Annotated in this window: 56 protein-coding genes (2 of these 56 only partly in view); 34 read left to right on the top strand and 22 right to left on the bottom strand. The window is 30.9% G+C overall.

Going from position 1 to position 57,671, the window contains the following annotated elements; genetic code table 11:
• Positions 1–104, top strand: partial view of a hypothetical protein gene (locus OLM55_RS03235; protein ID WP_264559986.1) — the end only. Its footprint begins 718 nt before the window's first position; only the last 104 of its 822 coding nucleotides appear in the window; its start codon lies off the left edge, out of view; the stop codon is at positions 102–104.
• 47 nt (positions 105–151) lie between these two features.
• On the opposite strand, the gene OLM55_RS03230 is transcribed toward OLM55_RS03235, so the two are convergent.
• The 3 genes from OLM55_RS03230 to OLM55_RS03220 form a co-directional block, all read right to left on the bottom strand.
• Entirely contained in the window at positions 152–1,789 is a 1,638-nt protein-coding gene (locus OLM55_RS03230) for a serine hydrolase domain-containing protein (RefSeq protein WP_264559985.1), read from the bottom strand.
• Positions 1,790–1,967: 178 nt separating this feature from the next.
• Entirely contained in the window at positions 1,968–2,408 is a 441-nt protein-coding gene (locus OLM55_RS03225) for a hypothetical protein (RefSeq protein WP_264559984.1), read from the bottom strand.
• Positions 2,405–2,743 carry a PadR family transcriptional regulator gene (locus OLM55_RS03220; protein WP_264559983.1) on the bottom strand — a complete coding sequence of 113 codons (339 nt, stop codon included), beginning with the start codon at positions 2,741–2,743 and terminating at the stop codon, positions 2,405–2,407. Before OLM55_RS03220 ends, OLM55_RS03225 begins: the two co-directional genes overlap by 4 nt.
• 141 nt (positions 2,744–2,884) lie before the next feature.
• Between OLM55_RS03220 and OLM55_RS03215 the strand changes: the two genes are divergently transcribed.
• The 6 genes from OLM55_RS03215 (at position 2,885) to OLM55_RS03190 (ending at position 6,977) form a co-directional block, all read left to right on the top strand.
• Positions 2,885–4,099: an aminotransferase class V-fold PLP-dependent enzyme gene (locus OLM55_RS03215; RefSeq protein ID WP_264559982.1), complete on the top strand. Its 1,215-nt coding sequence runs from the start codon at positions 2,885–2,887 to the stop codon at positions 4,097–4,099.
• Between the two features lie 101 nt (positions 4,100–4,200).
• Positions 4,201–4,686 carry a hypothetical protein gene (locus tag OLM55_RS03210; RefSeq protein WP_264559981.1) on the top strand — a complete coding sequence of 162 codons (486 nt, stop codon included), beginning with the start codon at positions 4,201–4,203 and terminating at the stop codon, positions 4,684–4,686.
• Between the two features lie 3 nt (positions 4,687–4,689).
• Positions 4,690–5,109 carry a SufE family protein gene (locus OLM55_RS03205; RefSeq protein ID WP_264559980.1) on the top strand — a complete coding sequence of 140 codons (420 nt, stop codon included), beginning with the start codon at positions 4,690–4,692 and terminating at the stop codon, positions 5,107–5,109.
• Between the two features lie 12 nt (positions 5,110–5,121).
• Entirely contained in the window at positions 5,122–5,445 is a 324-nt protein-coding gene (locus OLM55_RS03200; protein WP_264559979.1) for an SUF system Fe-S cluster assembly protein, read from the top strand.
• 66 nt (positions 5,446–5,511) lie between these two features.
• Positions 5,512–6,015 (top strand): DUF2480 family protein, encoded by a 504-nt coding sequence (locus tag OLM55_RS03195; protein ID WP_264559978.1) that lies wholly within the window; start codon positions 5,512–5,514, stop codon positions 6,013–6,015.
• 74 nt (positions 6,016–6,089) lie between these two features.
• Complete coding sequence (locus OLM55_RS03190) at positions 6,090–6,977, top strand: DUF3078 domain-containing protein (protein ID WP_264559977.1); 888 nt, start codon at positions 6,090–6,092, stop codon at positions 6,975–6,977.
• A 52-nt stretch (positions 6,978–7,029) separates the two neighbouring features.
• Here OLM55_RS03190 and hflX read toward each other — a convergent pair whose 3' ends face one another.
• The 4 genes from hflX to OLM55_RS03170 all read right to left on the bottom strand — a co-directional run bounded on the left by hflX (position 7,030) and on the right by OLM55_RS03170 (position 13,072).
• Positions 7,030–8,259 (bottom strand): GTPase HflX, encoded by a 1,230-nt coding sequence (gene hflX, locus OLM55_RS03185; protein WP_264559976.1) that lies wholly within the window; start codon positions 8,257–8,259, stop codon positions 7,030–7,032.
• Positions 8,260–8,352: 93 nt separating this feature from the next.
• Positions 8,353–9,654 carry a DUF5689 domain-containing protein gene (locus OLM55_RS03180; protein WP_264559975.1) on the bottom strand — a complete coding sequence of 434 codons (1,302 nt, stop codon included), beginning with the start codon at positions 9,652–9,654 and terminating at the stop codon, positions 8,353–8,355.
• Positions 9,644–10,276 (bottom strand): hypothetical protein, encoded by a 633-nt coding sequence (locus tag OLM55_RS03175; RefSeq protein WP_264559974.1) that lies wholly within the window; start codon positions 10,274–10,276, stop codon positions 9,644–9,646. The genes OLM55_RS03180 and OLM55_RS03175 overlap by 11 nt, the downstream gene beginning before the upstream one ends.
• Before the next feature lie 12 nt (positions 10,277–10,288).
• Positions 10,289–13,072 (bottom strand): TonB-dependent receptor, encoded by a 2,784-nt coding sequence (locus OLM55_RS03170; RefSeq protein WP_264559973.1) that lies wholly within the window; start codon positions 13,070–13,072, stop codon positions 10,289–10,291.
• Positions 13,073–13,220: 148 nt separating this feature from the next.
• On the opposite strand from OLM55_RS03170, the gene OLM55_RS03165 reads away from it, so the two are divergent.
• The 3 genes from OLM55_RS03165 to OLM55_RS03155 all read left to right on the top strand — a co-directional run bounded on the left by OLM55_RS03165 (position 13,221) and on the right by OLM55_RS03155 (position 16,593).
• Complete coding sequence (locus OLM55_RS03165) at positions 13,221–14,327, top strand: endonuclease/exonuclease/phosphatase family protein (protein ID WP_264559972.1); 1,107 nt, start codon at positions 13,221–13,223, stop codon at positions 14,325–14,327.
• Positions 14,328–14,417: 90 nt separating this feature from the next.
• Positions 14,418–14,960, top strand: a complete 543-nt coding sequence (locus OLM55_RS03160; protein ID WP_264559971.1) for a 3-hydroxyanthranilate 3,4-dioxygenase — start codon at positions 14,418–14,420, stop codon at positions 14,958–14,960.
• Positions 14,961–15,039: 79 nt separating this feature from the next.
• Positions 15,040–16,593 (top strand): aldehyde dehydrogenase family protein, encoded by a 1,554-nt coding sequence (locus OLM55_RS03155; protein WP_264559970.1) that lies wholly within the window; start codon positions 15,040–15,042, stop codon positions 16,591–16,593.
• A 78-nt stretch (positions 16,594–16,671) separates the two neighbouring features.
• Here OLM55_RS03155 and OLM55_RS03150 read toward each other — a convergent pair whose 3' ends face one another.
• Genes OLM55_RS03150 through OLM55_RS03140 form a run of 3 tightly spaced genes read right to left on the bottom strand, consistent with a single transcriptional unit; the run spans position 16,672 to position 18,512 of the window.
• Positions 16,672–17,250 (bottom strand): PhnA domain-containing protein, encoded by a 579-nt coding sequence (locus OLM55_RS03150; protein ID WP_264559969.1) that lies wholly within the window; start codon positions 17,248–17,250, stop codon positions 16,672–16,674.
• Between the two features lie 3 nt (positions 17,251–17,253).
• The gene (locus OLM55_RS03145) at positions 17,254–17,745 is read right to left on the bottom strand and encodes a DUF6646 family protein (protein ID WP_264559968.1); all 492 of its coding nucleotides are present in this window, start codon (positions 17,743–17,745) and stop codon (positions 17,254–17,256) included.
• Between the two features lie 41 nt (positions 17,746–17,786).
• Entirely contained in the window at positions 17,787–18,512 is a 726-nt protein-coding gene (locus tag OLM55_RS03140; protein WP_264559967.1) for a metallophosphoesterase family protein, read from the bottom strand.
• Between the two features lie 212 nt (positions 18,513–18,724).
• Between OLM55_RS03140 and OLM55_RS03135 the strand changes: the two genes are divergently transcribed.
• From OLM55_RS03135 to OLM55_RS03125, 3 genes are read left to right on the top strand one after another with little or no spacing between them, the layout of a single operon-like run.
• Positions 18,725–18,952 carry a hypothetical protein gene (locus tag OLM55_RS03135; protein WP_264559966.1) on the top strand — a complete coding sequence of 76 codons (228 nt, stop codon included), beginning with the start codon at positions 18,725–18,727 and terminating at the stop codon, positions 18,950–18,952.
• A gap of 52 nt (positions 18,953–19,004) precedes the next feature.
• On the top strand, positions 19,005–21,011 hold the full coding sequence (locus OLM55_RS03130; RefSeq protein ID WP_264559965.1) for a sensor histidine kinase: 2,007 nt from the start codon (positions 19,005–19,007) through the stop codon (positions 21,009–21,011).
• Between the two features lie 10 nt (positions 21,012–21,021).
• Positions 21,022–21,690 (top strand): response regulator, encoded by a 669-nt coding sequence (locus OLM55_RS03125; RefSeq protein WP_264559964.1) that lies wholly within the window; start codon positions 21,022–21,024, stop codon positions 21,688–21,690.
• 316 nt (positions 21,691–22,006) lie between these two features.
• Here OLM55_RS03125 and OLM55_RS03120 read toward each other — a convergent pair whose 3' ends face one another.
• A complete protein-coding gene (locus OLM55_RS03120; protein WP_264559963.1) occupies positions 22,007–23,146 on the bottom strand; it encodes an ATP-binding protein in 1,140 nt (379 codons plus the stop codon).
• A 167-nt stretch (positions 23,147–23,313) separates the two neighbouring features.
• On the opposite strand from OLM55_RS03120, the gene OLM55_RS03115 reads away from it, so the two are divergent.
• From OLM55_RS03115 to OLM55_RS03075, 9 genes are all read left to right on the top strand, one after another.
• Positions 23,314–24,318 (top strand): AAA family ATPase, encoded by a 1,005-nt coding sequence (locus tag OLM55_RS03115; protein ID WP_264559962.1) that lies wholly within the window; start codon positions 23,314–23,316, stop codon positions 24,316–24,318.
• Between the two features lie 77 nt (positions 24,319–24,395).
• Entirely contained in the window at positions 24,396–25,262 is an 867-nt protein-coding gene (locus tag OLM55_RS03110) for a DUF58 domain-containing protein (RefSeq protein WP_264559961.1), read from the top strand.
• Between the two features lie 25 nt (positions 25,263–25,287).
• A complete protein-coding gene (locus OLM55_RS03105) occupies positions 25,288–26,967 on the top strand; it encodes a BatD family protein (protein WP_264559960.1) in 1,680 nt (559 codons plus the stop codon).
• Entirely contained in the window at positions 26,967–27,971 is a 1,005-nt protein-coding gene (locus OLM55_RS03100) for a VWA domain-containing protein (RefSeq protein ID WP_264559959.1), read from the top strand. Before OLM55_RS03105 ends, OLM55_RS03100 begins: the two co-directional genes overlap by 1 nt.
• 16 nt (positions 27,972–27,987) lie before the next feature.
• Complete coding sequence (locus OLM55_RS03095; RefSeq protein ID WP_264559958.1) at positions 27,988–29,025, top strand: VWA domain-containing protein; 1,038 nt, start codon at positions 27,988–27,990, stop codon at positions 29,023–29,025.
• Position 29,026: 1 nt separating this feature from the next.
• Entirely contained in the window at positions 29,027–29,791 is a 765-nt protein-coding gene (locus OLM55_RS03090) for a tetratricopeptide repeat protein (RefSeq protein ID WP_264559957.1), read from the top strand.
• A 30-nt stretch (positions 29,792–29,821) separates the two neighbouring features.
• Positions 29,822–31,570, top strand: coding sequence for a BatD family protein (locus OLM55_RS03085; RefSeq protein WP_264559956.1), 1,749 nt, complete (start codon positions 29,822–29,824; stop codon positions 31,568–31,570).
• 1 nt (position 31,571) lies between these two features.
• Positions 31,572–32,342, top strand: a complete 771-nt coding sequence (locus tag OLM55_RS03080; protein ID WP_264559955.1) for a tetratricopeptide repeat protein — start codon at positions 31,572–31,574, stop codon at positions 32,340–32,342.
• A gap of 18 nt (positions 32,343–32,360) precedes the next feature.
• Entirely contained in the window at positions 32,361–32,681 is a 321-nt protein-coding gene (locus tag OLM55_RS03075; protein ID WP_264559954.1) for a hypothetical protein, read from the top strand.
• Between the two features lie 21 nt (positions 32,682–32,702).
• On the opposite strand, the gene OLM55_RS03070 is transcribed toward OLM55_RS03075, so the two are convergent.
• Positions 32,703–33,227 (bottom strand): CvpA family protein, encoded by a 525-nt coding sequence (locus OLM55_RS03070; protein WP_264559953.1) that lies wholly within the window; start codon positions 33,225–33,227, stop codon positions 32,703–32,705.
• Between the two features lie 133 nt (positions 33,228–33,360).
• Here OLM55_RS03070 and OLM55_RS03065 point away from each other — a divergent pair, with 133 nt between their 5' ends.
• From OLM55_RS03065 to OLM55_RS03045, 5 genes are all read left to right on the top strand, one after another.
• A complete protein-coding gene (locus tag OLM55_RS03065; RefSeq protein WP_264559952.1) occupies positions 33,361–33,717 on the top strand; it encodes a hypothetical protein in 357 nt (118 codons plus the stop codon).
• Positions 33,718–33,808: 91 nt separating this feature from the next.
• A complete protein-coding gene (pheS, locus tag OLM55_RS03060; RefSeq protein ID WP_264559951.1) occupies positions 33,809–34,828 on the top strand; it encodes a phenylalanine--tRNA ligase subunit alpha in 1,020 nt (339 codons plus the stop codon).
• A gap of 1 nt (position 34,829) precedes the next feature.
• Positions 34,830–35,237 carry a hypothetical protein gene (locus OLM55_RS03055; RefSeq protein WP_264559950.1) on the top strand — a complete coding sequence of 136 codons (408 nt, stop codon included), beginning with the start codon at positions 34,830–34,832 and terminating at the stop codon, positions 35,235–35,237.
• A 66-nt stretch (positions 35,238–35,303) separates the two neighbouring features.
• Positions 35,304–38,111, top strand: coding sequence for a GH92 family glycosyl hydrolase (locus tag OLM55_RS03050; RefSeq protein ID WP_264559949.1), 2,808 nt, complete (start codon positions 35,304–35,306; stop codon positions 38,109–38,111).
• A 45-nt stretch (positions 38,112–38,156) separates the two neighbouring features.
• Positions 38,157–38,993 (top strand): thioredoxin family protein, encoded by an 837-nt coding sequence (locus tag OLM55_RS03045; RefSeq protein ID WP_264559948.1) that lies wholly within the window; start codon positions 38,157–38,159, stop codon positions 38,991–38,993.
• A 14-nt stretch (positions 38,994–39,007) separates the two neighbouring features.
• Here OLM55_RS03045 and OLM55_RS03040 read toward each other — a convergent pair whose 3' ends face one another.
• The 4 genes from OLM55_RS03040 to OLM55_RS03025 all read right to left on the bottom strand — a co-directional run bounded on the left by OLM55_RS03040 (position 39,008) and on the right by OLM55_RS03025 (position 43,366).
• Entirely contained in the window at positions 39,008–39,985 is a 978-nt protein-coding gene (locus OLM55_RS03040; RefSeq protein WP_264559947.1) for a TerC/Alx family metal homeostasis membrane protein, read from the bottom strand.
• A 172-nt stretch (positions 39,986–40,157) separates the two neighbouring features.
• Positions 40,158–41,153 (bottom strand): NAD(P)H-dependent glycerol-3-phosphate dehydrogenase, encoded by a 996-nt coding sequence (locus OLM55_RS03035; RefSeq protein WP_264559946.1) that lies wholly within the window; start codon positions 41,151–41,153, stop codon positions 40,158–40,160.
• Between the two features lie 241 nt (positions 41,154–41,394).
• Positions 41,395–42,573 carry an iron-containing alcohol dehydrogenase gene (locus OLM55_RS03030; RefSeq protein WP_264559945.1) on the bottom strand — a complete coding sequence of 393 codons (1,179 nt, stop codon included), beginning with the start codon at positions 42,571–42,573 and terminating at the stop codon, positions 41,395–41,397.
• 4 nt (positions 42,574–42,577) lie between these two features.
• Positions 42,578–43,366, bottom strand: coding sequence for a type 1 glutamine amidotransferase domain-containing protein (locus tag OLM55_RS03025; protein ID WP_264559944.1), 789 nt, complete (start codon positions 43,364–43,366; stop codon positions 42,578–42,580).
• An 87-nt stretch (positions 43,367–43,453) separates the two neighbouring features.
• On the opposite strand from OLM55_RS03025, the gene OLM55_RS03020 reads away from it, so the two are divergent.
• Entirely contained in the window at positions 43,454–44,353 is a 900-nt protein-coding gene (locus OLM55_RS03020) for a LysR family transcriptional regulator (protein ID WP_264559943.1), read from the top strand.
• Positions 44,354–44,355: 2 nt separating this feature from the next.
• Here the strand turns inward: OLM55_RS03020 and nadD are convergent, their stop codons facing one another.
• From nadD to OLM55_RS02990, 6 genes are all read right to left on the bottom strand, one after another.
• Positions 44,356–44,937 carry a nicotinate (nicotinamide) nucleotide adenylyltransferase gene (gene nadD, locus OLM55_RS03015; protein WP_264559942.1) on the bottom strand — a complete coding sequence of 194 codons (582 nt, stop codon included), beginning with the start codon at positions 44,935–44,937 and terminating at the stop codon, positions 44,356–44,358.
• Positions 44,938–44,951: 14 nt separating this feature from the next.
• Positions 44,952–45,524 (bottom strand): guanylate kinase, encoded by a 573-nt coding sequence (gene gmk, locus OLM55_RS03010; RefSeq protein ID WP_264559941.1) that lies wholly within the window; start codon positions 45,522–45,524, stop codon positions 44,952–44,954.
• Positions 45,525–45,548: 24 nt separating this feature from the next.
• Complete coding sequence (locus OLM55_RS03005; protein WP_264559940.1) at positions 45,549–46,409, bottom strand: YicC/YloC family endoribonuclease; 861 nt, start codon at positions 46,407–46,409, stop codon at positions 45,549–45,551.
• Between the two features lie 47 nt (positions 46,410–46,456).
• Complete coding sequence (locus OLM55_RS03000; RefSeq protein ID WP_264559939.1) at positions 46,457–47,356, bottom strand: DMT family transporter; 900 nt, start codon at positions 47,354–47,356, stop codon at positions 46,457–46,459.
• Complete coding sequence (locus OLM55_RS02995) at positions 47,349–47,705, bottom strand: arsenate reductase family protein (RefSeq protein ID WP_264560581.1); 357 nt, start codon at positions 47,703–47,705, stop codon at positions 47,349–47,351. The genes OLM55_RS03000 and OLM55_RS02995 overlap by 8 nt, the downstream gene beginning before the upstream one ends.
• Positions 47,706–47,846: 141 nt before the next feature.
• Positions 47,847–48,626 (bottom strand): THC0290_0291 family protein, encoded by a 780-nt coding sequence (locus tag OLM55_RS02990; RefSeq protein ID WP_264559938.1) that lies wholly within the window; start codon positions 48,624–48,626, stop codon positions 47,847–47,849.
• 203 nt (positions 48,627–48,829) lie between these two features.
• On the opposite strand from OLM55_RS02990, the gene gdhA reads away from it, so the two are divergent.
• The 6 genes from gdhA to OLM55_RS02960 form a co-directional block, all read left to right on the top strand.
• On the top strand, positions 48,830–50,173 hold the full coding sequence (gdhA, locus tag OLM55_RS02985; protein ID WP_264559937.1) for an NADP-specific glutamate dehydrogenase: 1,344 nt from the start codon (positions 48,830–48,832) through the stop codon (positions 50,171–50,173).
• 114 nt (positions 50,174–50,287) lie between these two features.
• Entirely contained in the window at positions 50,288–52,576 is a 2,289-nt protein-coding gene (locus OLM55_RS02980; protein ID WP_264559936.1) for a two-component regulator propeller domain-containing protein, read from the top strand.
• Positions 52,576–53,289, top strand: a complete 714-nt coding sequence (gene recO, locus OLM55_RS02975; protein ID WP_264559935.1) for a DNA repair protein RecO — start codon at positions 52,576–52,578, stop codon at positions 53,287–53,289. Before OLM55_RS02980 ends, recO begins: the two co-directional genes overlap by 1 nt.
• 99 nt (positions 53,290–53,388) lie before the next feature.
• Positions 53,389–56,790, top strand: coding sequence for an isoleucine--tRNA ligase (gene ileS, locus OLM55_RS02970; RefSeq protein WP_264559934.1), 3,402 nt, complete (start codon positions 53,389–53,391; stop codon positions 56,788–56,790).
• A gap of 52 nt (positions 56,791–56,842) precedes the next feature.
• Positions 56,843–57,223 carry a TraR/DksA family transcriptional regulator gene (locus OLM55_RS02965; RefSeq protein WP_264559933.1) on the top strand — a complete coding sequence of 127 codons (381 nt, stop codon included), beginning with the start codon at positions 56,843–56,845 and terminating at the stop codon, positions 57,221–57,223.
• A gap of 83 nt (positions 57,224–57,306) precedes the next feature.
• Positions 57,307–57,671, top strand: partial view of a lipoprotein signal peptidase gene (locus OLM55_RS02960; RefSeq protein WP_264559932.1) — the 5' portion only. It continues 253 nt past the right edge of the window; only the first 365 of its 618 coding nucleotides appear in the window; it begins with the start codon at positions 57,307–57,309; its stop codon lies off the right edge, out of view.

Below are 57,671 nucleotides of genomic sequence, written 5' to 3'. Positions count from 1 at the left end.
ACTATTCTTCCGATTTTTTTGAAGGTTATAATTCCCCTATATATGACACATATGGAAATTTTATCTCTGGTTCATCAACAACAATTGTATACACATACTATTAAAATAGTATTCTAAATATTAGGTTTAAAAATTTGGAGTATAGTTTGGTTTAAATTTTAACAAATACGATTTCTTTTACAGTGCCATCAGATGATAAAAGCATTACAGAAATCTCATTTTTATCATTTCGAGTAAAATGATATAATGTTCTGTCATTATTACCAAATTCATCTTTTTGAACGGTTGATAATGGAATGTTTTCATGGTTTCTGTAAGACAAATGTAAAACTCCATCTTTTTCGTAAAAGTTGTAGGTTACATCCAACTCATTGGAATAAAATTTTCCAACAAACTCTTTTGTGTTAACTGATTCAGAGTTAATAAAAACGGCTCTTTTAAAATAAAAAGGCGTCCCTCCAAAAGTGATAACTAAATCATGCTTTTCGTTTTTAGTAAAATCATATTTAACACTTTCACTATTTATCCTGTGGAATTTATTTTTTTCAAAACCTTTTAATGCGATTGAATTTTTTGCTCTTGCGCCTTTAGATTTTAATGTGTCATTTTCAAATAGAATTTCCATTTTCATGTCGCTGTTAATTTCTTTGTATTGCCCAACGAAAAGTTTAAAATCTTTTGATTTTACTTTAAAATTCTTGTTTGTTGTTTCTTTTTTTACTTCTGTTTTAGGAATAAAAATATCTAGTATGTCGTAAGAAATAGGCGTTGGATTAATAGATTCTAAATTGGTTATTAGTATTACGCCTAATTTTTTTTCTGGAATTGTTATTAATTGCGATTGACCTCCCCAGCCATAACCGCTATGACTAACAGTTTTTAAACCTTTATAATCATCAACCATTACGCCACGAGCATATTTTGCTTTTTCGCCAGACGGAAGTGTTTCTAACGTAGTTAAAAAGAGGGTCAATTCTATAAATTCTATATTATCGCCATTTAGCATGTTTATCCACAATGCCATGTCTTTTATGGTTGAGCCCATGCTTCCAGCGCCATAACTTATTTGTATTCTCGGCATTTGTATGTAGCCGTCTTTTGTTTTTTGGTACCCTACAGCCTTGTTTTTAATGATGGTGTTGTTCTCTATTCGAACTAAAGTATTGTGCATTCCTAAAGGAATAAATAGTTTTTCTTTAGAAAATTCATGTAAGTTTTTATTAGAAATTCGCTCAATAATTAACGTAAGTAAATTGTAAGAAGTGTTACCATAGAGCACTTTTTCGCCAGGAAGATTGGTCATGTTTTTCTGCTTACATGCAATATCGTAAACCGTTTGATTATCATAATATTCTTTATCATAATCAAAGCCGGCTAAGTACATCGATGAATGATAATCTCTGAAACCACTAGTGTGATTTAGTAAGTGTCTAATCTTAATTATGTCTTTCTTCTCTGGTAATTCCGGAAGAAAAGTTCTAATATCATCATCTAAACTTAGTTTGTTTTCTTTTATCAGCGCCCAAGCACAAGCTGCTGTAAATTGTTTTGCAATTGAGGCAATGCTAAAAACGGTAGAATCTGAATTTTTTATATTGTATTCCAAAGTTGCTAGTCCAATGCCTTTAGAATAAATTATTTTTCCATCTTTTATTATCCCAATTCCCAATCCAGGTGCATTTGGTTGCTCGTATTTTTGTAAAATAGAATCTATTTTCGAATTGATATTTTGCCCAAAAGTTGCTAATGAATTTATAAAAAAAATGCTAATTATAGTTAATCTAATCATGCCTTTGTAGTTTTATATTTCTAATAAAAGTAAGTTGGTATCAATCCGAAGTTTAAAAGGAGAAAGCCTGCAAACACAATCATTCCTCTATAAGGCCAATGAAGAAATTCAAACATTGCACCAATTCCCAAAATAAATGTGGTTAAAAAACCCAGTATATAAAATGATTTTGTCATGATCATCTATTGGTTAAGATTGTTTTTTGATAAGAGCGCTTGTATTTGTTATAGAATGCGAATGGAATCGTTAGGAAAATTAAAAGTGTAAATCCAGTGGCTAATAATATACTTGAATAAGGCCATTGGTTCAGTTTGAATAAAAACCCTAAAGCTAATAGCATTATATTTAAAGAAGAAACCATGTAAAAAGCTCGTTTTCTTGCTAGAAATGATTGTATTAATTTTTTCTCATCCTTTTCTTTTTGAATAATTTGCATAGTTGCATAACCGCCAAGTTTTTCAATTGCTTCTTTATAAGCCAATTCAAAAGTTTCGTGAGTAGAATTTTCTATATGCGTACAAATATGGTCTAACAAATCTTCTTTTAAAACTACATTTGTAATTCCATAAAAAGACAAAGTAGTTTCTATGTATTCTATATTTTTATCTGTAATTATCATGATGCAGTGGTTTTAGCATTAAAAATTAGATTCAATGTGTTAATAAAATCGTTTAATTCTGCTGTCATTTCTACAATTGCCAATTTCCCTGAAGCAGTAATTTGATAATATTTACGAACGCGTTTGCCAAAAAACACTTTTTCTGTTTCTAAAATACCATCAGCTTCAAGTTTATGAAGAATAGGATATAGTGCACCTTCAGAAATATCTATTTTTCCTTGAGTGAGTTCTTTTACTCTTTGCGTAATTTCATAGCCATACATTTTATCGTTTTCACTGATCAACTTTAAAATAATTGGCAATAATGTTCCTTTGGTTAGTTCTTTGCTATACATTTTACAAATATACATTTTATTCCAATGTATTGTAAAAAAATGCAAATTATTTTTTTTGAGCTCATTTCCTGTTGATTTTAACCTTTATTTATTCTAATTTTAAATAATCAAATTGTAAATTTGTACACAAATTGATTTATAATGTTTGATGTTCAAAAAATAAGAGCCGATTTTCCAATTCTTTCACAAAAAGTGAATGGAAAACCGTTGGTTTATTTCGATAATGGAGCAACGGCACAAAAGCCGCAAGTGGTAATTGATGCTATTTCTAAATATTATAGCGAAATAAACGCTAATATTCATCGTGGTGTTCATACATTGAGCCAATTGGCTACAGATGCTTATGAAGCGTCGAGAAACACCATTCAAGCTCATTTAAACGCAAAACACAACCACGAAATAATTTTTACTTCAGGAACGACTTTGGGGATTAATTTGGTAGCAAATGGTTTCGCAAGTTTATTAAATGCTGATGATGAGGTTATGGTTTCGGCATTAGAACACCATAGTAATATTGTTCCTTGGCAGTTTTTATGTGAAAAAACAGGAGCAAAGTTGGTAGTTATTCCAATGAATGATGAAGGAGAATTGGTTATGTCTGAATTTGATAAATTACTATCTACTAAAACCAAAGTTGTTGCTGTAAATCACATTTCAAATGCATTAGGAACGGTTAACCCAATTGAATATATTATTGAAAAAGCACATGGAGTAGGAGCGGCTGTTTTAATTGATGGAGCTCAGTCAACACCTCATTTACGACCAGATGTCCAAGCTTTAGATTGTGATTTCTATGTTTTTTCTGGACACAAAGTGTGCGGGCCAACTGGTGTAGGAATTCTTTATGGTAAAGAAGCTTGGCTTAATAAATTACCACCTTATCTTGGCGGTGGTGAAATGATTAAGGAAGTAACTTTCGAAAAAACTACTTATGCCGAATTGCCTCATAAATTTGAAGCCGGAACGCCAAATATAGCTGCAGGAATTGTATTAGGAACTGCAATTGACTATATGAATAACATAGGTTTTGATGCTATTGCTAATTATGAACAAGAATTATTGGACTACGGAACCAAACGATTATTAGAAATTGAAGGATTAAGAATCTACGGAACCAGTACAAATAAAGCTTCGGTAATTTCATTTAATATTGAAGGAATTCATCCTTATGATATTGGCACGATTATAGATAAATTAGGTATAGCGGTTAGAACCGGTCATCATTGTGCACAACCTATTATGAGTTATTATAATATTCCAGGTACAATACGAGCAAGTTTTGCTTTTTATAATACCAAAGAAGAAATTGATATCTTTGTAGAAGCAGTTAAAAAAGCACAAATGATGTTATCTTAAAATTTTAATTATGAAATGAGCATGACCGAAAATTGGTCGTAAACACCATTGAAGATATGCGAATTACATATGACCAATAAAAAAACAATAAATAGCTACATATGAAACTACTAACATTTTTAATAGCACTTTTCATTACTATTACAAGTTGTAATTGTCAAAAAGCCACAACCAATGAATCTAATTTGCTTGCGGCAAAAGAAAATAATACCAATATGAACCAAGAATCAAATGTTCCTGTAATGATTTATGAAGCTAATTCAAGAGGTTACTTTATAAAATTAAAAGTAGAGAATAGAAAAATCTATATTTCAAAAGATAGAAACGCAAGTGATTTTAAAACTTCAAATGCAATTTCAGATAAAGATTGGGATGAAATTTCTAAATTGGCTTTAGCAGTCGATTTAAATTCCGTTAAAGATTTGAAATGGCCCACTGAAAAAAGATTTTATGATGGTGCAACACACGCAAATATTACGTTCATTAAGAATGAAGTAGAATATCCAGCAAATGGATTTGATGGTGGTTTTCCACCTAAAGAAATAGCTACACTAGTAAATAAAATTGTTGAATTAGGAGAAAAATAATAAATGACGATACAACAAATACAAGAAGAGATAGTAGATGAGTTTTCAATGTTTGATGATTGGATGCAACGATATGAATACATCATTGAACTTGGAAAATCTTTACCTTTAATCAACGAAGAGTATAAAACAGAAGAAAACATTATCAAAGGCTGTCAATCTAAAGTTTGGGTTCAAGGAGAAGAAAAAGAAGGAAATATTGTTTTCACTGCAGATAGTGATGCAATTTTAACAAAAGGTATAATCGCTATTTTAATACGTGTTTTTTCTAATCAAACACCACAAGATATTTTAGATGCAAATACCGACTTTATTGATGAAATTGGTTTAAAAGAACATTTATCGCCAACTCGTGCAAACGGTTTAGTGTCTATGATAAAAAAGATAAAAATGTATGCTTTAGCTTTTCAGGCAAAGCAATAATTAAATAAAAAAATGGAAGAATTTAACGATACAGTCAATTTAGGAGAAAGCGTAGTAAAGGTTTTAAAGGGAATATACGATCCAGAAATTCCTGTAGATATTTACGAATTAGGTTTAATTTACGATGTAATGATTAATGAAGACAATGATGTTAAGGTTTTAATGACTCTAACTTCTCCAAATTGTCCTGTTGCTGAAACATTGCCAATGGAAGTGGAAGAAAAAATTAAATCATTAGACCCTGTAAATTCATGTGAAGTTGAAATTACATTCGATCCACCATGGACAAAAGATTTAATGAGTGAAGAAGCGAAGCTTGAATTAGGAATGCTGTAAATCATTAAGCAGTATTCCGTTGGCAGTTTACTGAACACGATTTATTGATAACTGAACACTAAAAATATGGATGAAATTATAAATAAAGTTGCCAATAGTAAGTTAATGGTTTTCGATTTAGAAGACTATTTTCCAAAGGAACAAGTGTTGAGTTTAGATATTTCTCAGTTTTTATTTGAGGGATTTATTCTAAAGGAAAAAGAATTTAGAGATCAATTAAAAAATTTTAATTGGAGTCAATTTAAAAATAAATACGTTGCTATTTATTGTAGTACAGATGCTATTTTACCTGCTTGGGCTTTTGCTTTAGTTTCTACTTATTTAGTTTCTTATTCTATTTTTTCAATTCAAGGTACAGTAAAAGAAATGATTGTCTCTATTTATGCTAAAAATTTAGAAAAAATAGATTTTTCTATTTATAAAGAAGTTCCAGTTATATTAAAAGGTTGTGCTAAAAAAGAAGTACCTCAAGAAATTTATGTTTTGGCTACACAAAAATTAATTCCGTTTGCCAAGAGTATTATGTTTGGCGAAGCGTGTTCTGCTGTTCCCCTTTTTAAAAGTAAATAATTTCGTTCTTACACTAATTTTGATTTTTTATTGATTTTCAGTACTTTTGCATTTTTAAAATTTAAAACAACAAAATGAAAAAATTAGTACTTGCATTTTTATTTGTATCAACAAGTATTTTTGCACAAACTACAGAAGGAGAATTAATTAATGTAACTTCTGGTGCAGAAACTAAAGTAAAGGACACAACTAACATGGGTTGGAAAAGAGGAGGAAATTTTGTTTTTCTTTTCAATCAATCGGCATTTAATAATGAATGGTTAGGTGGAGGAACATCTAATATGGCTGGAAATATTGGTGTTAATTATGATTTCAATTATAAAACACCAACCTTAATTTGGGACAATAAAATTATTGTTGCTTATGGTCTTACTAAATTAAAAGGTCAGGAAACTACAAAATCTGATGATAGAATTGAGTTTACTTCTTTATTGGGTAAAAAAGCGAAAGGATACTGGTTTTATTCGGCTTTCTTAAACTTTAAAACACAAATGGATTCTGGTTTTGATGCTGCTACAGGAACAAAAATCTCTCATTTCTTTTCTCCTGCTTATTTACAAGCTGGTCCAGGTATGTTGTGGAAAAAAAGTGACAATTTAAAAATAAATATTGCACCTGCAACTTCTCGTTTAATTTTTGTACATGACCACTTTACACAATTTGGTTCTGCATTTGGTGTAGAACAAGGCGAAACTACAAGATATGAATTTGGAGCTGCTTTAAATGCGTATTATAAGTTTTCGATTATGGACAATGTAACTATGGAAAACATAGCGAACTTATATTCTAATTATTTAGATAACCCAGGAAATGTTGATATTGATTATCAAATGAACTTAGTTATGAAAATTAATAAATATCTTTCTACTAATGTTTCTTTTCAAGCAATTTATGATGACAATGCAATTGGAGCATTCCAAATTAGAGAAGTATTTGGTTTAGGTGTAAACGTTACATTTTAATCAACAAATACTTATATATTACAAAAAAGACCTCATTTGAGGTCTTTTTTTGTTAATCTTCTGTTTCTTCTACAGTATCTTTATATTCTGGGTATAAGAAATTGTTATAAGGAAAACGTGTAATATGAACATCTCTTACAGCATCATATACTTTTTCTCTAAAGACCTCAAAGTTTTCTTTATTGGTTGCAGATATAAACAACGCATTGCTTTCGCCAACATTATGCATCCAAGTATTTTTCCATTCCTCTAGTGAATAATGTTTGGGTTCTCTTTCTGTCATTAGATCGTCTTCAGCTAAGTATACTGGTTTATAGGCATCAATTTTATTAAAAACCATTATTATCGGTTTATCATCCGCTTTTATATCTTTTAAAATTGAATTTACCGATGCAATATGATCTTCAAATTCTGGATGAGAAATATCTACTACATGCAACAATAAATCAGCCTCTCTAACTTCATCTAAGGTGCTTTTAAACGAGTCAACTAGTTGAGTTGGTAGTTTTCTTATAAAACCAACTGTGTCGCTTAAAAGAAATGGTAAATTTCGTATTACGGTTTTGCGAACTGTAGTATCTAATGTTGCAAATAATTTATTTTCAACAAAAACATTACTTTTCCCAATAGCATTCATTAAAGTTGATTTTCCAACATTTGTATAACCCACAAGAGCAACACGAACCATTGCGCCTCGATTTCCACGTTGTGTAGCCATTTGTTTATCAATTGCTTTAATTTTGTCTTTTAATAGCGAAATTCTATCTCTTACAATACGTCTGTCCGTTTCAATTTCGGTTTCACCAGGACCGCGCATTCCAATTCCTCCTTTTTGACGTTCAAGATGCGTCCACATTCCTGATAATCTTGGCAGTAAGTATTGGCATTGCGCTAGCTCAACTTGTGTGCGAGCATAAGAAGTTTCTGCACGTTGGGCAAATATATCTAAGATAAGGTTTGTTCTATCTAATATTTTACAATCGATAATCTTAGAAATATTTTTTTGTTGAGATGGTGTTAACTCATCATCAAATATAACTGTTGAAATAGCATTATCAATTACATAATGATTTATTTCATCAATTTTCCCTGTACCAACAAAAGTTTTTGGGTTTGGTTTTTCCATTTTTTGTGAAAAACGCTTAATTACTTCACCACCAGCAGTATAGGTTAAAAACTCAAGTTCATCTAAATATTCTTTTAATTTTTCTTCATCTTGGTTTTGAGTAACTATACCTACAATTACAGTCTTTTCAAAATTGTGTTCTATTTTTTCTAACATGGTCTTTCTTTATCTGTTACAAAGGTAGAACTATTTTTGCATAAAAAAACGTCCTGCATTGCAGGACGTTTTTAAAATATATAAAATCAATTATTATTGAATTTTTACATTGTCTACTTCCCAAGTACTTGCGGCACTTGCTGTACAAGTATATTTGAATCCAATATAAACACTTCCACCTGTATACGCAGAAAGGTCTATATTACCTGAATTAGTCCAAATATAACTTCCTGTATTAGTGTCATAAGTAGCTGTTAAATTAGTCCAAGTAGCAGATGTAGGATTACCTGATCCACTATAGTTTGTAGAAATTTTAGCCTCTAATACATTTCCAGCAAATTTTGATGCAGTTTGGAATGTTAATGTAGCAGAAGAAACAGAACTTAAGTCAATGCTAGGAGAAATTAACCAATCTTCATTAGCTGTTTGTCCTGAAGAAGCATATCCTGACATTTTAGCGCAATTTCCTGGGTTACCATATTGAGTATCTAAAACCCACGCAGGAGTTCCAGAAACACTAAACTTAGTCCAACTTGCATAGTTGTTAGAGAAAGTCTCTTCAAATAAAGGTACAACTCTATTATTTGTTAATTTAACATCGTTTAAAGTTCTAACCATGAATTGGTAATCACTACCGTATTTTGTTAAAACACCTCTAATTTTACCATTTTTATTAGGAATTATATTTGTTGCAAAAGAGGCATATTCACTTACTCTAACAATAATGGTATTTCCATCTACATCAGTAATAAGGTGATTTGTTGCTCCACCTAAATTATTAACTGTTTCATCAAAATACATTTTACCTGTAGAAGCATCTGAAAACTGTACAGCATCAAATTCAATTAGCATATTTAAATACTGATTATTTTTTGCTTGTGTAATTGTTAAATGTTTAACGATATCATCTTCATTAACTTTTGTACAAGAACGTGTAATAATACTTTGATACTCTACACCAGAAATTCTTCCTACACCACCAGCATAATCAGAACCTATAACAGTGCTATTATTTTGAGTGTTAAAAAATCTATCTTGCATTTTAATAAATACTTTTCTTCCTGGTTCGTATTTAGTATATAAATTGTAGTTATCTACAGGTACACTGAAACCAACCGTACCATCTATAGATGAAAAAGAAATAGATTTATAAAAGTTTCCACCTTGATCACTTGAAGTTACATAAGCCTCAATAATGTCGTCATTAGACCCATAAGATACAGCAGTACTAGTTGCAGCAGAAGCTATACTTTGTACAGTTACATTAGCAACCAAGTCAGTACAATTATCAGCTGGAGTTCCATAATCGTCACCGTTTACACAACTAAAAAAAGTTGCAAAAACAGCAGTTGTTAAAATTAATTTTAAATTTTTCATAGCTTTCTTAATTTTCATTAAACAATTTTACATCATCAATTTGAAAAGCACCGTCTAAAGTAGTATTTGTTCCTGAGCCTTTAAATTTAAATGCAATATATATTTCTCCATCATAAGGAGTTAAATTAACAGTAGACTTTACAAATTCATACCAAGAAACACTTGAAGTAGGAATGTTAGTGCCACTTAGGGCAGTCCAGGTAGCTGCTAAAACGTTTGTTCCATCATAATCTGTAGAAACGTAAGCAGTTAATGAATTGTCTGGAGAATCTACGTCTAAATGGTGTTGTGCAACACTAAATTTAAGTACTGGACTAGATTTACCTGATATATCGATAGCCGGTGTAACTAACCAAACTTCATTTACAGCCGAACCAGATCCATAAGCACTAAATTCTGCATAGCCATTTGTCACTCCACTACTTGTATATGTTTTTTCTCTCCACAACCACGTGCCTTGTTCAGCAAAGTTAGTCCATCCTGTCAAATCAAGATCTGTATTTGGAGTGGCAGTTTGAAAATCTTCACTAAAAAATGGATTTCTAATGGTAGGAATTTCAAAATCATCATCACTAACACAACTAGTTGTTGTAACTAATGTAATGGTTAATAAAAATAAATTTTTAAATATATTTTTCATAGTTATATTTTTTTAGAAATTAATATAGAAGTTTACAAAATATGTTCTTCCGTATCCGTAGAAATATTTTGGTCCAAATGCAGGAGTTCCATTAGCTTGGTCAGCTACTAAATCTGTATAAGTAGCTTTTCTTGATTGCTCAAAACCACCCGTTTTATATTCAATATCTAATAAGTTGTTTATAGAAGCAAAGAAACCAAAAGTGTTTCTGTTTTTAGAGCTAATTCTCCATGATTTTCCTCCCACTAAATTAAACAACATAAAGTCATCAAACTTCTCTTGTTTTAATAACTCTCTTACAGTTGTTTCATCAGCACCTGGATAAGAAATTCCTGTTGCAGGGTCTATTGTAAAGTTATCTGTTCTTAAAATACTAGAAACATCTAAATAACTACCAGCTAAGTAATTTGCGTTTGCACTTACCCACCAGTAATGAGGATCTCTATATTCTAAACCAAATGAATATGCTTGTTGAGGCATTCCAGGTTGGTGGTAATCTTTTAAGTAAGCTGTTCCAAAATCTTTGATAGGATCTAAACCTATCGCAGCTCTACCATCGTCATTTGTTATTAGGTTTGCATTACTAGAATAAATATATTGTCCAAATGAAGCAGCACCCGTTGCTTTTATTGTAGAAGTAATTTGGTATTCTAATCCTAATTCAGCACCCATAGATTGCTTGTCTAAACCGGTAACAATTTCACTAATAAAAGAATCATCTGCAGCTCCAGTTGAAGTGTTTACATCACCAATACCTTCTCCATAATAGAATGAAATCTCAGTTGTGTTTTGAATTTTAGTATAGAATCCAGAAAGACGAGCTTTTAATTTTGGTGTTCTAATGATATAACTGGCATCAGCACTAGTAATTGCTTCACTCTCTAAGCCCGGTGTGTAATTGTTATTTAAACGTGCATTAGAAAAAGAGTTTCTTAATGTTGGCGCTTGTGTCATATACATTGCATTGAAATCTAATAAATGACGACCAGAAATCTTATATGTTAAACCTCCTTTGAAACCAAAGTTTTCAAAAATTTTCGAATCACTGTCTCCATAAGAGTTGTTAGCGTAAATTCCGTTTCTGTATAAACCTTCTCTTTTGTATTCTGTTCTAGAGAATGTTTGCGCTAAATAGAAATCTACTTTACTGTATGAAAATTTAAATTGAGTAAAACCATCAAAAGTAGTAGCAAATAGGTTGTAATTATAACCATAAGTGTCACCTTCACCAACAATTCTGTCGGGATTGTTTAAGTCAGATTGAGTTGCATCTCCTGTAAAGAAAGGGTCAATATCTGAAAAATAAGTTCCTCCCATTAAATCCAAAAGATTTTGATGATTGTGTGATTTTAATCTTTTAAAATTAGCAGAAGCATTTAAAGTAATGTTGTCAGATAAACTTGAATTTATGATAGAGTTTGCACTCCATAATTTATCATCAGTTCTATCTTCATATAAAACATAAACACTTTGACCTGGGTTTACGCTGTTTTGGTTTGCAATATACATTGCATTCCAGTCTATTTGTGAATTAGATCTAAAAATGTTCGCCACATCATCTAGTTGTGCTTGAGTATATCCACCTAAATTACTGTAGTAACTAGGAAGGTTTCTATAGTATGTAGGATCAGGGTTATTTGCTGTTTGAAAGTCAATTCTTGAATTACCTATCGTTCCAAATTGATATGCAACATTAGTATTTAAAGTAGTTTTTTCACTTATTTTCCAATAATGAGATAACATGTTTACTGGCTCAGCAATATCTTTATCTCTTGAATTTCTTTTTTTACCATCTTGCCAACCCCAGTATGAATTGTACTTGTACCCCATTAAGTCTGTTACTTCTTGAGTGTTTGGAGAAGATTTTCCTCTACTATTTTCTGCATAAATTGAAGTAAAGTTTAAACTGTGTTTATCGTTGAATTTTTTCTCAACACTTGCAAACATTGAGTTAGCACTATAATCTGTTCCTTCAAAATGTCCTTCATCTGCCCATCTTCTTGAAGCAGAAACCACAAATGCCCATCCTTTATCATCTAAACCAGATACATGAGTTGCCATTGCTCTCCAACTATAGTTTGTGTTTGTTCCAGAGAAAGTAACTCTAGAACCTTTTCTATAGTGAGAAGCTCTTGTGTTTATTTCTTGTGTACCTAAAGCTCCTCCAAAAGTAAAGTCTGATGGTCCAGAACCCATTGTAAACTCTTGGTTTCTTGTTGCATCATTTAAACCTCCCCAGTTACTCCATTGTGGTCTTCCATCATAAAGCTTATTCATAGAAATACCATTAATCATAGTTTTTCCGTAAGCATTATCTAAACCTCTAATTCTAAAACGAGCTTGCCCCCAGTTAAAAGCAGCAGCTTGTTGATAAGTGTCTCTTGAGGCTTGTAATAACCCAGAAGTACTTTCAGAACCTGAGTTATCGTCTCCTAAATCGTTTTCTGTAATAGTAACTAAACTTAATTGTTGTTCACTAGTTACATCTTCTTCTAGAACAACATTTCCTAGTTCTAAAGTTTCTCCTTTAGTTAATTCTAAAAGTAAAGTCTGCGTAATGTAACCAGAGTAACGAACATTAAGAATTTGTTCTCCATGAGGTAATTCTTGAAAAACAAAATTTCCTTCTGAGTTGGTTAATACAGATTGATTTGTACTTTGAATTGTTACTACAACATTTTGTAGTGCATTTTGTGATTTACCATCAATTACTTTTCCTGTTAAAGCTGGGTTTTCTTGTGCAAAAACAAAAAGAGCTTGCAATACAAATAATGTACTTAAAACAAGTTTTTTCATAAACGAAATTAAAATTATTATTAATTTAACATGCTAAGTATTAAACTTAACAGTGTGCAAAGGTATAACTTTTAATAATATTATTTACCTTTGGCACCTATTTTGTAATAGAATTGACATTAACATAACATTAACTAACATATAATTTATGAAAATTAGACAATTATTTGCTGCAGTATTTATTCTTTTTACATTGAGTAATGTTTTTTCTCAAGAGAAAAAGTTTAAAATTCACACCGTTGCATTTTATAATTTGGAAAATTTATTTGACACTATAAATGATCCTAAAACGTATGATGAAGAATATACCCCTGTAAATGGATGGACATCTAAAAACTACAAAAAGAAGTTGGATAACTTGGCAAGAGTTATAAATGAAATAGGAACAGGCGACAACCCTCTAAACTCTCCGGTTGTTATTGGAGTTTGTGAAATAGAAAATAGAGGAGTTTTAGAAGACTTGGTTAAACATCCAAAATTAGCAGCAAGAGGTTATAGTATTATACATTTTGATTCTCCTGATAAAAGAGGAATTGATGTAGGTTTATTATATCAAGGAAAGTATTTTACACCTACTAGTTATACAAATGTTCCGTTATACATTTATTCAGATGATTCTAAAAATGGAAAGAAACCTAAAAAAGAGGAAGAAGAGGAAACTGACGACAAAGGTTCTGTAGACTCTAAAACAAAAAGAATTTATACCCGTGACCAATTATTAGTTACTGGTATTTTAGACGGTGAGGAAGTTAGTTTTATTGTAAATCACTGGCCATCTCGTTCTGGAGGTGAAAAGAAAAGTAGTCCAAATAGAGAAGCAGCTGGAAGGTTAAATAGAAAAATTATTGATTCTTTATATAAAATTAACCCTAATGCTAAAATTATAACAATGGGAGATTTAAATGACGGTCCTTATAATAAGAGTGTTAAAAAAGAGGTTGGTGCAAAAGCATCTAAAGAAGAAGTAAAGCAATTTGGAATTTATAATCCAATGGAAAAAATGTCGCAAGACGGTATAGGAACTTTAGCTTATCGTGATTCTTGGGATTTATTTGACCAAATGTTATTATCAGAGCCTTACATTAGAAAAGATTTTAGTACATGGACATTCTGGAAAGCAGGAGTTTACAACAAACCTTTTTTAATTCAAAAAGAGGGTCCTTGGAAAGGTTATCCATTAAGAAACTCAAATGGAGTTCCAGGTTTTAGTGATCACTTCCCAGTTTATTTATATTTAGCAAAAGAAGTAAAATAAAAAAAACATAAAATCTTTAAAAGGTTAGTTGTGAATTATCATAGCTAACCTTTTTTATTTTTAGTAACTTTACTTTTTATTTATTAGAATATGGAAATAGCAAAACCGTTTAATTTAACTAAGTGGATTGAAGACAATAGACACCTTCTAAAACCACCAGTGGGTAACAAAAATTTATATATAAACTCTGGAGATTATATTGTTATGATTGTTGCAGGACCAAATGCAAGAAAAGATTATCATTATAATGAAACGGAAGAACTGTTTTACCAATTAGAAGGTAATATAACGGTTTATGTACAAGAAAACGGTGAGAAAAAAGCAATGCGTTTAGGTGCTGGCGATATGTTTTTATTACCTGCTAAAGTGCCACATTCACCTGTTAGAGAAGAAAATTCAATTGGGTTAGTAGTTGAAAGAAAACGTGAAGGACAAGAAATCCCTGATGGTTTGCTTTGGTTTTGTGATAATTGTAATGAAAAATTACATGAGGTTTATTTCGAGTTAAATGATATCGAAAAAGATTTTCTGTCTCATTTCAAGCATTTTTACGGCTCTAAAGAGTTAAGAACCTGTAAAAAGTGTGGAACAACTATGGAAACTGACGAAAGATTTGTTTCTAAAGAATCTTAGGTTTAGCCCACTTTTTTTAATCTCATTAATATTCAATATATTTGCACAAATATAACAAAAACAAGAAAAAAAGTTAAATATGTCAACAATAGCACAACAATTTGGAATGCAAGAAGCTTTAGCGCAATTAGGTGTAAAAGCAATAAATGAAGGAACTTCTACAGGAAGCGAGTGGTTTTCTAACGGAGAATTAATAGAAAGTTATTCACCAGTTGATGGTCAATTAATAGGAAAAGTAAAAGCGACTACTGCTGCAGATTATGAAAGAGTAATGCAGAGTGCAACAGCTGCATTTAAAACTTTTAGAGCAATGCCAGCTCCGCAAAGAGGAGAAATTGTTCGTCAATTTGGAAACAAATTAAGAGAATTAAAAGAACCTCTTGGAAAATTAGTTTCTTATGAAATGGGAAAATCTTTACAAGAAGGTTATGGAGAAGTTCAAGAAATGATTGACATCTGTGATTTTGCAGTAGGTTTATCTCGTCAATTAAACGGACAAACGATTCCTTCTGAGCGTCCTGGTCACGTAATGAGAGAACAATGGCATTCAATAGGAGTTGTTGGAATTATTTCAGCGTTTAACTTTCCAGTTGCTGTTTGGGCTTGGAATACTGCTTTAGCATGGATTTGTGGAGATGTTTGTGTGTGGAAAGCGTCGGAAAAAGCACCTTTATGTTCAGTAGCATGTCAAAATATAATTGCTGATATTTTAAAAGCAAATAATTTACCTGAAGGTATTTCTTGTATCATAAACGGAGATTATAAAGTAGGTGAAATGATGACTACTGATACACGTATTCCATTAATTTCTGCTACAGGTTCTACTAGAATGGGAAGAATTGTTGGTAAAACAGTTGCTGAGCGTTTTGGTAAATCGTTATTAGAATTAGGAGGAAACAATGCAATTATCATTACTCCAACTGCCGACTTAAAAGTAGTTGTTCCTGGTGCAGTATTTGGCGCTGTAGGAACTGCAGGACAAAGATGTACTTCTACAAGAAGATTAATCATTCACGAATCGGTTTACGATAAAGTAAGAGATGCAATCGTTGGTGCTTATGGGCAATTGACTATTGGAAATCCATTAGATCAAAAAAATCATATTGGACCGCTTATCGATAAAGATTCTGTAAATACTTATTTAGCGGCAATTGAAGCAGCTAAAGCAGAAGGTGGAAAAGTATTAGTTGAAGGAGGCGTTCTTTCTGGAGAAGGATACGAATCGGGTTGTTATGTAAAACCAGCTATTATTGAAGCTGAAAACCATTTCAAAATTGTACAACATGAAACCTTTGCTCCTGTTTTATACTTAATGAAGTATTCTGGAGATGTAGAGAACGCAATTGAAATTCAAAACGGAGTAGCACAAGGTTTATCTTCGGCTATTATGACAAACGAAATGAAAGAAGCAGAGAAATTCTTATCATTTGCAGGTTCAGATTGTGGAATTGCTAACGTAAACATCGGAACTTCTGGTGCTGAAATTGGTGGAGCATTTGGTGGTGAAAAAGAAACTGGTGGTGGACGTGAGTCTGGCTCTGATGCTTGGAAAGTATACATGAGAAGACAAACCAATACCGTTAACTATTCTGATCAATTACCTTTAGCACAAGGAATTAAGTTTGATTTGTAATTTTCAAACGAAATAATAATAAAAAGCCTGCTATTTTAATTTAGCAGGCTTTTTATTTAGTGTAATGTTATTGTTTAGTTACTTCGTTTTCTTCACGTATTGCGTTAAAATTACTATATGTTGGTTTTCTACACGACCTTCAATATGTTCAGCATTATCCCAAACTAATTTGATGTTGTGAACTGCAGCACCGCGTTTTGCTGTAAATCCTGCGCCTTTTACGTCTAAATCTTTAATTAGCACTACAGAATCTCCATCTTGCAAGACAACACCATTACTGTCTTTGTGAATAATTTTATTTTCGTCTTCCTCTTCGCCTTCACCTGTAGATTTTGCCCACTCTAAAGCTTCTTCATCTAAATACATCATGTCTAGTAAATCGTTCTTTTTTAAACGCGCAAGCATTCGCCAAGCAACGATTTGAACCGGAAGGTTTTCATTCCACATACTGTCATTTAAACAATGCCAATGTGTTGCATCCATATTTTCAGGATTCTCAATTTGATATACACATGTTTTACAAGCTAAGATAGAATGGTCTACACTTGCCGTTTCATGTGGTGCAACATTAAATAAAACTAAATCGTGCTCATTACCACATAATTCACATTTAGAATTGCTTCTGTCTTTTAATCTTTTTTCAACAACTACACTCATGGCTTATAAATTAAAACTCGCACCAATAGACAAGTTAAATTGGTTATTATATTTTTCAAACCCTTCAACGCGTGGTTTATATTGTGCTATTGGAAACTGAATTTCAGAATAAACTCCAAAGCCATCAGTAAAATAATAACGCGCTCCCATATGTGCCCCGAAGTTTTTAAGACCAATATTTAAACCTGGGTAAACATCAAATTTATCTTCTATACCAAAAACATCAGCAATATTTGCATTGAAACGAGCTCTTAAATCAAAACGTTCATCAACATTTGGCTTGTCTCCTGCGATATCTCTAACTCCTAATAAATAGATTGAAGAAAACCCAACCGACATATTTGTTCCAATTCCATAATCTAAAGACCCGGTAACCCCAGAACCTTGATCTTGGATATTAGCACCTAAATGAAGTTTTAAATCTCCTTTGCCAGTGAAAATCTGTGCGTTTGCTATACTTGTAAACAAAACAACTAATAGTAATATTTTTTTCATTTTTTAAATATTTTTGTTAATGCAAATATAAAACTTCCTATTTAATTACGCCCCATTTCATTAGGATATAAAACGTTTAAGGGCTCACTTTGCCAATATTCTTTTGTCTCGATATTTAAAATAGTTAAAGGACCTTTAAAAGCAGCCCCAGTATCTATATTCCATACACAAGCTTTATTTACAGGAACGGTTTCATAAATTCTAGTAACAGGAGTGTGACCTATGTATATTTCTTTATAAAGTTTAAATCTATCTGGATATAGATTATCTTCTATTGATAAATTTGGGTTTAAAGAAAGTGCAGTTTCCCAAAGCGTCCTGTCCCAATAAAAAAGAGGTTTAAAAAACTCAAATTCTACCCCTTTTAAATTAGTAAAACCAGCGTGTATAAATAGACGATTCTCTTCATCTATATAATAATCTTTTAGATTTTCTAAAAATGATATATGATGTTTTATTTTTTGAGCATCTATTTTTTTGTATGCATTAATAGTAGATTCTCCTCCATGTTTAAACCATTCATCATTGTAGGTTTTATTTTTTAAGTAGTTTAAAAGTAGATCATCATGATTTCCTTTTATAAAAACACAGTTTGAGTTTTTTTGAAGTTCTATTAAAAAATCTAACACTTCTGGAGATTCGCTCCAACCATCTACATAATCGCCTAAAAATATTAATCGATCAGTGGAGGTTAGGTTTATTTCATTAATAACTTCTTTTAAAGCTTTAAAACCACCGTGTATATCTCCTATTACAAACTTCCTCATATTGTTTTCTTAATGTAATTCAAAAATACATAAAAAACCATGTGTATCAAGGCTAAAGTTTAACAAAATAGGCAGAAAACCTGTAAAATGAATCTTTTATAACACCTTATTTTTGGAGTATCAAAAATAAGGTGTTATAAGTCCAAATTTATTATACCAAAACAAATAACAATGAAATTAGTAATTAAAAATAACCTTTAAATCTTTAAATCATGAAAAAAGCAATTTTATTTTTTGGAATCGTATTCGTTACATCTTCTTTAGTTTCTTGTACTACAGATGATTTAGATCAAAATTATAATGAATCAAGCGTTCAGTTTGAAGAAGAAATGAATGAAGGTTTGTTTCAAAAAGCTGGAGATACAATAGTAGCACCTGGAGTAACTCCTATGACTACTTCAGTTGCGGGTGACCCAATCTATAAACCAAAACAAGGGTAATTAAAAAGTAAAATCTATATATTTGTTTTAAATTTTTTTTAAAACATAAATATTGGATAAACTACTCTATATTTTTATAATTCTATTGTTTCTTGGGTGTTCTAATAAGAAGAATACCCAAGATAATGATTTTGAAGAGATAGATAAGTTAATTGCTTTGTCGCAAAATGACAACTTCAATAAGCCTCAAAAAGTTTTGTTTACTGATTCTGTTTATAGAAAACTGTTGGAGAAAAAAAACGACTCTTTGTTGAGAACAAAACTTTTTAGTGTAGCAAATAATTATTTTAATCTTTATGAATTAGAAAAATACAAAAAAACTTCTCAAGTATTGCTTGAGTATAGTGATATAGATAGTGATACTTTAAATATTGCAAAAGCTCAATTATATATTGGAGATTATTATTTTGAGAAAACTCAAAATGATAGCGCATTTATTTTTTATAAAAATGCAGAAGAACTTTTTTTAAGAATAAATGATAAAAAAAACTTAGCTAAAGTTATTCTTTATAAAGCGTATATTTTATTATATGAAAAAGATTTTTTGGGTAGCGAGGCGGCGACAATTAAAGCGTTAAGTTTGTCTGAAAACGATGAGGTTTTTAAATATGAGTGTTATGTTAATTTAGGAAGTTCATTATCAGGACTTGAAAATTATGAAAAAGCTCTAGAGTATCATCAAAAAGCTTTGTTTCAATGTGAGGAATTGAAAAAAGAATCCTTTTATGAAATTTTAAAAGCTCAGTCTTATAATAATATAGGTCTTGTTTATTTAAAGCAAAATAAATATAAAGAGGCAGAAATTAACTTTAGAAAAGGGTTAGATATTAAAGATATTGATAAAAAGTATTCATTAGTTTATGCTTCTTTATTAGATAACTTAGCTTACTCTAAGTTTAAGTTAAAAGATGCCGCCGCATTCATATATTTTACACAGGCTCTAAACGTTAGAGACAGTCTAGAAAATGCTTCAGGAATTATAAAAAGTAAAATACATTTAGCAGAATATTATTTAGCAAATAAAAATAAAACAAAAGCACTCGAATTAAATAAGGAAGCATATTTTTTAGCTAAAAAATCAAAATTCCATGAAGATGTATTACAGTCTCTTGATTTATTTAATAAAATTGAACCAGAAAAAGGTTTAGTCTATTCAAAAGAATATATAGCTCTTAGTGATAGTCTATATAAAGTAGAAAGAGAGACAAGAAATAAACTTGCTCGAATTGAATTTGAAACAGACGAAATTATTCTTGAAAAACAAATTTTAACAAAACAGCGTGCATTAATTATTTGTAGTTCATTAATTATTATATCTTTTGGTGTTTTATTGTATATTATTCTTTATCAAAGAAGTAAGCAAAAAGAACTTATCTTTGTACAAGAACAACAAGCTGTAAATGAAGAAATTTACAAGCTTATGATCAATCAGCAACTTAAGGTTGATGAAGTTAGAAATACAGAAAAAAATAGAATTGCAAAAGAACTTCATGATGGAATAATGAATAAACTTACCAGTACAAGGTTAAATTTATTTGTACTTACCAAAAGGAGAGATGAAGAAACAATTAAAAGTTGTATAGGTTACATTAATGACATTCAAAATATTGAAAAAGAAGTTCGTTCTATTGCACATGAATTAAATAATGATAAGTTTAGTGAAAAAAATAGTTTTAAAAGTATTTTTAAAGAGTTAATTGAAGATCAAAACAAACTATTTTCTGCAAAAACTGAATTTGATTTAGATAAAAACCTAAAATGGGATGTTATTGATGCTTCAATAAAAATGAATATTTTTAGAATTACCCAAGAAGCTCTAAACAATTGTAATAAATATGCAAAAGCTACTAATATATATGTAAAAATATATAAGAATGATTTTGAAAAAATTGTTCTTTCAGTTAAAGATAATGGAGTAGGGTTTAACCCAAACAAGAAGAAAAGCGGAATTGGATTAAAAAACATGAAAGAGAGAGCTGAATCTATGGGTGGCTTTTTTAAAATCTATTCTACAAAAAACGAAGGCACAACAATAATAATTGAATTCCCCCTAATCTAAAATTATTATCATGAAAAAAAAGGTTTCTATTTTTATGGTGGATGATCATCCATCAATGATTGAAGGATACAAAAGTATCCTGTCTTATAATGATTTAGGTTGCGAAATAGAAGTGTTTCCGGCCTATGATTGTGAATCTGCCTATAAAAAAATGGCAGAGTCTGAAGACATTTATGAGTTTGATATGATTTTTCTTGACTTAAGCCTTCCTCCTTATGAAGAAAAAGAGATTTACTCAGGAGAAGATTTAGCAGTATTTGCTAAAAAGAAATTTCCATTATCAAAAATAGTTATTTTAACTTCTCATGCAGAAGCCTTCATTTTATATAAACTTCAAAAGAAAGTTGCTCCACATGGTCTATTAGTAAAAAGCGATTTTACAGCAGAAGAATTCTTAAAGGCATTTGAAATGTTGTTAAATGATGATGTTTATATAAGTAAAACAGTTAATGAAAGTATTCAAGAATTACTTTCTAACGATATGTTTTTAGATGATTTTAACAGGCAAATAATTACTTTATTAGCAAGCGGAATTCAGTCTAAAAACCTTCCTAATCACATAAATTTATCTATGAGTGCCATAGACAAAAGAAAAGCACAAATAAAGGACTTCTTTTGTGTTCAAAAAGGAACAGATGAAGATATAATAAGAGAGGCTAAAAAGCATGGTTTTGTGTAAATTCATAAATATTTAACAAAATATATAGATTTATTGCAACTAAAATATTGTTTTTATATATAATTTCATATTTACAAAAAAGATAAAATTTTGTAAATATGAAATTATATTCAAAAATAGTTATTTCATTACTTGTGTTAAGTTTAATTTGGCTTTACCTAATATTAAACTTAGCATACTATACTTTTTTTCAAGAAGTTTATTTTTTTATGCCTAAAATAAATATAACTCTTCAGTTTAATATTGTTTATATACTTGGAATTATTATAAGTTTAGGTTATTTAAGCTTAATTTTTTTATATTCTAAATATAATAATTAGTTGTTATATTTCATTTTTCTAATAACCCGCATTACTTCTTTAAAAGAATTGTATGAGTTATGGTTAAACTTTTTTAAATAAGGCTTTGATTCTATTAATAAATCTTTTGCCTCTTCAAAACCATTTAAAAAACAAATCATAAAAATAGAAGGTAGGTTTTCCAAGTCTTTAAGCTCATTAAGACTTAATGCATTTCCTTTTTTTAACTTTTTTAATATAGATAAGTTGGAGTTATAAATATGATGTAACATTTTTCTATTAAATTGTGGAGGCTTAAATAACAATTCGGTGTTTATTTTATAATAGCCATTGTCAAAAAATGTAATTGTAACTTTTTCTAATGGATAGTAACTCGTTTTGTCGTTTATGCCTAAAGCAACATATTCAGTAATCGTAAAAGAATCATTATCAAAACTAATGTTTACATCATCTTGTGCAGAGTAAAAAAGCTTTACCTGTTCGTTTATAAGTTCTATATCAACTCTAGAGTAAAATACTTGGTCTCTTACTTTTTTCTTTACTCCGCTCCAGCAAACCACAAATAACTCTTTAAAAACATTATATTCTGAATGTAAATCTTTGTGTTTTACATTTACAAATTCTAGAACGCTATCAAGGGTGTTTTTAATACTATTTCTAGAATTGTTTTCAATACTAATAACAGTTTCAGCATTCATTTTTGAAAATGGAATTTTTTCTTCCGTAGGCATTGAGTTACTTCCCTTTCTAATAAAAACCGTATTTGCGGGTATTGTATGAATTCCTTTTTTAAAGAAAGAAACCGTATTTTTAGGTTTAATAGTAACTAAACCTAATACTTTTTCTTTACTTAATAATGGAAAAGGAACATTTTCATATTGAATTTTTGGTGGATTTTCTAAAAAAGCATTTACTAAATTTTGAATTCTACTATCATCATAAAAATCAACGCCAGTAATTTCATTCGCTTCATCTTCAACACCTACAACTATATAAGAATTATTTACAGGATTAGAATTAGAAAGGGCACAAATATGTTTTAAAAATTTTGACTTACCTTCACGAGTATGAAGATTTAGCTGTCTTTTTTTATCATAGAAACTATTCTCATCATTGTGAGTAAGCAAATTTTTTATCAATAAGCGTTTGTTGATCATTAAAAACAGATTATTTCTTAAAAATATAAAACAAAATCATAAAACACTCCTAAATTAAGCAATTGTTTGTTTTTTTTAACGGTATATTAACAATGAAGTAGCAAATAAATTTTCAATTTTGAAATGTTAATTTTTTTTACAAAATTTGACCCCTAAATTTAATGAAAATGGAAGAAAATACTGCTGCAATTGATATTCGTGCGATAAATGAAAAGATAGAAAGAGAAAGCGCATTTGTTGATTTATTAACCATGGAAATGAATAAAGTAATTGTAGGTCAAAAATACATGATCGAAAGATTACTCATTGGACTTTTAGGACAAGGACATATTTTACTAGAAGGTGTTCCTGGTTTAGCAAAAACGTTGGCAATTAATACTTTGTCACAAGCTGTGCAAGGTTCTTTCAGTAGAGTTCAATTTACACCAGATTTATTACCTGCTGATGTTGTAGGAACGATGATTTATAGTGTAAAAGACAATGATTTTACTATTAAAAAAGGTCCAATTTTTGCAAACTTTGTTTTAGCTGATGAAATTAATCGTGCTCCTGCAAAAGTACAATCGGCACTTTTAGAAGCCATGCAAGAAAAACAAGTAACTATTGGAGACACTTCATTTAAGTTAGATAAACCGTTTTTAGTAATGGCAACACAAAACCCTGTTGAGCAAGAAGGAACTTATCCTTTGCCTGAAGCTCAAATGGACCGTTTTATGTTGAAAACAGTTATAGATTATCCAAAAATGGAAGACGAGCGATTAGTTATTCGTCAAAATTTAAGTGGCGAGTATACTAAAGTAAACCCGGTTGTTTCTGTAGAACAAATTCTTAGAGCGCAACAAGCGGTTCGTGAAGTGTACATGGATGAAAAAATTGAAAAATATATTTTAGATATCATTTTCGCTACTCGTTATCCAGAAAAATACAATTTAGAAAGTTTAAAACCATTAATTAGTTTTGGTTCTTCACCTCGTGGAAGTATTAATTTAGCGATTGCGGCTAAATGTTATGCATTTATTAAAAGAAGAGGTTATGTTATTCCAGAAGATGTACGTGCTGTTGTCCACGATGTTTTACGTCACAGAATTGGAATTACCTATGAAGCTGAAGCTGAAAACGTAACTTCGGTTGATATTATTAATAAGATTGTAAACGAAATTGAAGTACCTTAATAAGTGACAAGGTAAAAGGTAAAAGGGATTAGTGAAACATCTATTGCCTATAGCCTATTGCCTAATGCCTCAAAAAAATGGATACTAAAGAAATTCTTAAAAAAGTTCGAAAAATAGAAATCAAAACCCGAAGATTGAGCGATCATATCTTTTCGGGAGAATATCATACGTCTTTTAAAGGACGAGGAATGACTTTTTCTGAAGTTAGACAATATCAATATGGCGATGATGTAAAATCAATTGACTGGAATGTTACTGCTAGAACAAACGAGCCTTATGTAAAAGTTTTTGAAGAAGAACGAGAATTAACCATGATGTTGATGGTAGATTGTAGTGGTTCGGAAATTTTTGGAACTAAAAACCAATTTAAAAGCGAAATCATTACCGAAATTGCAGCAACTTTGGCTTTTTCATCAACAAATAACAATGATAAAGTAGGTTTAATTTTATTTTCAGATCAAATAGAATTGTTTATTCCGCCTAAAAAAGGAAAATCTCACGTCTTACGCATCATTAGAGAATTAATTGAATTTCAACCTAAAAGCAGAAAGACTGATTTAGCTCAAGCTTTGAAGTTTTTATCGAGCGTAATGAAAAAGAAAGCGATTGTGTTTTTAATTTCAGATTTCATGGTTAATAATTATGAAAAAACTTTAAAAATTGCTGCTAAAAAACACGATTTAACCGGAATTAGGGTTTATGATGAACGCGAAAAGTCAATTCCAAATTTAGGAATTGTAAACATGCTTGATGCCGAATCTGGAGAAATTATGTTAGTTGATACAAACTCTAAAAGTGTTCGTTTGGCTTATGAAAAAGAATATGCAGATAATGTAAAATATTTTTCAGAAATGTTCTCAAAATCAGGAGCAGGTGTTTTAAGCTCTAGGGTTGATGAAAGTTATGTAACCAAGTTATTAGGTTATTTTAAAGCAAGAAATTGAGAATTTAGAGAAAAGAGAAAAGATAATGAAACCAAATAAAGATTTCTATAGTATTACTTTAATTAAAATGATTTTGTCACATCGAGCGAAGTCGAGATGTCTCATGTTTTTATTTTCCTTAATAAGCACAATTTCATTCTCTCAATCAATCACTTCTTCTGTAGATTCTACTCAAATAAAAATTGGCTCACAGTTCAATTTAACTATTAAAGCCAATGTTTCTAAAACAGATAAAGTTGTTTTTCCTGATGGAAAACTTTTCGGCGTTTTAGAAGTCTTAGAATCGTATCCAATTGATTCTATAAAATCAAATGATAAATTAGAACTAATAAAAAAATACGGATTAACTCAATTTGATTCTGGAAGATACGTACTCCCAAAATTAGCAGTATTAATAAACAATAAAACCTTTAGAACCGACTCTTTCGCAATTGTTGTAAATGATGTTGTCGTAGACACAATTAAACAACAAATGTTTGATATTAAACCAATTATTAAAGTGGAAAAACCGACTAGTTATTGGTGGTTATATGCTATTTTAATCTTAATTGGTTTGGCATTAATTGGTTACGGAGCTTATTATTTCATTAAGAAACGACAAAATAAAAAGAATGAAGCAGAAGCTATTTTATTTGCTTCGCCAATTGAAAAAGCAATAGCGGAATTAGAAGTATTAGAAAAAAAATCACTTTGGCAAAAAGGAGAAACAAAAGCGTATTATTCTGAACTAACTGATATTACCAGAAATTATATTGAAGAAGTAATTGAAATTCCTGCAATGGAAAGTACATCTAATGAATTGTTTGATGCTTTGAAAGTTTCAGTTCGTAAAAAAAACATAAAAATAAGTGCTGATACTTTAGCAAAATTTAAAAGAGTAATGGAAACGTCTGATTTGGTGAAATTTGCCAAATCAAAACCATTAGATTTTGAAATTGAAAATGATAAAAACACGATTAATACCTTTTTAATTTCATTAGATAAAGCCATTCCAAGAACAGAAGAAGAAACAGAAAACTTATTTGCAGAAGAATTAAAACGTAAAAAAGAACGTTCACAAAAATTACAACGTATTTTTATTCCTTTAACTTTAGTTGGAATTATTTTATCTATAATTCTTGTCTTTTTAGGAGTTACAAAAGGAATGGATTTCTTAAGAGATAATATTATTGGCCACAGTACAAAATCGATGTTAGAAGATGAATGGGTAACATCAGATTATGGAGATCCAGCAATAATTATATCAACACCAAAAGCATTAACAAGAAATACAGATGCTCGTATTTTAAATAATCTACCAGAAAATGTAAAGTCAACTAGTACTTTCTTTTACGGAAGTATATTAGATAATTTTTCAGTTGTTTTAAGTACCACTTCTTTTAAAGACTCGGTTCAAGGTTCATTAGATATGGTTTTAGAACAAGATTTAAAACAATTAGAATCTTTTGGAGCTAAAAATATAGTTGTAAACACTGGAGATTATGAAGATCCAAAAGGGTTAACAGGAAAAAAATCGGAAGGAACATTTACCGTTTTAGATCCAATTTCTAAAGAAGATATTAAAATGTATTATTCCATTTTAGTGTTTTCTCAAGGAACCGGAATCCAAGAGTTAATATTGGTTCACAAATTGGAAGATGAAAATGCAGCTGAAATAATGAAACGAATTGTTGAATCGATTGAGTTAAGAAAAGTAGTTAAATAATGAAGAACATCACATTTTTACATCCCGAATTTTTTTGGTTGTTTTTGGTTCTTCCAATTGCAATTGCTTGGTATTGGTTTACAAACAAAAAACAACGAGCAACACTTAAAATAAGTTCAATAAAATCATTCAAAGGCAGCGCAACTCTAATTGCTAAGCTACAACCATTATTGTTCGTTTTACGAATGTTGGCCTTAAGTGCAATTATTGTAGCCTTAGCAAGACCAAGAAGTGTAGATGTTTCTTCAAAATCTAGAACGACAAAAGGAATTGATATTGTCATGGCAATTGATGTTTCGGGAAGTATGTTGGCAAAAGATTTAAAACCAAATCGTTTAGAAGCTTTAAAAAGAGTTGCTGCAGAATTTGTTGAAGACAGAATAAATGATAGAATTGGATTGGTAGTTTATGCAGGAGAAAGTTATACAAGAACTCCAGTTACATCTGATAAAACAGTAATTCTTCAGTCGTTAAAAACAGTAGAATATGACGATTCAATTATCGCTGATGGAACCGGAATTGGTGTTGGATTAGCAACAGCAATTAATCGAATTAAAGACAGTAAAGCAAAAAGCAGAATTATTATTTTATTGACTGATGGAGTAAATAATTCGGGAACTATTGATCCAAGAATGGCTGCTGATATTGCAAAAGAATACGGAATTAAAGTGTATACTATTGGAATTGGAACAAATGGAATGGCTCCTTTTCCATACGCAAAAGCTCCAAATGGTAAGTTCTTGTACCAAAACATGAAAGTAGAAATTGACGAAAAGTTAATGAAGGAAATTGCCAAAACTACTGACGGGAAATATTTTAGAGCAACAAGTAATGCTAAATTAAAAGAAATTTATACCGAAATTAATAAACTAGAAAAAACAGAAGTAGAAGAAAAAAAATACTTTAATTACGATGAGAAATACCAACCATTCGTTTGGCTTGCATTATTCTTATTATTTATTGAAGTGCTTTTAAAGAACACTATTTTCAAAGGTTTAGTTTAAATTAGAAATTGAAACGATGTATCATCAATTAGAAAATCCACAATATTTATACTTGCTATTAATAATTCCATTATTAGTAGTTGTTTTCTTGTTTCAATTGTTTTGGAGAAGAAAAAAAAGAGCAGAATTTGGCGATTTAGAATTGGTTCAACGATTAAGTCCAGAAGCTTCTAGTTTTAAACCAGTTTTAAAGTTTGTAACCTTATCACTTGCTTTAGTTTCGATAATTATTGCTTTGGTAAACCCAAAAATTGGAACTAAAATGGAAACGGTAAAACGTCAAGGAATTGATATTGTTTTCGCTTTAGATATTTCAAAAAGTATGTTGGCCGAAGACATTGCGCCTAATCGTTTAGAAAAATCAAAACAATTAATCTCTAGTATCATCAGTACTTTAGGTAACGATAGAGTTGGAATTGTGGGTTATGCAGGTAGCGCTTATCCGGTTTTACCAATGACAACCGATTATAGTATTGCTAAAATGTATTTACAAAATATGAATACAAATATGGTTTCTTCGCAAGGAACGGCTTTAAACGATGCTATTCGATTGTCTGAAACCTATTTTGATGCTGTCGATACAAGTAAATTAATCATTTTAGTTTCAGATGGAGAAGATCACGGAGCAGATTCTGATGCAGGAAGTGAATTGGCTAAAGAAAAAGGGATTAAAATTATAACCATGGGTGTTGGTACCGAAAGTGGCGGACCAATTCCAATTAAAAACGATAGCGGTTCTCTTTCAGAATATAAAAAGGATAGTAAAGGTGAAACGGTTATTACCAAATTAAACACTGATATTTTAGAGAAAATCGCTAAGAATACAAACGGTGGTTATATTGCAGGAAATAACACTAAAGAAGCTTTAGGTCGATTAAAAAATGCAATGGACAACATTGAAAAAACTGAGTTTGAAACAGAACAAATTGCTGAATATCAAACCCAATATCAATGGTTTCTAGCAGTTGCTTTTTTCTTAATCTTACTTGATGTTTTCTTTTTCGAGAAGAAAACAACTTGGATTCAAAAACTAAATTTATTTAATAAGAAGTAAAATGGAAAAGATAACAGTAGCTTTAGTTTTGTTTATTACATCAGTACTTTTTAGTCAAAATAAAGACCAAAATTTATATGATGGTACAACAGCTTTTGAAGCAAAAGAGTATGTGAAATCTGAGTCTAATTTAAGAGTTTCACAATCAAATAATGCGGATAAAAAAGCAGTTGCAAACTACAATTTAGGAAATAGTATTTACCGCCAAAATCAACCCTCAGAAGCAAAATATAAATTTGCATCTGCGGTTGAAGTTGCCAAAACAAAAGAAGAAAAGCATAAAGCATTTCATAATTTAGGAAATACATTTATGTTGGAAAAAAATTATCAAGGAGCTGTCGATGCTTATAAAAACGCATTACGCAATAATCCGCTAGACGATGAAACACGTTATAACTATGCTTTAGCTAAGAAAAAATTAAAAGAAAATCCTCCAAAAGACGATAAGAATAAAGACAAAAATAAAGACAAGGATAAAGATAAAAAAGACCAAGACCAAAAAGACAAAGATAAGAAAGATCAAGATAAAAAGGACGACGGTAAAGATAAGAAAGACGACAAGAAAGAAGGTGAAGATAAAAAGGACAAAAATGACAATGGAGATGAAGATAAAAAAGAGCAACCTAATCCAAAACCTTCTGGAGCAAATAAGCAACAAATAGAAAATTTACTTAATGCAGTAAACAATTCTGAACAAAAAATACAGGATAAGATAAATGCAAAAAAAGTAAAAGCTAGTCCGGTTACGAACGAAAAAGATTGGTAGAAAGAAATAGAAATCCACGCGATTGATAAAATGAAAAAGACAGTAATATTTATAGTTTTCTTTTTAACTTCCTTACTTCAAGCTCAAGTAAAATTTGAGACTAAAGTAAGCAAGAATACAGTTGGTTTAAACGAAAGAATTCAGGTTCAATTTTCTGTAAATGAAGATGCAGATAATTTTCAAGCGCCAAGCTTTGATGGTTTTACTTTAGTTGGAGGACCATTTCAATCTCGAAATTTCTCATGGATAAACGGTGTAAAATCATTTAGTCTTAGTTATTCTTACATTCTACAACCTACTCAAAAAGGAGTTTTAACTATTAAACCGGCAACGATTGAGTACGACGGAAATATTTTAAAATCAGCTCCTGTAAAAGTAACAGTAACCGATGCTATTCCTGTTCCAAAAGACCCCAATAGTCCAGATTATGTTGCAGGAGAAGGCGTTCATTTAGTAGCTGAAATTTCAAATTCAAATCCATATATGAACGAACCTTTAACGGTTGTTTATAAGTTGTATTTTGATCCAAGATTTATTATTCGAAATGTAAAAGAACTTAAAAACCCTAAGTATAATGGTTTTTGGAGTCAACATATCGACATTCAAAAATTAGAAGCTGTCGAAGCTACTTATAATGGGCAAGACTATGCAATGGTGATGTGGCGAAAAGTAATTTTATATCCGCTTGAAGCAGGAAACAAACCAATAGAACCACTTTCTATTAATCTAGAAATTCAAGTTCCTTCTGGTAGAAGAAACATGTTTGGACAGCAATCGTATCAATTAACGACCAAAACAGTTACGGCTGGTTCAAAAACCATTAATGTAAAACCGCTTCCTGAAAATGGTAAACCAGCCGATTTTAAAGGTGCGGTAGGTAATTTTACATTTAAAGTAAAACCATCAAAAACAAAGTTAAAAACAGGAGAATCGTTAGACTTAGAAATAGCGGTTTCAGGAAATGGAAATTTAAAATTATTAGATTTACCAAAAACCGAATTTCCAAGTGCTTTTGAAGTATTTGACCCGCAACATAAAGAAGAAGTAAAAACTCCTTTATCTGGAATGAACGGTAAAATTTCTGATACTTATACAATTGTTCCTCAGTTTAAAGGAAAATATACGATTCAACCTATAACTTTCAGTTACTTTGATTTAGGTTCAAAAATGTATAAAACCATAACTTCTGAAGAAATTACGATTGATGTTTTAGATAATCCAAACTTTACGGCAAATACAAATGCAGTTGCATCTAATAAAAAAGAAGTTGTTAAAAATAACGTTTTTCAATTCATAAAATTAAATTCTAAATTCGAATCGGTTACTAAAAAAGATTTCTTAGGTTCAAATTTATTCTATTCTTTATTGTTTGCACCTTTACTTTTAATTCCAATTATCATTTTGGCTAAGAAGAAAAAAGAAGCCATTGATGCAGATGTTTTTGGCAATAAAATTAAAAGAAACAATCGTTTAGCTAAGAAATTCTTAGCAGACGCTAAAAAACAAATGGGTAATAAAGTGCCTTTTTATATGGCAATGGAAAAAGCATTACACAATTTCTTGAAGGCAAAATTGCATATTGAAACTTCAGAAATGAGTAAAGAAAATATTCAAGAAATGTTGCACGATAAACAAGCAAATAAAAATGATGTAGCACAATTTATGCAATTAATGAACGATTGCGAGTTTGCTCGTTACACGCCGTCATCTGATGTTGCAATGCAAAAAGATTACGACAAAGCTGTTGAAATAATTTCTGAACTTTCAAAACAACTATAATATGAAGACTATACTAAAAAGCATTGTTTTTATTTTACTTTCAACAGTTGTTTTTGCAAACGAACCTGACGAAGTAAGCAAAGCATTTGCTAATGCTAACGATTTGTATAAAAAAGAAAATTACGAAGCAGCAGCAGCTAAATATGAGTTCATAAATTCGAATTTGAAAGTAGAATCTGCCGAATTGTATTTCAATTTAGGAAACTGCTATTACAAACTAGACAAAATAGCGCCAGCAATTTATAATTTCGAAAAAGCGTTATTGTTCAGCCCAAATGATGAGGTTGTTAAAACCAATTTAGAATTTGCACAAAAAAAAGCCATTGACGATATTAAAAATGTTCCAGAAGTGGGTATTTCAAAAGCCATTTATGCATTTGTAAACACATGGCATTACGATTCTTGGGCTTGGACTGCAGTAATCATGTCGCTATTATTTTTACTCTCTTTTTTAGGGTATTACTTTGGGAATACAACACTAATTAAACGAATATTCTTTACTGCAATGTTTGTGTTTTTAGTTGGAATTTTAATCACCGTTTCAGCGGCTTTTTTACAAAAACAAAACGATGTAACTACAAAACCTGCCATTGTATTTAGTTCAGCGGTTAACGTAAAAGCAGAGCCCAAAAGCAGCTCAGAAGACGTGTTGGTTTTACACGAAGGAACAAAAGTATTTGTTTTGGAAACCTTAGATAATTGGAAAAAAATTCAATTGACAGATAAAACCCAAGGTTGGATAGAAAAAGACGCAATTAAGGAGTTGAAGTAATTTTAATTTGTTTTGAAATTGAAAGTATTTAAGAAAAATGGTTTTCCGGAAATATTAATAAAAGAAACTTCTTTTGATATAAAAGCAGTTGATTATTGGGAATTTAGAAGTTTTAATTTTAACGAAATTAAATCAATAGATATAATTAATCCTCAAAATACTTGGTATAACAAACTATATTTTGTTTTATCATTAACTGCAAGAATTTTTGCAAAAGAAGACCCGTTAATTCTTAGAGTAATTAAAAAGAATGACGGTATTTGGGATTATAATTTCAATAATGAATATAATTCTGAATTTAGAAAAGCTATTAAAATTATAAAAGAGAAATTATTATAAATGTTTTTATTCAATTTCAACTTATTCCTGCTCACTGTCTTCTGAATACTGTAAACCTTTCTCATACCATTCTTCAATTTGCGGATAAACAAAAGCTGAAATTTCTTTAGTTGGGTTGTAAAAAATTGACTCATCAAGAGTTTCTTGTTTTGCCAACATATTGTTTACATTGATTTTTTCAAACAATAAAATAACAATACTCAAAGCTAATATGGTTTTTAGAACACTAAATCCCGCACCTGCTAATCGGTTAATCCAACCTAAATATGCAAAATCAACAATTTTAGTCAGCAATTTAGCCGAAAGATGAATTACAATTACAACAGCAATAAAAGTTAAGGCAAAAGCAGTTATTTCTATGTATTTTGGATCCCAACTTACTTTTGTTTCTATAACCGCTCTTACAATATGCGAAAACTTTATGGCCACAAAAATCCCAACGACTAAAGCAAGAAGTGAGGCAACTTCAACGAAAAGTCCGTTTTTTAACCCTTTGTAGATAGCATAACTTAATAATACAGCGAAAATAATATCAATAAAACTCATAAAAAAGAAAATAAATGAAAGAACAAAGATAAAAGAATAAACGAAAGTCAATTTACTATCTTTGCAACTTCAAAAACAAGAAAAAAAGAAAAGTCTTTTCTCTTTTCTCTTTTCTCTTTCATCTAAAAATAAAATGTCAAGAGACGAACAACTTAAAGAACGCTGGGACAAAGTAGTAAAATTGCTTTCTGATAAATTTGCCGATGGCGATGTATTAGACCTAGACGCTATTATATATTTAATTGGAGTACAAGAATTAGGGAAATTCAATGCAGAGTTTAAAAAAGACGAAAAAATAAACTTAATGCACATTGCTATTTGTAGAGTTCTAGAGCCTTATGGATATTATGAATTTGAATACTTCGATAACGAAGGTTGGCCTCATTATGCAGTAAAAGAACAATTACCGCCACTAAAAGCAGGTGAACAATCTATTTTAATGAAAGACGCTATTGTAAGTTATTTCATAGAAAAAGAATTAATTGAGTAACTCGTAATTGGCAATTAGACAAAACTAATTACTAATCACTTTTTACTAATGACTAAAAAAGATTAAATTTGCACCTTTATAAGCAAGAACGATGATTGATCAGATTAAAAAACACATTGAAGAAGTAAACGCTTTTCAAGCCGATAATAAAGAAAAAATTGAAGAGTTTAGAATTAAATTTTTAGGAAGCAAAGGTCTTTTAAAAGAGTTATTTGCCGAATTTAAAAATGTTCCAAACGAAATGAAAAAGGAATTCGGACAAGTAATCAATCAGTTGAAAACTTCTGCCGAAGAGAAAGTAGCTTCTTTACAAGATCAAATCGAAAGTAAGGAAGAATCTAAAGGAATTTATGGCGATTTAACGCGCCCAGGTTATCCATTAGAATTAGGTTCTCGTCATCCAATTTCAATTGTAAAAAATCAAATTATTGATATCTTTTCAAATGTGGGTTTCAACGTTTCTGAAGGTCCAGAAATTGAAGACGATTGGCATAATTTTACTGCGTTAAACTTGCCAGAATATCACCCAGCGCGTGATATGCAAGATACTTTCTTTATTCAAACTAATCCAGATACGTTATTGCGTACGCACACATCATCTGTGCAAGTGCGTTACATGGAAAACAACAAACCGCCTATTAGAACGATTTCTCCAGGTAGAGTTTTCCGTAATGAAGCAATTTCTGCTCGTTCGCATTGTATTTTCCATCAAGTGGAAGGATTGTATATTGATAAAGACGTTTCTTTTGCCGATTTAAAACAAACGTTATTGCACTTTACGAAAGAAATGTTTGGAAAGTCAAAAATTCGTCTAAGACCTTCTTATTTCCCGTTTACAGAACCAAGTGCTGAAATCGATATCTATTGGGGTTTAAAAACTGAGACTGATTATAGAATTACAAAAGGTACAGGTTGGTTGGAAATTGGTGGTTGTGGAATGGTTGACCCAAATGTTTTAAAAAACTGCGGAATCAATCCAGAAGAATATTCAGGATTTGCATTTGGTATGGGAGTAGAGCGTATAGCAATGCTTTTGCATCAAATTGGCGATATAAGAATGTTTTTTGAAAACGACGTTCGTTTCTTACAACAATTTAAGTCAAGCATCTAAAATGAAAGCAGATATAGTTATCCCAAAAGTGGAAAATGTTCATATTGTAGCAATACAAGAATGGAGCGATGATTTTCAAGAAAATTGCTGGTATGCTTATTTGTTAAACGCTACGAAGGAACCATTAGAAACAGCAATGATTGTTTCTCGCGCCTATGGTTTAATTGATGGAGAAATGAGAAATACAATGTCTCTTCGTCATGCATTTGCGAAAGTGGAGCCAGAGTCAGCAGTAAGAATTGAATTTCTTGAAAACAACTTATTGCAATTGAATAATGAATTTATGTTGTCGTATTTTATTGGTAACAAAATGTTCGATAAAAAATTTATTTTTACAACCAATTCTATCAACGAAAAAGGACAATCTGATTTACCTGTTATTAAGAAGCGTGGCGTAATGGCGGTGTAAATTATAAAATAGAATTGCTAAACTCATATTAATTCCTCAATTTTATAGTTTATTTAAAACTACAAAATGAGGAGTTTTCTTTTTTCTATCCTTTTTATAACAAGCGCTTCGTTTGCACAAGATTTTGCTAAATACGTAAACCCATTTATTGGAACAGGCGGACACGGACATACTTTTCCAGGAGCAACTGTTCCTTATGGAATGGTTCAATTATCTCCAGATACTCGAATCGATGGAAGTTGGGACGGTTGTTCGGGTTATCATTATTCAGATAATTTAATTTATGGCTTTTCGCATACTCATTTAAACGGAACTGGAGTTTCTGATTATGGTGATATCATGTTGATGCCAACAATGGGCGAATCTTCATTCGATAATAGAGTGTATTCTTCAACATTTTCTCATGCTAACGAAAAAGCTTCTGCAGGATTTTATGGCGTAAAATTAGATAAACACAATATTGATGTTCGATTAACAACATCTACAAGAGTTGGTTTTCATGAATACACTTTTAACAAAGCTGGTCAAGCCAATATTATTTTAGATTTGAATCACCGTGATAAACTATTAGAGGGGCAAGTTCGGTTTATCGATGATAAAACTATTGAGGTTTTAAGAAGAAGTGAAGCTTGGGCAACGAATCAATACGTGTACGCTAGAATTGAATTTAATGTGCCAATGAAAATCACCAATGAAAGAATGAATTTTAAAGGCGTAAAAGGAGATTATCACGGAACAGAACTTGCTTTAAGTTTTTCTAAGAATGTCAAAAAAGGAGAAAAAATATTGGTAAAAGTATCACTTTCGCCAACAAGTTATGAAGGTGCCAAATTAAACAGTTCCGAAATCAAACATTGGAATTTTGAAAAAGTAAAGAAAGATGCAGAAGCACTTTGGAATAAAGAATTATCTAAAATTGAGGTAACTTCTGATGATGAAGATAAGTTAGCCATTTTCTACACGGCTTTATACCATACGATGATGCAACCGAATATTGCACAAGATGTAGACGGAAAATATCGCGGTAGAGATAACCAGATTCACACTGCAGAAGGCTTTGAGTATTACACGGTTTTTTCACTTTGGGATACGTTTAGAGCTGCGCATCCATTGTATACCTTAATTGATAAAAAACGAACTTCAGATTATATCAATACGTTTATAAAACAATACGAACAAGGTGGAAGATTGCCTGTTTGGGAATTGGCTTCTAATGAAACCGATTGTATGATTGGCTACCATTCTGTATCGGTAATTGCAGATGCAATGGCAAAAGGAATTAAGGGTTTTGATTATGAAAAAGCGTTTGAAGCGAGTAAAGCATCAGCCATGAGAGATGTTTTAGGATTAGAAGCCTATAAGAAATACGGGTTCATTTCTATTGATGATGACCATGAAAGTGTTTCTAAAACCGTGGAATATGCGTATGACGATTGGTGTATTGCGCAAATGGCACAAATTTTAGGCAAAACGGAAGATTATAATTATTTCATGAAGCGTTCTCAAAATTGGAAAAACCTTTTCGATTGGGAAACAGGCTTTATCAGACCAAAGAAAAACGGAGGTTGGGACAAACCTTTCGACCCAAGAGAAGTCAATAATAATTTTACCGAAGGAAACGCGTGGCAATACACATTTTTTGTGCCACAAGATATTGTAGGAATGATTGAAGCGTATGGTGGAAATGATAAGTTTGAAGCCAAATTAGACGAAATGTTTAACAGCGAAAGCAAAACCACAGGAAGAGAACAAGTAGATGTTACCGGATTAATTGGTCAATATGCTCACGGAAACGAACCAAGTCACCACATGGCATATTTGTATAATTATGTGGGTAAACCAGAAAAAACGAATGAAAAAGTAAAATACATTTTAGATAATTTCTATAAAAATACACCAGATGGTTTAATAGGAAACGAAGATTGCGGACAAATGAGTGCTTGGTATGTGCTGAGTTCGATGGGAATTTATGATCTGAGACCAGGTGATATTTTGTGGGAAGTCAACGAACCATTTATAAAGAATATAAAAGTAAGTGTTGATGGAAAAAACCCAGAATATATAAATCAACCATTTGAAAAAACTAGAATTTTACCACAGTTTTCTATGGAACCTCAAGAGAAAGTATTTTTCCCATCTATAATTCCAGTTCCAGTAATTGAAGCAGAAAGTAAATCATTTAAAGACAAAATGATAGTTCAGATTAAAGGTTCGAAACAATTTAACCAAAAAATTTATTATCGAATTTATGATGATTCAAAAGAAGTTCCGTCATTTATTCCGTATTCTGAAGCATTTGAAATTAGTAAATCTTCAAAAATTGAAGCATATATAGAAGAAATGGCTGGTGGAAAGCCACCAAGAAGTAATACTATTTCTGCACAATTCTTTAAAAAACCAAATAACTTTACAATCGAAATTAAATCGAAATTCAATTCACAATATCATGCAGGTGGTTCTGACGGTTTACTAGATGGAATTTTTGGTAATGAAAACTGGCGAAAAGGCGAGTGGCAAGGATATCAAAACCAAGATTTTGAAGCAACTATTGATATGCAAGTTGTAAAAAACATTTCTGAAATTAGGTCAAATTATTTGCAAGACACACGTTCATGGATATTGATGCCAACTAAAGTAGAGTATTACATTTCAGATGATAACATCAAGTTTACAAAAGTGGGAACGGTTGAAAATTCTGTGGATCCAAAAGAATATGAAACTGTGATAAAATCATTCGATTTAAAGTTTACACCTCAAAAAGCAAGATATATTAAAGTTATTGCAACCAATTTTGGAAAACTTCCCGAATGGCATCAAGGTTTTCCATCAAACGGAGATGCTTTTATTTTTATTGATGAGGTAACTGTTAATTAAAATATTTTGGTTTAATTTTTGCAGTGCTTATTTAAAAATATATTTATGAAAAGGTTTCTCTTGTTTCTTCTTTTTACTACTACTTTAAGTAATGCACAAGTTGTTTTTGAACCTACTCTTTCTGAGGCTTTTAAAAAAGCTAATGAACAAAATAAACCTGTTTTCATTGAGTATTACAATTCAGAATGTTCGGTTTGTAAACGTTTGGGAGATTTACTAAAAAACGATTCTCTAGTGTACACGTATTACAATAAGAAATTCATCAATTATGCTATGAATACAAACGATTCATTGTCAGTTGAAGATAATATTTTTATTACAAATGCCAACCTTCATTTTGAAAGTGTACCCATACTTTTGTATTTTGATAAAAATAAAAACTTCTTGCATCATACAGGAGTAAATGTTGATGCGGCTTCAATTGTTAATGAAGGAAAAAAAGCAACGCTGTCGGATTATAATTCTTCGGGATTAAAAGCGAAATATGACGCAGGTGATCGTTCTGTAAGAACTTTATATGCTTATGCCGATTTTTTAATTGTAACTAAAAACGAAAAACTACTAAATAAAGTTGCTCAAGAACTTTTTAATTCTTTTAAAGAAGAAGAATTAATAACAAAAAAAAGTTATATCGTTTTAAAGCAAGTTGTACATACTACTGAAAACGGATTTTTTCAATTTTGGATGGAGCATTTAGACGATTTGAAAGGTTTTGAAAGTGGCCATAAAGAAGGAATGGAAAAAGAAGTTCTAAATAAAATTGTGTTAAAAGAACTTAGTGACCCGTTAATAAAAAAATGGGACGACAAAAAGAAAGAAACCTTTAAAAAGTACATTCTTGATTTAAAAATAACAAATAATCCAAATGTTTATTTTGAATAAGCTTTTTGTGAAAACTATTCTTTATACGGAATTAGTAATGACCAAACTATTGAAATTACTAAAATTCCACCTACAACTCCAAGAGAAACCATTGATGAAATATGAAACAACGGAGCAATAATCATTTTTACACCTATAAATGTTAAAATAAGCGCTAATCCGTAATGCAAACGGCTAAACATATACATGAAGTTGGCCAAAAGAAAATAAAGCGAACGAAGCCCTAAAATAGCAAATATGTTGGATGTGTATAAAATAAACGGATCATCAGGTGCAATGGCAAAAATTGCAGGAATACTGTCAACAGCAAAAAGCAAATCGGTAAATTCAATTATAACAACAACAACAAAAAGTGGAGTAGCCATTTTTAACCCGTTTTGTATTGTAAAAAACTTATCACCATCAAAATTCTTACTTACTGTAAAAAGTTTATGAACTAACTTTGAACCTGGGCTTTTTGAGAAATCTTTATCGCCATCGTCTTCACTATGACTAAACCACGATTTGATTCCGGCAACAATTAAGATAACACCAAAAATAGTTAGTAAATAATTAATTTTTACTAAATGACCAAAAAGCTCCATTTCTGGTAAATACGTGTAATTTAAAATCCAAACCCCAGTAAAAATAAATATAGCTCTAAAAAACAAAGCTCCGAGTACTCCCCAAAATAACACTTTGTGTTGCGCTTCTTTAGCGACATTGAAATATCCAAAAACTAAAATGAATACAAAAAGATTATCTACAGAAAGTGCTTTTTCTATCCAATAGGCTCCTTGAAATTGCATGAATTGTTCTGCACCCAAATAATAATAAATAATTCCACTAAAACCCATTGCTAATGAAATCCAAGTTGCTGACCAAAGTGCAGCTTCTCTATTAGATATTGCGTGACTTTTTTTGTTTAAAACACCTAAATCTAGCAATAACATTGCTATGATTACAACTGAGAATATTCCTAAAATTACAGGATGATTTATTAAATGGTCCATAGATTACTTTTTTACAAATTTACTACATGATTTTTTCTCCAAGGCAAGATGTTTTAATTGGCTGAAAATCAGTGTTTTATAAAGAATTGTCAAAAAACAAAAAACAGACTAACTTTTTGAATTTCAAATTGTTAAGTCTGTTTTTGTATATGACGACTAATTTCGAAAAAAATTAATCTAATTTATCTGCTAGTTTTTTAAACACAGCTTTTGGCTCTTTTCCTTCATATAAAATAGCATAAACAGCATCAATAATTGGCGTTTTTGCTCCGTGCTTTTGATTTAACAAATAAGCACTTTTAGTTGCGTAATACCCTTCAGCCACCATACTCATTTCCATTTGTGCCGATTTTACAGTGTATCCTTTGCCAATCATGTTTCCAAACATTCTATTTCTAGAAAAAACAGAATAGCCTGTTACTAATAAATCACCTAAGTAAGCCGAATTATTAATGTTACGTTTCATTTTATGAACTTTACTAATGAATTTTTTCATTTCGCGAATTCCATTACTCATCAAAACCGATTGAAAGTTATCTCCATAACCTAAACCATGTGCAATACCAGCAGAAATTGCATAAATGTTTTTTAACATTGCGGCATATTCTGTGCCAATTATATCGTCTGAAGTTTTAGTTTTTATATAATCTGAACTTACGTTTTTTGCCATTAATTTGGCCTTTTCTTTATCACCACAAGCTAAAGTTAAATAAGATAACCTCTCCATTGCAACCTCTTCAGCATGACAAGGACCAGTTAAAACGCCTATATTTTCGTATGGAACGTTGAATTTTTGATGAAAATGTTCACCAACAATTAAGCTTGTTTCAGGAACAATTCCTTTAATTGCTGAAAATATTACTTTTCCTTCTAAACTTTGAGTTAGATTCTCCAATTCACCACTTAAAAAAGCAGAAGGAATAGCAAATATGATATAATCTGCATAAGCTACAGCTTCATTAATATCATTTGTAAGTTTTAGTTTTTTAACATCAAACTCTACTGAACTTAAGTAATTAGGGTTATGATATTGGTGTTTAATATGTTCAACAGCATAAGTACTTCTCATGTACCATGCAATTTCAGTTTGGTTTTCACAAAGCATTTTTGCAATAGCAGTAGCCCAACTTCCTCCGCCTATAACTGCAAATTTTGGATTTTTTTCCATTGTAGTTCCATTTTTTTGGAAATTCAAAGGTAAAGAAATAGTTTCAATATTAAAAAGTGATTAAGAAGCTAAACATTTTTAAAAAATGTTAAAGTTTAAGAATTGAGCAATTTAATTTTTATTATTTCGTTTTGTTTTAAATTGTTTCAACTTTGTGAATGGTTTAGGTTATCTATTTTAAGTTGTAAAAAAAGCGTTTAAAATATTTTAAACGCTTTTTTGTTGCTATAAAATGAGTTGTTTAATAGCTCATTTCTACAATTTCTCTTACTTTTTCTGGAGTAATGTTTTGTTTTTCTCCTAAAGCTTTCCAACCTCTTTCTTCAAAACGATTTACAATGAAGTCTGCCGTTTTTGCATAGTCATCTGTGTTTTCAGATAATTTAGTTTTCATTCCCATAGTGTGGAAAAATTCAACTGTTTTTTCAATTGCTTTTTTAGCTATTTCTTCTGTTGAACCTTCTTGTATGTTCCAAACGCGTTTTCCAAATTGTGCTAATTTGTCTTTTTTAGTTTCAAACATTACTTTATATAAGTTTGGACCAATAATCGCTAATGTTCTCGCATGATCAATTTCGTATAAAGCGGTTAATTCATGACCAATCATATGCGTTGCCCAATCGGAAGGAACACCTTTTTGGATTAATCCGTTTAAAGCCATAGTTGCAGACCAAACAAAATTAGAAGCCAATTTATAGTCGGTTGGATTTTCAACTACTTTTGGTCCAATTTCTACTAATGTTTGTAAAATTCCCTCTGCAATTCTGTCTTGTAAAAGTGCATCATGAGTATACGTTAAGTATTGTTCCATTACGTGCGTAAAAGCATCAACAACTCCATTTTGTAATTGACGTTTTGGTAAAGATGTAATTACTGTTGGATCAACGATAGAGAATTTTGGAAACAAAGCACTTCCACCTAAAGTTAATTTTTCTTGTGTTTCATTAATGGTTACTACTGCTCCTGAATTCATTTCTGAACCTGTTGCTGGTAACGTTAAAACCGTTCCAAAAGGAATTACTTCTGCTAAATCTGTAAATAATATTCTTTTTCGTAAAATTTCAGCAGCATCACCTTTATAATTAACGGCTGCAGAAATAAATTTTGTACCGTCAATTACACTTCCACCACCAACTGCTAAAACGAATCCGATTTTTTGATCGCGGATAATTGCAACAGCTTTCATTAAGGTTTCATATCTTGGATTTGGTTCTATTCCACCAAATTCTACAATATTATTTTCTTCAAATTGTGTTCCTAAAGCAGCTTTTACTTGGTCATAAACACCATTTTTGAAGATACTTCCACCACCGTAAGCGATAAGAATTTTTGTGTTTGAAGGTACTAAGTCTTTTAATTTTTCAATTTGTCCTTTTCCAAAGACATAATTTACTGGATTATATAATTCGAAATTGTTCATTTTTTTATTTTTTTAATTGTTCTAATAATTTTTGAGCTACTAATTTAGAAGAAGCCGGATTTTGTCCTGTAATTAACAAGCCGTCTTCAACAGCATAAGGCGCCCAATTTTCACCTTTACTGTATGCTGCACCATTAGCTTTTAAAGCATCTTCTAATAAGAAAGGAACTACTTTGGTTAAACCAACTGCTTCCTCTTCTTCATTAGTAAAACCAGTTACTTTTTTACCTTTCACTAAATATTCACCACTTACTTTTACATTTTTTAATACCGCTGGAGCGTGACATACAAAAGCAACTGGTTTGTTATTTGTGTAAAAAGATTCGATTAAAGATATTGAATTTTTGTCAGATACTAAATCCCATAATGGTCCATGTCCACCTGGATAGAATACAGCATCATAATCCGCTTCATTAATATCAGCTAATTTAACTGTTTTTGCTAATTTTTGTTGTAATGCAGCATCACCATTAAATCTTTTAGTGTCTTCAGTCGCTGAACTTGGATCAGCACTTTTTGGGTCAATTGGAGGTTGTCCGCCATTAGGTGATGCAATTGTAATTTCGATTCCTTTATCTGCTAATTCATAATAAGGTGCTGCAAATTCTTCTATCCAAAACCCTGTTTTTTCTCCTGTGTTTCCTAAGTCTTCGTGACTAGTTAATACAAATAATACCTTTTTCATAGTTTCTTTTTTTGTTATTTGACTTTCTTGTGTTGTTTCAGTTGTATTTTCTTTGTCTTTACAACTTACTGTCAAAATTACGATTAATGCTAATGCTATGCGTTTCATGTTTTGTTATATTTTTTACAAAATTACGACTAATGTGGTATTAGCAAAAATAATTTAAATTATGTTTGTGATAAATATATTTATATCATGGTAAATTTAGAATGGTACAGAACTTTTAAATCTGTTTATAAAAACGGAAATTTTTCGCAAGCAGCAAAAGAATTATTTATCAGTCAACCTGCAGTAAGTCAGCAAATAGCCATGTTAGAAGCACATGTAGGTTATAAATTATTCAATAGAAAATCAAAAGGTGTGGAGCCAACTGAGTATGCAAAATTACTAAACAATTTAATTATTGAAGCTTTAGACCGTTTGGAAAGTGTGGAAAATGGTTTCCGTGAAAAAGCATTTAGTTCAAACAAGTTAGTTTCTATCGGAATATCAAAACATTTATTTGCTAGTATTGGAACAAAGTTAATTTCAAAATTCGATTTTATTGATTTCACTTATGGAGAAAATGATGAATTATTCAGTTTAGTGAATGATAAAAAAATAGACTTTGCCATTGTTACCAAAAAGTTTGACACTTTTGATACGGTTCAGAAAGAATTAGGTAAAATAAAACAAATCGTCGTTGCGAGTAACGATTTAGATTTAAAAGATGTTAAGAAAGAAATCAAAAAAGAAAATTATACGACCATCGAAAATTGGTTAAATCAACAAAAGTGGTATAATTTTGATGCTAGAATTCCTCATGTAAAATTATTTTGGTTGCATGTATTTGATAAAAAAAGACCTTCAATGGTTTCTAATTATATCATTCCATCTGAATCGGAAATGTTGTCTACATTAGTTGAAAATTCAGGTGTTTCAGTAGTTTGGGATATTAATGCAAAACCGTATTTAAAAAATAATCAGTTACAATTAATTTGGGATAGTGCTAAAATGCCTTCTACAGAAATCTATATACTATCTCGAAAAAATGATGCTTTGAATATCGTTTTGAATGAAATGAAAGAAGAAATTAGTGCTTATATTTTAAGTTAACATTACTTCTTATAAAACAAATTATGCTCCACATATTCCCAAACCTCTTTCGGTAACATGGGAACAATATTTTTTCCGTTTTTAATGCTTTCGCGAATAAATGTAGAAGATAATTCAATTACTGGAGCACCAATTCTGTGAATTTTTGGATGATTAGCAAATTGGTCATCCATTTCACCAGAATTTAATCTAGGATAAACATAAACGTTATGATTATTAAGAATAACTTCATAGTTTTTCCATTTATGAAGCGAATTTAGATTGTCTTCGCCCATAATTAAAGAAAATTCATATTTAGGAAATTTTTCTTGTAAATGAGCCAAAGTATTTACCGTATAATTTGGTTGGGTTAACTTAAATTCAATATCAGAAGGTTGAATTTTTGTATACTCTTTAGTGGCCAAATGCACCATTTCTAAACGATGGTAATCGTCTAAAAGTGTATTCTTTTTTTTGTGAGGATTATGAGGTGTAACCACCATCCAAATTTGGTCTAAATCAGAATGTTCCGCCATATGATTGGCTATAATTAAATGTCCAATGTGAATAGGGTTAAATGTTCCGAAATACAATCCGATTTTCATGATATTACTAATTACTATTTTGAAACAAAATCTTTAACCAATTGATAAGCTTCTTGTTTAGCAGTATCTAAATCGTAGTTTTTAATAATTTTATCAAATTGAGGAGCAGTTGCTAATTCTACGTGTGCTTTAGCAATTCGCATATTAATTTTATCATCACTTTCTGTAGAACGTTCTTTAAGTCTACGTTTTAACTCATCAACACTTGGTGGTTTTACAAAAACAGCTAAAGTTTCTTCTGGAAATTTACTTTTGATTCGTAATCCGCCCGCTACATCAATATCAAAAATAACATGTTTGCCAAGAGCCCAAATACGTTCTACTTCTTTTTGTAAAGTTCCATAGAAGTTATCGGTGTATACTTCTTCCCATTCTACAAAATCTTCGGCTTTTATGTGTTTTTTAAATTCTTCCCAAGAAATAAAGTAGTAATCTTTTCCATGAATTTCTTCTCCTCTTGGTTCACGAGTGGTACAAGAAATAGAAAATTCAAGATTTAAATCAGGTTGAGCTAATAAATGTTTAACTATAGTCGTTTTTCCTGAACCAGAGGGTGCAGAGAATACCAATAATTTTCCTTTAGTCATTGTGTTGTTGTTTTTGTAACTTTTTTAAAGAACGTTTAGAACTTGTTCTTTAATTTTTTCCAATTCATCTTTCATCATTACCACTAATTTTTGCATTTCTGCATGGTTCGATTTTGAACCCATAGTGTTGATTTCTCTTCCCATCTCTTGAGTAATGAAACCTAGTTTTCTACCTAAAGCGCCCTCATTATTCATAGTTTCTAAGAAATAGTCTAAATGATTCGTTAAACGAACTTTTTCTTCAGTTATGTCTAATTTTTCTAGATAATAAATTAACTCTTGCTCAAAACGGTTTTCGTCAACAGTAACTTTTAGTTCTTCTATAGCTGTAAAAAGGCGGTCTTTAATGTTTTGTACTCTTTCGGGGTCCAATACTAAAGCTTGTTCCATATAAGAGCGAATATTTGTTATACGCAATTGAAATTCTTTTTCAAGAGAAGCTCCTTCGTCTGTTCTAAAGTTATCAATATTAGTCAAAGCTTCGTTGATAACAGATTCGATGTGTTTCCATTCTTCTTTGTCTAATTCTTCACGTTCTGTTTTTAATGCATCCGGCATTCTAACAGCCATTTTCATTAACTCGGTTTCATCTGCATTAGAAATAACTTCTTGCATTTGTTTCATATAACCTTTTATAATAGGCACATTTATTTTAGCAGATGTTTCTTCGCCAGTAACTTCAATATATAATGAAAAATCAATTTTTCCTCGTTCTAGCTTTTGAGCAATAGTATTACGAATTTGTAATTCCATTTCTCTGTAAATTGAAGGAGTTCTAACATTAAGATCTAAACCTTTGCTGTTTAAAGATTTTAACTCAACAGTTATTTTTTTATTAGGTAATTGTAAAAAGGCTTTACCAAAACCTGTCATTGATTGTATCATAAATTAACTTAAAATAGAGTTCAAAGATAAGAAAAAGTGTTCAGTGTTTAGTATTCGGTAGCCTTTTTTACTTTTTGATGTGTAACTAAATAAACACCAATAAAAATTAAAACAGCAGAAATTACTTTGATAAAAGTAAGTTCGTCTTTTTGCAGAACTATTGCAATTATAGAGGCAAATAGAGGTTGTAAATAGATAAAAACCGATAAAGTTGTAGGTTTTAGTTCTTTCATAGCCATTAAATTGATTAAGTAAGCTAAGAATGTTGTAAATAAGACTACAAACCCAATATTATAATAAATATTTGTTGGAATACTTGACCAATTTATTTCTATAAACTCTTGATAACCAAATGGAAGCACAAATAACAAACCAAAAGTATAAATCCATTTAATAAATGTAAAAGCATGATATTTAGTAATCAATTTTTTAATTATAATTAGATATACAGCATAGGAAGCAGCATTTATAAAAACTAAAAAATTCCCAAAACTTGCGTTTGGACTGTTTTGAATATCTTTTCCGTAAAGAATTAATATTGACGTTCCGGTTAGTCCAATAATTATCCCAAATACTTTCTTGATTTCAATTTTTTCTTTAATAAGAATTGCTGATAAAATCAACACTAAAATAGGAGCAGTAACCATAATCACCGAAGCACTTATGGGAGATGTTAAACTTAGTCCTTTAAAAAAAGTCAGTTGGTTAATTACTACTCCAAATAAAGATGCCGCAATTATACGTGGAAAATCATTTAATTCAATTCGTTCTTTTGGACCAAAAAATGTTAAAAGCCAAAACAATATAGCGCCACCTAATGCTCTTATTAAGATAAATCCATAAGGCTTTATGTAAGTTGGCATTACATCTTTAGCAAAGATAAATGTGCCACCATAAATTAAAGCTACAAATGTTGCGCCAATTAAAGCGAATAATCTTTTAGACATTTCCTAAGCTCTTCATTAATTTTAAAATATTTGGTTGAGAATTTCCAATGAATATTTCATTTTTAATGATAAATACAGGTCTGCTTAAAAAAGTATAGTGTTCTAAAATTAAAGACTTATAGTCATCTTCAGTTAATTTTTGATTTTTTAAGCCTCTTTCTTTGTATAATTGTGCTCTTTTGCTAAACAAAGCTTCATAACTTCCTGAAAGGGCATACATTTTTGCGAGTGATTCTTCATTTATGGGATTTTCTTTTATATCTTGAAAATCTAACTCAATATCTTTTGGTAAAGATTTGATTATTTTTCGACAAGTGTCACAAGAGGGTAAATAATATACAGTGTTCATTCTTTTTTTTACAAAAGTAATCATTTGAATTTACTTTTTAACTTATCCCAATTCAGGTAACATTAATCATATGTAATTTCTAAGCATAAAAAAAGTCTTGTTTTACCAAGACTTCTTTATTAAATGTATATTTTATGTTTTTTAATCTAAATAATAGATGTATCCAACATGAAGCCATAAGTTCCAGTCGTTTGCTTTATTTTCTGAATATAAGTCAGGATCTTTTCTTAATCCATCAACCCAGTCAGAAAAATAGTATTGCCATCTTAACTCAATAAATAGATCTGATAATTCTGTTAATTTATAACGAGAACCAATACTCGAAACAACCGAGAAAGTGCTACCTCCTTCAGAAGAATAACCATCTGGCAGATAATCAGGATAAGTTGTAATAGGTGTTCCTAAGGGGCCTAACTCTGAATATGTATTATTTTGGAAAAAACTATAATGTGCACCTAATGCAATAAATGGAGCAAAAGCACCATCTGTAGCTGTAAACTCTCTAATGCTTAATGGAAAGTACTCTAACTGCATTCCTATATCAGTAACTTTAGCTTCACCTTTCATGGCTTTTAATTGGTTACCCCAAATAGAGTTTTTTTCAGCCCATTCTCCAAAATGCTCTAATTTTGTACTATTATAAGATAGCTCAGAACGCAATTTAAAATGATCATTAAAATAAGTTTCTGGAGTATAACAATTACACTCTGCTCTGTATGCAAAGTTCATATAATGTACTAATCCAATACCAAAACCGGTATTACCAGCATTTGTTTTCATATCATGACGTACTCCAAAGTCAGATTGGAATGCTACACCACCAACAAATGCTCCTATTTCGTGAGAAAAACCAAATTGAGCATTCGAAAATAATGGTGATAATAATAGTAAAAAAACGAAGTGTTTAATTTTTTTAGTCATTACTAAAAGTTTTCGATTGTCGGACAAATATATAAAAACTAAGTTCACATAAAAAAAAAATATTAAAATTCTTGTTTAAAATTTCTTAATTTTTACTTTTTCACTCTTTTTTTTGTAAAAATTTCACGTGTGATTTTTAAAAATGTATATTTGTTCCTCGAAAATTAAGTCTAAACTTAATAGTAAATCAAAACAATAATATCATGAAAGAAAGCGTATCATCTTTTATTGAAGCAGTAGCTAAAAGAAATCCAAATGAGCCTGAATTTATGCAGGCGGTTAAAGAAGTAGCTGAAACAGTTATTCCTTTTATTGAAGAAAATAAAAAATACCAAAACAAAATGCTTTTGGAAAGAATGGTTGAGTCTGAGCGTGTAATTATGTTTAGAGTTGTATGGCAAGATGATGCTGGAAAAACTCAAGTAAACAGAGGTTATCGTATTCAAATGAATTCAGCTATTGGGCCTTATAAAGGAGGTATTCGTTTTCATCCATCTGTTAATTTAAGTATTTTAAAGTTTTTAGCTTTTGAGCAAACGTTTAAAAATAGTTTAACAACATTGCCTATGGGTGGTGGAAAAGGTGGAGCTGATTTTGATCCTAAAGGAAAATCAGAAAACGAAATTATGCGTTTCTGTCAAGCATTCATGACAGAATTATCAAAACACATTGGAGCTGATACAGATGTACCTGCTGGAGATATTGGTGTAGGTGGAAGAGAAGTAGGATTCATGTTTGGTCAGTACAAAAGATTAAGAAACGAATTCACAGGAGTTTTAACAGGAAAAGGACCTTCTTTTGGAGGATCATTAATGCGTCCTGAAGCAACAGGTTATGGAGATGTTTATTTTGCACAAAGTATGCTTGCAACTAAAGGTCAAAGTTTTTCTGGTAAAACAGTTGTAGTTTCTGGTTCAGGAAATGTAGCTCAATATGCTATTGAAAAAGTAATTGAACTAGGTGGAAAACCTGTTACAGCTTCTGATTCTTCAGGATATATTTATGATGCGGATGGATTTGATGCTGAGAAATTAGCACACATTATGCAAATTAAAAATGTAGATTTCGCAAGAATTTCAGAATATGTAAAAAAATATCCAAACGCAAAATTTGTTGAAGGAAAACGTCCATGGGAAGTAAAATGCGATGTTGCATTACCTTGTGCTACTCAAAATGAATTAAATGAAGAAGAAGCAAAAGCATTAGTAGCAAACGGATGTATTTGTGTTGCTGAAGGTGCAAACATGCCTTCAACTCCAGAGGCAATTGAAGTATTCCAAAAAGCAAAAATATTATTTGCTCCAGGAAAAGCATCTAACGCAGGAGGTGTTGCAACTTCTGGTTTAGAAATGTCTCAAAATTCACTACGTTTAGGATGGACAAGTGAAGAGGTTGATGAGAAATTAAAAAGTATTATGGCAAATATACACGAGGCTTGTGTAAAATATGGTAAAGATTCAGATGGTTATGTTGACTATGTGAAAGGAGCTAATATTGCAGGTTTTGTTAAAGTAGCTGACGCTATGCTTGGTCAAGGTGTAGTATAAATCACTAACATTTTTTTAAAAAGGTTTTCGTTAATTCGAAAACCTTTTTTATTTTATGAATATACCAAAACCATATTTATACGTTTATAGTATATTTGTATAAAGTTGAAGAATATGAAATTCAAAATAGCATTTCTTTTTATAATATGTAGTCATTTCGTTTTTCCACAACAAAACCAGTTGTGGAAAAGTTATTATTCCTATAATGAAATTGTTGATGTAGAAGGTGGTTTGAACGCCGTTTTTGCAGCTACTACAAATAGTATTTTTTATAAAGATTTAAATTTAAACGATCTAAATATTTATAATTCTATTAATGGATTTAAACCAGAATCTATTACCGCAATACATCATTCAGATGCCTTTAATAAAACGATAGCAGGAAGCAGTAATGGACAATTAGTTATTGTAAATGAAGATGGGAGTGTTACTACTAAGGTTGATATTATTGAAGAAGTTCCCGTAGCTCCAAATATTAAGAGAATTAATGATTTATATGAGTATAATGGCAAACTTTATATTTCATGTGATTATGGTGTTTCGGTGTTAAACCTTTCAAACTTAGAGTTTGAATCCACTTACTTTATTGGACCAGCAGGAGAAGAGGTAAAGGTTTTGCAAACTACAGTTTTAAATGATGAAATTTATGCTGTAACAACACTTTATGGAATTAGAAAAGCAAGCTTAAATAATCCTTTTATATACGATTTTTCTCAATGGCAAACGTTTGATGCAGGATATTGGTTCGGAATTGTAACCTTTAATAATACAATAGTTGCCATGAATACCAACTCTAAAACATACAGGTACACTGGAGCTACATTCGTAGAGGTTTTAAGTCAAGCTCAAAGCGGATTAAAAATTAAAACTAATTCTAGTGAAGTTATAATTACAACTAGAAATAATATTTATGTAATTGATGAGGTTTATTCTTTAGCAGCTCATATAACAAATATTCCTTCATATACTGTGAACTTTACAGCAGCAACAGTTGTAGGTAATCAAATTTTTATTGGAACAGAAAGCAATGGTTTGTTTTCTACATTACTATCAAATCCAACTACTTTTGAGAGTATGAGTCCAAACGGACCTGTTCGAAATTACATATTTAGAGTAAAAAAAGCTCAAAATTATCTTTGGGCAGTTTATGGAGATTACTCAAGACTTTATAATCCATATCCATTAGATAGTTTTGGAATCAGTAAATATTCTGAAGACTTGGGTTGGGAACTAATCCCATATGACGATTTATTTGAAGCAAAATCAATTTCAGATTTAGCGATAAACCCAAATAACAATAATGAAATTTATGCAAGTTCTTTTTTTTCGGGCTTGTTAAAAGTGAATGATGACGGAGTCACTTTATATAATAGTGTAAATACAGCTCCAAATGGTTTAGAGTCGTTAACATTATCGCCTCCAAATCCAAGTTATATTGATGTAAGAATTAACAGCCCCGCCTTTGATAAAGATGGGAATTTATGGGTAACCAACGCAGCAGTAACAAAGCCTTTAAAAGTATTAAGAACAAATGGCCAATGGCAATCTTATGATATGTCTGCAGTATTACCAACAATTTCTAATGGAAGATATGCTCCTATAGCAATTGACAAGAATAGAACGAAATGGGTTCCAACTATTAATGATGGTTTATTGGTGTTTAATGATACATATAACAACAAAACCGCTGTTATTAATGTAGAAAATGGAAATCTGCCCGATAACGATGTAAGATGTGTTGCAATTGACAATAGAAACCAACTTTGGATTGGGACATTTAAAGGATTAAGAATATTATCTAGTGTAGACAGGTTTGTTTCAGATACCGAATTTACCACGACATCAATTATTATTCAAGAAGGAGATTTGGCTCAAGAATTATTCTACCAGCAAACAATTTTAGATATTGTGGTTGATGGTGCCAATAATAAATGGGTTTCAATTGCTGATGGTGGAGTTTTCTTGGTTTCATCAAATGGACAAGAAACCATTTATCAATTTACAAAATCAAACTCACCTTTGCCAAGCAACAATGTTAACGATATTGAAATAGATGGTGTAACGGGTGAAGTCTTTTTTGCTACCGATATGGGAATGGTTTCTTTTTTAGGGACTTCTACAAAACCTAGCGACGATTTGGCTGATGTTTTTGTATATCCAAACCCAGTGCGTCCAAATTATTCGGGCACAATTAAAATAGCAGGGTTAACTGATCAAGCAAATATAAAAATCACTGATATTGAAGGAAATTTGGTTCATGAAACCACCTCTTCAGGGGGAACAATAGAGTGGGATCAAACTGCCTTCGGAAGTCATAAAGTTGCATCAGGAGTATATATGGTTTTTATATCTTCTGAGGATGGAACAGACACAACTGTTAAGAAAGTAATGGTTATTCGATAATGCAAATTAAAACCAAAGCTATTGTAATTTCTACTTTAAAATACCAAGAGAAAAGCCTTATTGTTAAGTGTTTCACTCAAAGTAATGGAATAAAGTCTTATTTTGTAAATAACGCTTTTACAGGAAAAAACAACAAACAAAAAATTGCTTTTTTTCAACCTTTAATGCAACTTGAAATTGAGGCTACAAATAAAAATAAAGGAACTTTAGAGCGCTTTAAAGATATTAAAATAGCAAACCCTTATCAAACTATAGGTTACGACATTTATAAAACCACAATTGTTTTGTTCTTGTCGGAATTTTTAAACCACGCAATAAAAGAAGAAGAACCAAATGAACCGCTTTTTGAATATCTAGAAACCGCTTTATTATGGCTTGATAATCATGATGAAATTTCAAATTTTCATCTAATTGTTTTAATTCAAATTACAAAATATTTGGGTTTTTATCCAGAAAATCCTTCAGATGAAATTAATTATTTCGATCAATTAGAAGGAGTTTTTAATGCTTCACCTTCATCAAATAGTTTGTCGATTGATGAAACGATTTTGCTAAAAAGGCTCTTGGCTTTAAAGCTTGATAATACAGAAAATTATTTTTCGGCTCATCAAAGACAAATTCTTCTAAAAGTCATCATCAATTTTTTTACATTAAATGTCGATGGTTTTAAAACGCCAAAATCGGTAGAAGTTTTTAAAGAGGTTTTTAATTAGACCCTTTTTAAGTACCAAATCATCAAACTTTTGTCTTTTGCCTTTTGCCTATTTACTATAAATCACTACTTTCGCAACTTCAATTAAGATTACGACAAAATGAGTACAAAATTCACTGAATACAAAGGACTTAATTTGCCAACTGTGGCATCTGAAGTGCTTGATTTTTGGAAAAAACAAAATATATTTGAACAAAGTGTAACTTCTCGTGAAGGAGCAACACCTTTTGTGTTTTTTGAAGGGCCACCTTCTGCAAACGGATTACCTGGAATTCACCACGTAATGGCGCGTGCTATTAAAGATATTTTTTGTCGTTATAAAACTCAAAAAGGTTTTCAAGTTAAGCGTAAAGCAGGTTGGGATACTCATGGTTTACCAGTTGAATTAGGTACTGAAAAAGAATTAGGAATTACCAAAGAAGACATTGGTACAAAAATCACCGTTGCAGAATATAACGAAGCGTGTAAAAAAACCGTTATGCGTTATACAGATGTTTGGAACGATTTGACCGAAAAAATGGGTTATTGGGTAGATATGGAAGATCCGTATGTTACTTACAAATCAAAATACATGGAAACGGTTTGGTGGTTGTTGAAAGAAATCTATAAAAAAGATTTAATTTATAAAGGATACACAATCCAACCTTATTCTCCAAAAGCAGGAACAGGTTTATCTTCTCACGAAGTTAATCAACCAGGTTCTTATAGAGATGTTACCGATACTACAATTGTAGCACAATTTAAGGCTATCGAAAGTACATTGCCGAGTTTTCTTAAAGGTTTTGGAACAGTATACTTCATGGCTTGGACAACAACCCCTTGGACCTTGCCAAGTAATACAGCTTTAACAGTTGGACCAAAAATCGATTATGTTTTAGTAAAAACATTCAATCAATACACTTTTGAACCTATCAATGTTGTTTTGGCTAAAAATTTAGTTGGAAAGCAATTTGGAAAAGGATTTTTTGCAACTGAAGAAACTACCGATTTCGAAAATTATAAAGCAGGAGATAAAAAAATACCATACCAAATTATAGCCGAAGGAAAAGGAGCAGATTTAGTTGGAATTCGTTACGAACAACTAATGAAATTAGCCTTACCAAATGACAATCCAGAAAATGCATTTAGAGTAATTTCGGGAGATTTTGTTACCACGGAAGATGGAACAGGAATCGTTCACACAGCGCCAACATTTGGAGCAGATGATGCTAAAGTGGCTAAAGAAGCTACACCAGAAGTGCCGCCAATGCTTGTGAAAGATGTTAATGATAATTTAGTGCCTTTAGTAGATTTACAAGGAAGATTTATTCAAGGTTTAGGTGATTATTCTGGGAAGTACGTTAAAAACGAATATTATAACGACGGTGAAGCGCCTGAGCGTTCTGTTGATGTAGAAATAGCTATTCAATTAAAAGAAGAAAATAAAGCCTTTAAGGTTGAAAAATATGTGCACAGTTATCCACATTGTTGGAGAACTGACAAACCTATTTTATATTATCCGTTAGACTCTTGGTTTGTTAAAGTAACCGAAGTAAAAGAACGTATGTTCGACCTTAACGAAACTATCAACTGGAAGCCAAAAGCTACAGGAGAAGGACGTTTTGGAAATTGGTTAAAGAATGCTAACGATTGGAATTTATCTCGTTCAAGATATTGGGGAATTCCATTACCAATTTGGAGAACTGAAGATGGAGCAGAAGAAATGATTGTTGGTTCTGTTGAAGAATTATACAACGAAATCGAAAAATCAATTGCTGCTGGTTTCCAAAAAGAAAATCCGTTTAAAGGATTCGAAATTGGAAACATGTCTGAAGCAAATTATGATTTGGTTGATTTACATAAAAATGTAGTCGATGCAATTGTATTAGTTTCACCTTCAGGTAAACCAATGCAAAGAGAAAGTGATTTAATTGATGTTTGGTTCGATTCGGGTTCTATGCCTTATGCACAATGGCATTATCCTTTTGAAAATAAAGAAAAAATTGATGAAAATCAAGATTTTCCAGCCGATTTTATTGCAGAAGGAGTAGATCAAACACGTGGATGGTTTTATACGTTACACGCTATTGGAACTTTGGTTTTTGATAAAGTTGCGTATAAAAATGTCGTTTCAAACGGATTAGTTCTTGACAAAAACGGACAGAAAATGTCGAAACGTTTAGGGAACGCTGTTGATCCTTTTGAAACACTTTCAGAATATGGTGCCGATGCAACGCGTTGGTATATGATTTCTAATGCAAATCCTTGGGATAACTTAAAGTTTGATCTTGAGGGAATTGCTGAAGTTCGTCGTAAATTCTTTGGAACACTTTATAACACCTATTCGTTCTTTTCATTATATGCAAATATTGATGGGTTTACCTATGCTGAAGCAGAAATTCCATTAGAGGAAAGACCAGAAATTGACCGTTGGATTTTATCAGAATTACATACATTAATTAAAGACGTTGATGCTTTTTACGCAGAATATGAACCTACAAAAGCAACAAGAGCTATTTCAGATTTCGTACAAGAAAACTTAAGTAACTGGTATGTTCGTTTATGCAGAAGACGTTTCTGGAAAGGTGAATACGCACAAGATAAAATTGCTGCTTACCAAACGCTTTACACGTGTTTACTTACTGTGGCTAAGCTTTCTGCTCCGGTTGCACCTTTCTTTATGGACAGGTTATATCGCGATTTAACACAAGCAACGGGTTCTGAAAACTTTGAAAGTGTACACTTAGCAAACTTTCCGGTTTCGGTTGAAAACTTTGTTGATAAATCATTGGAAAGTAGAATGATGAAAGCACAAACGGTTTCTTCATTGGTTTTATCATTGCGTAAAAAGGAAATGATTAAAGTGCGTCAGCCTTTACAAAAGGTAATGATTCCGGTACTTGACGAAAATCAACGTGCTGAAATTGAGGCGGTTTCTGATCTTATAAAAGCAGAAGTAAACGTGAAAGAGGTGGTTTTAATGGACGACGCTTCTGGTGTTTTAGTGAAACAAATTAAACCTAATTTTAAAGCACTTGGACCTCGTTTTGGAAAAGATATGGGTCTGATTTCTAAAGAGATACAAAACTTTAGTCAAGATCAAATTAATCAAATTGAGAAGGATGGAAATCTTGAAATTGTTGTTTCAGGAAAAAATATTAATTTAACATCCGAAGATGTAGAGATTCTATCACAGGATATTCCGGGTTGGTTAGTAGCTAATGCAAACGGAATTACAGTTGCTCTTGATATTACAATTACTGATGAGTTGCGCAATGAGGGTATTGCAAGAGAGCTGGTAAATAGGATTCAAAATATTCGTAAAGATTCTGGTTTTGAAGTAACGGATAAAATTATTGTTCATATTCAAAATAATGAAGAAATTGAACAAGCTGTAGCAGCAAATTTGAGTTATATTAAATCGGAAACCTTAACGAACGAGCTACTTTTTAAAGAAAATTTAGAAAATGGTACGGAAATTGAGTTTGATGACTTGAAAACATTAATATTGATTTCGAAATAATGAAGCCGAAAGATTTTATCTTTCACATTGTAAAACTATAAAAAAATAAGTTATGGTAGAGGAAAAATTAAGATATTCTGATGCAGAATTAGCAGAGTTCAAGGCTTTACTACTTGACAAAATTGAAAAAGCAAATGCTGATTTAGCGCTTATTAAAAGTGCATATATGAACAATTCAAATAATGGAACCGATGACACATCACCTACATTTAAAGCATTTGAAGAAGGAAGTGAAACAATGTCTAAAGAAGCAAATTCACAATTAGCTATTCGTCAAGAAAAATTCCTTAGAGATTTAAAAAATGCTGTGGTTCGTGTTGAAAATAAAACGTATGGTATTTGTAAAGTAACGGGTAAATTAATTGCTAAAGAACGTTTAAAAGTTGTTCCTCATGCAACTATGAGTATAGAGGCAAAGAACTTGCAACGTTAATCTTTATATAAAAATTGACTAACGCTCCAACAGGAGCGTTTTTTATTTCACAAAATTCTTACTTTTGTAAAAAAATATCCACAATGTCTTTAAAAAGAGCTTATTTATTAGTTGTTCTTGTATTGTTAATAGATCAAATATCAAAGATTTATATTAAAACCCATTTTTTTATTGGAGAATCTATCAATGTTTTAGGATTAGATTGGTTTCGTATTCATTTTATTGAAAATGAAGGAATGGCTTGGGGAGCTGTTATTCCTGGAGAATATGGTAAATTAATCTTAACTGTTTTTAGAATAGGCGCAGTATTTGGTATTGGCTGGTGGCTTTGGGATTCTGTTATAAAAAAGCAATCTACTTTTTTAATTGTAGCTATTGCATTAATTCTTGCAGGCGCTGTAGGTAATATTCTTGACTCTGTATTTTATGGTGTAATTTTTAACGACAG

Origin of the sequence: Flavobacterium sp. N2270 (assembly GCF_025947225.1) — a bacterium.
GTDB lineage: Bacteria > Bacteroidota > Bacteroidia > Flavobacteriales > Flavobacteriaceae > Flavobacterium.
Note: the sequence above shows the minus strand (reverse complement) of the source record. Positions and strands in the feature narration are given on the sequence as shown.

Excerpts from the sequence above, each read along its gene's own strand:
- OLM55_RS03230 (WP_264559985.1), bottom strand. The coding sequence starts at position 1,789 with ATGATTAGATTAACTATAATTAGCATTTTTTTTATAAATTCATTAGCA.
- OLM55_RS03225 (WP_264559984.1), bottom strand. The coding sequence starts at position 2,408 with ATGATAATTACAGATAAAAATATAGAATACATAGAAACTACTTTGTCT.
- OLM55_RS03220 (WP_264559983.1), bottom strand. The coding sequence starts at position 2,743 with ATGTATAGCAAAGAACTAACCAAAGGAACATTATTGCCAATTATTTTA.
- OLM55_RS03215 (WP_264559982.1), top strand. The coding sequence starts at position 2,885 with ATGTTTGATGTTCAAAAAATAAGAGCCGATTTTCCAATTCTTTCACAA.
- OLM55_RS03210 (WP_264559981.1), top strand. The coding sequence starts at position 4,201 with ATGAAACTACTAACATTTTTAATAGCACTTTTCATTACTATTACAAGT.
- OLM55_RS03205 (WP_264559980.1), top strand. The coding sequence starts at position 4,690 with ATGACGATACAACAAATACAAGAAGAGATAGTAGATGAGTTTTCAATG.
- OLM55_RS03200 (WP_264559979.1), top strand. The coding sequence starts at position 5,122 with ATGGAAGAATTTAACGATACAGTCAATTTAGGAGAAAGCGTAGTAAAG.
- OLM55_RS03195 (WP_264559978.1), top strand. The coding sequence starts at position 5,512 with ATGGATGAAATTATAAATAAAGTTGCCAATAGTAAGTTAATGGTTTTC.
- OLM55_RS03190 (WP_264559977.1), top strand. The coding sequence starts at position 6,090 with ATGAAAAAATTAGTACTTGCATTTTTATTTGTATCAACAAGTATTTTT.
- hflX (WP_264559976.1), bottom strand. The coding sequence starts at position 8,259 with ATGTTAGAAAAAATAGAACACAATTTTGAAAAGACTGTAATTGTAGGT.
- OLM55_RS03180 (WP_264559975.1), bottom strand. The coding sequence starts at position 9,654 with ATGAAAATTAAGAAAGCTATGAAAAATTTAAAATTAATTTTAACAACT.
- OLM55_RS03175 (WP_264559974.1), bottom strand. The coding sequence starts at position 10,276 with ATGAAAAATATATTTAAAAATTTATTTTTATTAACCATTACATTAGTT.
- OLM55_RS03170 (WP_264559973.1), bottom strand. The coding sequence starts at position 13,072 with ATGAAAAAACTTGTTTTAAGTACATTATTTGTATTGCAAGCTCTTTTT.
- OLM55_RS03165 (WP_264559972.1), top strand. The coding sequence starts at position 13,221 with ATGAAAATTAGACAATTATTTGCTGCAGTATTTATTCTTTTTACATTG.
- OLM55_RS03160 (WP_264559971.1), top strand. The coding sequence starts at position 14,418 with ATGGAAATAGCAAAACCGTTTAATTTAACTAAGTGGATTGAAGACAAT.
- OLM55_RS03155 (WP_264559970.1), top strand. The coding sequence starts at position 15,040 with ATGTCAACAATAGCACAACAATTTGGAATGCAAGAAGCTTTAGCGCAA.
- OLM55_RS03150 (WP_264559969.1), bottom strand. The coding sequence starts at position 17,250 with ATGAGTGTAGTTGTTGAAAAAAGATTAAAAGACAGAAGCAATTCTAAA.
- OLM55_RS03145 (WP_264559968.1), bottom strand. The coding sequence starts at position 17,745 with ATGAAAAAAATATTACTATTAGTTGTTTTGTTTACAAGTATAGCAAAC.
- OLM55_RS03140 (WP_264559967.1), bottom strand. The coding sequence starts at position 18,512 with ATGAGGAAGTTTGTAATAGGAGATATACACGGTGGTTTTAAAGCTTTA.
- OLM55_RS03135 (WP_264559966.1), top strand. The coding sequence starts at position 18,725 with ATGAAAAAAGCAATTTTATTTTTTGGAATCGTATTCGTTACATCTTCT.
- OLM55_RS03125 (WP_264559964.1), top strand. The coding sequence starts at position 21,022 with ATGAAAAAAAAGGTTTCTATTTTTATGGTGGATGATCATCCATCAATG.
- OLM55_RS03120 (WP_264559963.1), bottom strand. The coding sequence starts at position 23,146 with ATGATCAACAAACGCTTATTGATAAAAAATTTGCTTACTCACAATGAT.
- OLM55_RS03115 (WP_264559962.1), top strand. The coding sequence starts at position 23,314 with ATGGAAGAAAATACTGCTGCAATTGATATTCGTGCGATAAATGAAAAG.
- OLM55_RS03110 (WP_264559961.1), top strand. The coding sequence starts at position 24,396 with ATGGATACTAAAGAAATTCTTAAAAAAGTTCGAAAAATAGAAATCAAA.
- OLM55_RS03105 (WP_264559960.1), top strand. The coding sequence starts at position 25,288 with ATGAAACCAAATAAAGATTTCTATAGTATTACTTTAATTAAAATGATT.
- OLM55_RS03100 (WP_264559959.1), top strand. The coding sequence starts at position 26,967 with ATGAAGAACATCACATTTTTACATCCCGAATTTTTTTGGTTGTTTTTG.
- OLM55_RS03095 (WP_264559958.1), top strand. The coding sequence starts at position 27,988 with ATGTATCATCAATTAGAAAATCCACAATATTTATACTTGCTATTAATA.
- OLM55_RS03090 (WP_264559957.1), top strand. The coding sequence starts at position 29,027 with ATGGAAAAGATAACAGTAGCTTTAGTTTTGTTTATTACATCAGTACTT.
- OLM55_RS03085 (WP_264559956.1), top strand. The coding sequence starts at position 29,822 with ATGAAAAAGACAGTAATATTTATAGTTTTCTTTTTAACTTCCTTACTT.
- OLM55_RS03080 (WP_264559955.1), top strand. The coding sequence starts at position 31,572 with ATGAAGACTATACTAAAAAGCATTGTTTTTATTTTACTTTCAACAGTT.
- OLM55_RS03070 (WP_264559953.1), bottom strand. The coding sequence starts at position 33,227 with ATGAGTTTTATTGATATTATTTTCGCTGTATTATTAAGTTATGCTATC.
- OLM55_RS03065 (WP_264559952.1), top strand. The coding sequence starts at position 33,361 with ATGTCAAGAGACGAACAACTTAAAGAACGCTGGGACAAAGTAGTAAAA.
- pheS (WP_264559951.1), top strand. The coding sequence starts at position 33,809 with ATGATTGATCAGATTAAAAAACACATTGAAGAAGTAAACGCTTTTCAA.
- OLM55_RS03055 (WP_264559950.1), top strand. The coding sequence starts at position 34,830 with ATGAAAGCAGATATAGTTATCCCAAAAGTGGAAAATGTTCATATTGTA.
- OLM55_RS03050 (WP_264559949.1), top strand. The coding sequence starts at position 35,304 with ATGAGGAGTTTTCTTTTTTCTATCCTTTTTATAACAAGCGCTTCGTTT.
- OLM55_RS03045 (WP_264559948.1), top strand. The coding sequence starts at position 38,157 with ATGAAAAGGTTTCTCTTGTTTCTTCTTTTTACTACTACTTTAAGTAAT.
- OLM55_RS03040 (WP_264559947.1), bottom strand. The coding sequence starts at position 39,985 with ATGGACCATTTAATAAATCATCCTGTAATTTTAGGAATATTCTCAGTT.
- OLM55_RS03035 (WP_264559946.1), bottom strand. The coding sequence starts at position 41,153 with ATGGAAAAAAATCCAAAATTTGCAGTTATAGGCGGAGGAAGTTGGGCT.
- OLM55_RS03030 (WP_264559945.1), bottom strand. The coding sequence starts at position 42,573 with ATGAACAATTTCGAATTATATAATCCAGTAAATTATGTCTTTGGAAAA.
- OLM55_RS03025 (WP_264559944.1), bottom strand. The coding sequence starts at position 43,366 with ATGAAACGCATAGCATTAGCATTAATCGTAATTTTGACAGTAAGTTGT.
- OLM55_RS03020 (WP_264559943.1), top strand. The coding sequence starts at position 43,454 with ATGGTAAATTTAGAATGGTACAGAACTTTTAAATCTGTTTATAAAAAC.
- nadD (WP_264559942.1), bottom strand. The coding sequence starts at position 44,937 with ATGAAAATCGGATTGTATTTCGGAACATTTAACCCTATTCACATTGGA.
- gmk (WP_264559941.1), bottom strand. The coding sequence starts at position 45,524 with ATGACTAAAGGAAAATTATTGGTATTCTCTGCACCCTCTGGTTCAGGA.
- OLM55_RS03005 (WP_264559940.1), bottom strand. The coding sequence starts at position 46,409 with ATGATACAATCAATGACAGGTTTTGGTAAAGCCTTTTTACAATTACCT.
- OLM55_RS03000 (WP_264559939.1), bottom strand. The coding sequence starts at position 47,356 with ATGTCTAAAAGATTATTCGCTTTAATTGGCGCAACATTTGTAGCTTTA.
- OLM55_RS02995 (WP_264560581.1), bottom strand. The coding sequence starts at position 47,705 with ATGAACACTGTATATTATTTACCCTCTTGTGACACTTGTCGAAAAATA.
- OLM55_RS02990 (WP_264559938.1), bottom strand. The coding sequence starts at position 48,626 with ATGACTAAAAAAATTAAACACTTCGTTTTTTTACTATTATTATCACCA.
- gdhA (WP_264559937.1), top strand. The coding sequence starts at position 48,830 with ATGAAAGAAAGCGTATCATCTTTTATTGAAGCAGTAGCTAAAAGAAAT.
- OLM55_RS02980 (WP_264559936.1), top strand. The coding sequence starts at position 50,288 with ATGAAATTCAAAATAGCATTTCTTTTTATAATATGTAGTCATTTCGTT.
- recO (WP_264559935.1), top strand. The coding sequence starts at position 52,576 with ATGCAAATTAAAACCAAAGCTATTGTAATTTCTACTTTAAAATACCAA.
- ileS (WP_264559934.1), top strand. The coding sequence starts at position 53,389 with ATGAGTACAAAATTCACTGAATACAAAGGACTTAATTTGCCAACTGTG.
- OLM55_RS02965 (WP_264559933.1), top strand. The coding sequence starts at position 56,843 with ATGGTAGAGGAAAAATTAAGATATTCTGATGCAGAATTAGCAGAGTTC.